The sequence below is a fragment of the Cyanobium sp. T1B-Tous genome (assembly GCF_024345475.1).
Lineage (GTDB): Bacteria > Cyanobacteriota > Cyanobacteriia > PCC-6307 > Cyanobiaceae > Cyanobium_A.
This window is the reverse complement of record NZ_JAGQBE010000003.1, coordinates 1-55,085: the sequence shown is the minus strand read 5'-3', so window position 1 is coordinate 55,085 and position 55,085 is coordinate 1. Positions and strand designations below refer to the sequence as shown.

The window sequence follows — 55,085 nt, the reverse complement described above, 5'->3', positions numbered from 1 at the left end:
TCAAGTTCAAGATTCTCGTTCAGGAAAGCTTCTCTCCAAACTTCAAGTCAACTACAAACGATCACTAAATCAGGCCTATTTAAACGTAGGTCATCCCAAGTATGAGTAGTGCACACCCAGGCACGCCGATTCGCAATATTGCGATCATTGCCCACGTTGACCATGGCAAAACCACCCTGGTGGATGCCCTGCTCAGCCAGTCGGGCATTTTCCGTGAGGGAGAGGCGGTTCCAACCTGTGTGATGGACTCCAACGATCTCGAGCGCGAGCGCGGGATCACCATCCTGTCGAAAAACACTGCCGTTGATTACGACGGCATCCGGATCAACATCGTCGACACCCCCGGCCACGCGGACTTCGGTGGCGAGGTGGAGCGGGTGCTGGGCATGGTGGATGGCTGCCTGCTCATCGTGGATGCCAATGAGGGCCCGATGCCCCAGACCCGCTTCGTGCTGAAGAAAGCCCTCGAGAAGGGATTGAGGCCGATCGTGTTCGTCAACAAGATCGACCGGGCGCGGGTGGATCCCGAAGTGGCTGTGGACAAGGTGCTCGACCTGTTCCTGGAGCTTGGCGCCGATGATGACCAATGCGATTTCCCCTACCTCTTTGGTAGCGGCATGGGTGGCTACGCCAAGCCGGACATGAAGACCGAGAGCGACAACATGAAGCCGCTCTTCGAAGCCATCCTGCGTCACGTGCCGCCGCCGGTCGGCGACCCTGAGAAGCCCCTGCAATTGCAGGTCACCACCCTCGACTACTCAGACTTCCTCGGCCGGATCATGATCGGCCGCATTCATAACGGCACCATCAAGGCGGGCCAGCCCGCGGCCCTGATCCGTGACGACGGCAGCATCAAGCGCAGCCGCATCAGCAAACTGCTTGGCTTCCAGGGCCTGCAGCGGGTTGAAATCGAAGAGGCCCGCGCCGGCGACCTCGTGGCTGTGGCCGGTTTTGATGAGGTCAACATCGGCGAGACGATCGCCTGCCCCGATCACCCCGAAGCTCTCCCCCTGATCCGGGTGGACGAACCCACCCTGCAGATGACCTTCGTCATCAACGACTCGCCGTTCGCCGGCAAGGAGGGCAAGTTCGTCACCAGCCGCCAGGTGCGTGACCGCCTGCAGAAAGAACTGCTCACCAACGTGGCGCTGCGGGTCGAAGACACCGATTCCCCCGACCGCTGGGCCGTCAGCGGCCGGGGTGAGCTGCACCTCGGCATCCTGATTGAGACCATGCGCCGCGAGGGCTATGAGTTTCAGGTGTCCCAGCCCCAGGTGATCTTCCGCACCATCGATGGCACGCCATCGGAGCCCTACGAAACCCTGGTGCTCGATGTGCCCGAGGAATCGGTGGGCGCCTGCATCGAAAAACTCGGCATCCGCAAGGCCGAGATGCAGAACATGGAGAACACCAACGACGGCCGGACCCAGCTGGAGTTCGTGGTGCCATCCCGGGGCCTGATCGGTTTCCGTGGGGAGTTCATCCGCGCCACCCGGGGGGAAGGGATCATGAGCCACTCCTTCCTCGACTACCGCCCGATGCAGGGTGATATGGACAATCGCCGCAACGGCGTGCTGATTGCCTTTGAGGAGGGCACAGCCACCTTCTATGCGCTCAAGGGCGCAGAAGATCGGGGTCAGTTCTTCATCACCCCTGGCACCAAGGTCTACAAGGGCATGATCGTGGGCGAGCACAACCGTCCGCCGGATCTGGAGCTGAACGTCTGCAAGGCCAAGCAGGTGACCAACATCCGCTCCGCCGGCGCTGAAGTGCTCGACACCCTGCAGGCACCGATTCAGATGACCCTGGAACGGGCGCTGGAATACATCGGTCCCGACGAGATGCTGGAAGTCACGCCCGAATCGATCCGTCTGCGCAAGCTGCCGTCCAAAAAGGCGGCCAAGCGTTAACGGGTGACCCTGCTCCAGTCACAGCCCCACCCCCTGGACCCTGAGGAACAGGGGTTGCTGGCCGATCCGCGGTTGGCTGAAGCCATTGCCCTCTTCAATGCGGGGGATTGGTATGGCTGCCACGATGGTTTTGAGGCCCTTTGGCACGAGACCGCTGGCGCCATGCGGCCTGTGTTGCAGGGCATCCTGCAGATCGCGGTCGCCGAGCTGCACCACGAACGGGGCAATCGGCGCGGGGCCACCATCTTGATGGGCGAGGGGTTGGGCCGGTTGGGGCGTGCCGAGGACATCGCCCTCGGGCTCGACCTGGACTCACTCCGTCAGACGACCACCGTGCGCCTGCGTGCCCTGCAAGAGCATGGATCACTAGACGGCTGTCAGAGCCCGAGACTGGTTGCAACGCCGGCGCAACAGCCGTCTGTAGATTGCTCGAAGAGCGGTGCAGGCCCGAGCCCTTGGTCGATCTGATGCTGGGTTTCTGGTCCAGGCGGCTGGCTGCCCCTCTTGCCATTGCTGCCTCCTTCAGTGCCGCCGTGGCAACGGCCCAACCGGTCGCCCCCATGTCCCCGGCTGCCAGCCCGATGGTGGTGACCCCCACCAACGGCTTGGTGACGATTGAGTCCGACCTGCAGAAAGCCGACAACAGCACCGGTGTGGTCACCGCAACCGGAAATGTCCGCATCGTCTATCCCGACCAGCGGGTGGTCGCCACCTCGCGCCAGGCCCAGTATTTCAGCCGCGAAGGCCGGGTTGTGCTCAGTGGCGATGTGGATGTTCTCCAGGAGGGCGGACACAGCATCCGCGCCGAACGGCTCGTGTATCTCGTGGAACGCGAGCGCATCGTGGCTGAACCAGCCCAAGGAGAACAGGTTGTCACGCATTACCGGCTCAACGCGCCCATGGTTCTGAAGCCATGAGCTTGGAGTTGGTTGATGTCGTGCTGGCGATTGGCGGCCGGCTCCTGGTGAACCATGTCTCCCTGCAGCTCGAGCCCGGAGAAGTGGTGGGTCTGCTGGGCCCGAACGGAGCCGGCAAAACCACAACCTTCGGCCTGGTGACAGGCCTGATGCGTCCTGACTCGGGGCAGGTGTTGATGGACGGCCAAGGGATCGAGCAGCTGCCCATGCCCCAGAGGGCACGGCTGGGCATCGGCTATCTGCCGCAAGAGCCGAGTGTGTTTCGGCAGTTGAGCGTGCGCGACAACCTCAGCCTGGCCCTTCAGGAAAGTGCCACACCACTGGATCAACGTCGGGAACGGCTGGAGGGCTTGATCACGGATTTCCACCTCACGGCCTTTCAGCACCGCAAGGGATACCAGCTCTCCGGCGGCGAACGTCGTCGCTGTGAAGTCGCCAGGGCCCTCGCCGTCGGCCTGGAGGGGCCCCGCTACCTGCTGCTCGATGAACCCTTCGCGGGGGTGGACCCGATCGCGGTGGCCGATTTGCAGGAGCTGATCGACCAACTCAGAAGCCGGGGCATGGGGCTGCTCATCACCGACCACAACGTGCGCGAAACCCTGGCCATCACCGATCGGGCCTACATCCTCTCGGAGGGCTCGATTCTGGCCGCCGGCAGCTCCGAAGAGGTGGGATCCGATCCCCTGGTCCGCCGGCACTACCTCGGTGAGGCCTTCCGGCTATGACCATGCTGCACCGCTGCCGCCAATCCGTGCTGCGGCCCTGGAGGCAACTCCCCCTCATGGATCGCTGGCTACTGGGGGAGCTGATTGGTCCGCTGATTTTCGGGATCGCCGCCTTCACGGCCGTTTCACTCTCGGTTGGAGCGGTGTTTGAGCTGGTCCGGCGGGTGGCCGAGTCGGGCCTTCCTCTGGATGTGGCGGTTCGGGTGCTGGTGCTGGAAATGCCGTCGTTTCTGGTGTTGTCGTTCCCGATGGCCACCTTGATGGCCACCCTGCTCACCTATTCCAAGCTTTCTGGCAACAGTGAACTCACGGCCCTGCGCAGCGTGGGGGTGGCCACCTGGCGCATGGTGATGCCCGCCGTGGCCGTGGCCCTGGTGATGACCCTGCTCACCTTCACCTTCAACGAGGCGATCGTGCCGCGCACCCTGCTGGAGGCCAAAAACACCCTCAACCGGGCCATCGGACGGGCCGTGGCGGGTGAGCAGAAGGACAATGTGATGTTCTCGAAGTATGGGGAGATCTCGGCGCCTGATGGCAGCACGGAGCGCGGACTGACCCATTTTTTCTATGCCCAGCGCTTCAACAAGGGCGTGATGGAACGGGTCACCCTGCTCGACCTCTCGCGCAGTGATCAACGGGTGTTGCTCAGTGCCGATCGGGCCCGCTGGAGTGAGCCCGATGCCCAGTGGGAATTCTTGGATGGCCACGTCTTCGGGGTCACGGAGGGCACCGATAGCGCTACCACCTCAGCGGATTTCGACCGCTACCTCTACCCCCTAGGCAGCCAGCCGCTGCAGGTGGCGAAATTGCCGAAGGATTCCAACTCGATGACGATTGGTCAGGCGCGTACGGCCGAACGGTTGCTGCGGGAAGCCAGTGATCTTCAGGGGGCGAGGAAATTGCGGGTGCGGATTCAGGAAAAATTCGCCTTCCCCGCGGTCTGCCTGGTGTTCGGTCTGATCGGTAGCAGCCTCGGCGTTAGACCCCATTCCCGACGCAGTCGCAGCCAGGGATTTGGACTCAGTGTGCTGCTGATCTTCGGCTACTACCTAGTGGCGTTCGTGTTCAGCTCCCTTGGCGTGAAAGGGGTGCTCAGCCCCTATTTTTCCGCTTGGTTACCCGTGGTGATCGGACTTGGTGGCGGCCTGTTTCTGTTACGACAGGCCAGCCGCTGAAGGCGCCGGCGATTCGCCAGACTGCCCCAACCTCATGCCATGCCTGTGCCTGCCCTGTTGACTGATCCGGTGCTCGGCCTTGGCCTGGCGGCGTTTGCCCTGCTGTTGTTGGTGCTGCCGCTGGCCTTTTGGTCCCTCAGTGGGGGGCGCACCAGCGCGGCGGTGCGGCTGCTGGTGGCCGTCGCCAATCTCTGCCTGACGGCCCAACTGGTGTTGCGCTGGTGGGATTCGGGCCACTTCCCGATCAGCAATCTCTACGAGTCCCTCTGCTTCCTGGCCTGGGCCTGCACCCTCACCCAGCTCCTGGTTGAGCGCAGCTGGCCCTCCCCGCTCGTTCCAGCCGCCGCCACCCCGATGGCCCTGGGCTGTGTGGCCTTTGCGAGCTTCGCCCTCCCCGACCGTCTCCAGGAAGCCTCTCCCCTGGTTCCAGCTCTGCGTTCGAGCTGGTTGGTCATGCATGTGAGCGTGATCATGGTGAGCTATGCGGCCCTTCTGGTGGGCTCGTTGCTGTCGCTGGCCGTGCTGTTCACGGACCGCCGCAACGCCCTGGAGCTGCGCAGCAGCTCGATCGGCAGTGGGGGCTACCGCCAGGCCCGCTTGGCCGTCGTGGGAGAGGGGCCTGATGGCACGGGCGCCCCGGCCATGCAGCTCAGCAGTGTGGCCATCCCGGTGGTGGAACAACTCGACTCGCTCAGCTACCGCACGATCACCGTGGGGTTTCTGCTGCTGTCCGTGGGATTGGTGAGTGGAGCCGTATGGGCCAATGAGGCCTGGGGAAGCTGGTGGAGCTGGGATCCCAAGGAAACCTGGGCCCTGATCTGCTGGCTCGTCTATGCGGCCTACCTGCACACCCGTTTGATTCGCGGCTGGCAGGGCCGCAAACCTGCCCTGGTGGCAGCTGCGGGCCTGGTGGTGATCGTTGTTTGCTATATCGGCGTCAATCTGTTGGGTATTGGCCTGCACAGCTACGGCTGGTTTTTCGAGAGCTGAACTGCCATTGAAAAGCCCCCCTCGAGGGAGGGGGGCTCAGCGGCGATCCAAACCGAACGGCCCTTGGGGGGATCAGGCCGCCACGGCGACGGGTCGCTTGCTGTTGCGAATCCCGGTAATGGCGGCGGCGTAATCGGGTTGGTTGAAGATGCCCGATCCACTCACAATCGCGTTGGCACCTGCCTCGAGCACCTTCCAGGCGTTGTCGGCCTTGATGCCTCCATCCACCTCGATCCAGGGATCGAGACCACGCTCATCGCACATGCGGCGCAGGTCGCGGATCTTCTGAACCTGGTTGTCAATGAAGCTCTGGCCCCCGAAACCAGGGTTGACGCTCATGATCAAAACCAGATCACAGAGCTCGAGGCAGTACTCGAGGGTGTCCAGCGGGGTGCTGGGGTTCAACACGGCTCCGGCCATTTTGCCGAGATCCTTGATCTGGGCCAGGTTGCGATGCAGGTGCGGGCAGGCCTCGACCTGCACCGAAATGATGTCTGCGCCCGCCTTGGCAAAGTCAGCCACATACTTCTCGGGCTCCACGATCATCAGGTGGACGTCGAGCGTTTTGGTGGTGACAGGGCGGAGCGCCTGAACGATCAGGGGTCCGATCGTGATGTTGGGAACGAAGCGCCCGTCCATCACATCGACGTGAATCCAGTCGGCACCAGCCTGGTCGACGGCACGCACGTCCTCGCCCAGGCGGGAGAAGTCGGCGGAAAGGATCGACGGGGAGATGACCAGGGACTTGGTGCTCATGCTGGGCTCGTCGCAGGGTTCGTGATTGTAAGGAGGCGCCTGGGACGAAGTCACTGATACAGTTGCGGCCGCTTCAAGCCCGAAAGGCCTAGCAGCAGCAGGACTCAGACCCCGTGTCCCGCCGGGCCAACGCCGTTCCCTGAAGCCCATTCCCCTGCCGGATCACCGTGGATCGCACCCTCATCCAGGAAATTCTTGAGGTCGTTGAGCAAGCCGCCATCGCCTCTGCCGAGCTCACAGGCCTGGGCAAGAAAGACGAGGCAGACGCCGCTGCCGTGGAGGCCATGCGCAAGCGCATGGGCCAGATCCAGATGCAGGGCCGCATCGTGATCGGTGAAGGTGAGCGCGACGAGGCGCCCATGCTGTACATCGGCGAAGAGGTCGGCAGTGGCACCGGTCCCGGTGTGGATTTCGCTGTGGATCCCTGTGAGGGCACCAATCTCTGTGCCAACAGCCAGCGTGGCTCCATGGCCGTCCTCGCCGCCTCCGATCGCGGCGGACTGTTCAACGCCCCCGACTTCTACATGAAGAAGCTGGCTGCTCCCCCGGCGGCCAAAGGCAAGGTGGACATCCGCAAGTCGGCCACGGAAAACATCCAGATCCTCAGCCAGTGCCTCGGCCTGGCCGCCAGCGAACTGACCATCGTGGTGATGGACCGGGCTCGCCACAAGGACCTGATCGCCGAGATCCGTGCCACGGGCGCCCGGGTGCAACCCATCTCTGACGGCGACGTGCAGGCTGCCATTGCCTGTGGCTTCGCCGGTACCGGCACCCATTGCCTGATGGGCATCGGTGCCGCCCCCGAAGGTGTCATCTCCGCCGCTGCCATGCGCGCCCTGGGTGGCCACTTCCAGGGTCAACTGGTGTACGACCCCGCTGTCGCCCAAACCTCCGAGTGGGCCGACTACACCAAGGAAGGCAACATCGCCCGCCTCAACGAGATGGGCATCACCGATGTCGACAAGATCTACGAAGCCGAAGAACTGGCCTCCGGTGAGAACGTGGTGTTTGCCGGTAGCGGCATCACCGATGGTCTGCTCTTCCACGGCGTCAAGTTCGAGAAGGACTGCACCCGCACCAGTTCCCTGGTGATCAGCACCCTCGACAACACCGCCCGCTTCACCAACACCATCCACATCAAGGATGGGGCGAAGAGCATCGCGCTGAGCTGACCACCTCGCAGCACGCGCCCACGAGCCAGCCTCCATGCACATTGCCGTCGTCGGCCTCAGTCATCGCACGGCTCCAGTGGAGATCCGGGAACGCCTCAGCATCCCGGAGCAAACCATGGAGGCTTCGCTTCAACAGCTCCGCTCCGATGACCAGGTGCTGGAGGCGTCCATCCTCAGCACCTGCAACCGGCTGGAGATCTACACCCTGCTCCGCAATCCGGAGCAGGGAATTTCTGCCGTTGGTTCCTTTCTGAGCCAGCACTCCGGACTGGCGGTCGAGGAGCTCACCCCCCATCTGTTCACCTTCCACCACGAAGACGCCATCAGCCACCTGCTGAGGGTGGCTGCCGGCCTCGATTCGTTGGTGTTGGGGGAGGGTCAGATCCTCTCCCAGGTCAAGAAAATGGTGCGCCTGGGCCAGGAGCATCGCTCCGTCGGCCCGATCCTGAACCGTCTGTTGACCCAGGCGGTGAGCACGGGCAAGCGGGTCCGCACCGAAACCAATCTCGGCACCGGTGCGGTGTCGATCAGCTCCGCGGCCGTGGAGCTCGCCCAGCTCAAAGTGGGCCAGGCCCGTGGCGTGGATGAGCTGGTCCCCCTGGACCAAGAGCAGGTGGCAGTGGTGGGTGCCGGCCGCATGGCGCGCCTGCTGCTCCAGCACTTGCAGGCCAAAGGCTGCCGGGGTGTGGTGCTGCTCAACCGCACGGTGAGCAAGGCCGAGCTGCTGGCCGCCGACTTTCCCGCCCTGCCCGTCCAGTGTCGCCCCCTCGACGACCTGGACCACTGTCTGAGCACGTGCTCGCTGGTGTTCACCAGCACCGCCGCTGACAGCCCGATCATTACGGCCGAGCGCCTCGGTGCCCTCAACCGGCGCTCCAGTCTCATGCTGATGGACATCGGTGTGCCCAGAAACATTGCCGGCGACACGGCCGCTCTGGCGGGTATCCAGTCCTTCGATGTCGATGACCTGCAGGAAGTCGTCAATCGCAACCAGGAAGCCCGGCGCGAAATGGCTGCCGAAGCCGAGGGTCTGCTCGAGGAGGAGTCCAGGTTGTTCCTGGAGTGGTGGGATGGACTGGAGGCCGTACCGGTCGTCAACCGTCTGCGCCGCCAGTTGGAGGACATCCGAGAACAGGAGCTGCAGAAGGCCCTCAGCCGCATGGGGCCTGATCTTTCAGCGCGCGAGCGCAAGGTGGTGGAAGCCCTGAGCAAGGGGATCATCAACAAGATTCTCCACACGCCGGTCACCAACCTGCGGGCTCCCCAGCCGCGCCAGCAACGCCAAAGCGCCATGCGGGTGCTGCAGGACCTCTTCGAGCTCCAAGACCAGGCCGGTGAGGGCTGATGACCCGCTCCAGGCCGGCTGGCTCTGCAACAGTTCGTGCCGCCGCTGAACAAAAGGGTCGCGCTGGTGCGGGCCGCTCCAGTACGGTCAGCCCCGAGAACCGCCGGCAGCAGGGTTTATGAAACGCGTACTGGCGATCATTTTGGGAGGCGGTGCTGGTACGCGCCTCTATCCGCTCACCAAGATGCGCGCCAAGCCAGCCGTACCGCTGGCCGGCAAGTACCGCTTGATTGATATTCCGGTCAGCAATTGCATCAACTCAGAGATCAATAAGATCTACGTGTTGACCCAATTCAACAGTGCATCGCTCAACCGTCACCTGACGATGAGCTACAACCTCTCCGCAGGCTTTGGCCAAGGCTTTGTGGAGGTGTTGGCCGCGCAACAGACCCCGGAAAGCCCCAGCTGGTTTGAAGGGACAGCCGATGCGGTGCGGAAATATCAATGGCTCTTCCAGGAATGGGACGTGGATCACTACCTGATCCTCTCCGGAGACCAGCTGTACCGCATGGATTACAGCCGTTTTGTGCAGCACCACATTGATACCGGAGCCCAACTGACGGTTGGAGCCCTACCCGTTGACCCCGCCCAAGCGGAAGGATTCGGGTTGATGCGCACCAGTGCGGATGGACGCATTCAGGAATTCCGAGAGAAGCCCAAGGGCGATTCCTTGGCCGCGATGCGCGTGGACACCCAGGCACTGGGACTCTCGGCCGAGGAAGCGGCCAAGCGGCCCTACTTGGCATCCATGGGCATTTATGTGTTCAGCCGTGAGACGCTGTTCGATCTGCTCAATTCCAACCCCACCTCCACCGATTTCGGCAAGGAGATCATTCCCTCCTCGCTGGCCCGTGGCGATCGGCTCCAAAGCTTTCTCTTCGACGACTACTGGGAAGACATCGGAACCATCGGCGCCTTCTATGAGGCCAATCTGGCCCTCACCGATCAACCCAATCCGGCCTTCTCCTTCTACGACGAAAAGTTTCCGATCTACACCCGTCCCCGCTACCTGCCACCGAGCAAGTTGCAGGACTCCCAAGTCACAGCGTCGATCATCGGCGAGGGTTCCCTGCTCAAGGCCTGCAGCATCCACCATTGCGTGCTCGGGGTGCGGACCAGGGTTGAGGATGAGGTTGTCCTCCAGGACACCCTGGTGATGGGCGCCGACTACTACGAATCGTCTGAAGAGCGTCTGGTGCTGCGGGAGCGCGGTGGCATTCCCCTCGGTGTTGGCAAAGGAACCACGGTCAAGCGGGCGATCCTCGACAAGAACGTGCGAATCGGCAACAACGTCACCATTGTCAACAAGGATCACGTTGAAGAGGCGGATCGGCCTGAATTGAATTTCTACATTCGCAACGGCATTGTGGTGGTGGTGAAAAACGGCTCGATTGCCGACGGCACCGTGATCTGAGCCAGCGTTGGCCCTTAAGCCAGGAGTTGCTGACACCGTTGTCACGAAGTTGTGACGGATGCTGGGGACGCCTCTCCAGCCTCGCCACACTGAGCCCAATTGGTTTCAGACTTCTCCATGGGCAAGGCACATTTCGGCCTGATCGGTCTCGGTGTGATGGGAGAAAACCTGGTGCTCAATGCGGAGCGCAACGGTTACTCCTCGGTGGTGTACAACCGCACCTTCGCCAAAACCGAGGAGTTCCTTGCCGGTCGCGGGGCGGGTAAAGACATCGTGGGCGCCGCCACCCTCCAGGAGTTTGTGGCGGCACTCGAGCGGCCTCGGCGCATCCTGATGATGGTGAAGGCGGGCCAACCGGTGGACGACACCATCGCCGCCATCTCTCCCTACCTCGAAGAGGGGGACCTGCTCATCGACGGTGGCAACTCGCTCTACACCGACACGGAACGCCGCGTCGCCGAGTTGGAGAGCAAGAGCTTCGGCTACATCGGCATGGGCGTGTCCGGTGGCGCCAAGGGCGCCCTGGAGGGGCCCAGCATGATGCCGGGTGGCACCAAGGCGGCGTACGACGCCATTGAACCGCTGGTGCGCAAGATGGCGGCCCAGGTGGATGACGGCCCTTGCGTCACCTACATCGGGCCTGGGGGCGCTGGCCACTTCGTCAAGACCGTGCACAACGGCATCGAGTACGGCATTGAGCAGATCCTCGCGGAGGCCTACGACCTGATGAAGCGGGTGGGCGGCCTGAACGGCGACCAGATGGCCGACGTGCTCGCTGGCTGGAATGACACCGAAGAACTGGCCTCCTTCCTGGTGGAGATCACTGAGGTGTGCCTGCGCACCAAAGATCCGGAAACGGGGGGCGATCTGGTGGAGGCGATTGTGGATGCCGCGGGACAGAAGGGCACAGGTCTGTGGACCGTGGTGAGCGCCCTGGAGATGGGGGTGCCCGTGCCGACGATCTACGCCGCCCTGAACGCCAGGGTGCTGAGCTCGCTGAGGCCGGAGCGCCTCAAAGCCGGCGCCCTGCTTCCGGCTCCGGCCCCCCACACCTTCTCGCTGGGAACCCCAGAAGATGGGATGGGCCCTGTGCGCGATGCCTGCATTGCCGCCTGCATCGTGAGCTACGGCCAGGGCATGGCCCTGCTGCAGGAGGCTTCCAAGCTCCACAACTACAACCTCAACTTCTCTTCGATTGGCCAGATCTGGAAGGGGGGTTGCATCATTCGGGCCCGCTTGCTGCAGCGCATTCAGAACGCCTATGGGGCCAATCCCTCCCTGCCCAATCTGATGCTGGACCCCTGGTTTGCTGACCAGATCAACCGTCGCCTGCCGGGCCTGCGCCAGGTGGTGGCCGGGGCGGCGCTGGCGGGCATTCCCGTGCCATGCCTCAGCAGCACCCTCGACTACATCGATAGTTACCGCAGCGGCCGCCTGCCCCAGAACCTTGTGCAGGCCATGCGCGACTGCTTCGGATCCCACACCTACGAGCGGGTCGACAAAGCAGGCAGCTTCCACACGGAATGGCTTGACTGAGGCCTCTGCCCGGAGCCCGCGGCCATGCCTTCCCCCACCTCCTCCTCCAACCCAGCCACGACCCGGTATCACCTGGTTGTGGCCGACTCCGCCGAGGAGCTCGCCACCCGAACCGCCCAAGCCATCGGCACGGCCCTCGACCTCGTGCTGGCAGAGCGGGACCGGGCCCAGATCGCCCTAGCCGGAGGGGAAACGCCCAAGGCGGCCTACCGGTTGCTCGGCCAGCAGCATCTCCCCTGGGATCGGGTGGATGTGCTGCTGGGGGATGAGCGCTGGGTGCCCGCCGAGGACCCCTCCAGCAATGCCCGCATGCTGCGCGAAACCCTGCTGGCCGAGGGACCAGGCCGCCGCGCCTGTCTTCATGCCGTACCCACCCACCTGGCCACTCCCGAACAGGGGGCCGAAGCCTATGGGGAGATGCTGCAGCAGCTCTGTCGCACCACCCCACCGGTGCTCGACCTGGTGCTGCTGGGGCTGGGCGATGACGGCCACACGGCATCGTTGTTTCCAGGCACCCCGGCCACCTCGGTGATCGACCGGGCCGTCACCCTCGGGGAAGGCAAGGGACTCCCCCGTGTGACCTTCACCGCCCCAACGCTCTCGGCGGCCCGGCAGGTGTTGTTTCTCGTGAGTGGTGCAGGCAAGGTGCAGGCGCTGCAACGCCTGCTGGATCCCCAGGAATCCCCCGAGCGCACCCCAGCCAAGCTGGTTCGGCCCAACACCGAAGTGTGGATCCTGGCTGACCGCGCCGCGGCCGCAGGGGTGGCCCCATGATTCCGATCGCTTCCGGGGACGGCTTCAGTGGCTGGCACGCCCTCAACGACACCGTGATGGGAGGGCGCAGCCAGGGCAGCTGCCAGGTCGGTCCCCAGGGCCTGGTGTTTGATGGCCTGCTGATCGAAGAGGGAGGCGGCTTCATCAGTTGCCGCTCCCCCCTGTTTTCGCCTCCCCTGGATCTTTCCGGATGCGAGGGCCTGGAGCTCGACCTCGTGGGCGAGGGACGTCGCTTCAAATTGGCGCTGGCCTGCGCCGATGGCTTGGCAGGGCTGACCAACCTGATCCCTGGTGGTTTGCGCTGGGTGATCGAATTCGGAACGGACATGGAGGGCACCACCTTGGTGCGCATTCCCTTCAACGCACTGCGGGCGTCCGTTCGGGCAAAACCGGTGGGCCTACCGCTGCGATTCGATCCCGCCCGCATCACCCGCCTGCAGGTCCTGCACTCCCGATTCGCCGATGATGGAGGCCTGAATGCGGGCTTCCGATCGGGTCCGATCCATCTCGAACTGCTCTCAATTCGTGGCTACCCCTGAGCTGGTCAACACCAACCTGCAGCAGTTGGTGGCTGCTGCTGCCGACCTCTGCCGCAAGCCTCTGCGTCACGCGGTGCTCCCGATCGATGGCACCCAGCAGCTGGACGACTGCTGCCTGCGTCTGGAGGCCCGCCAGCCGGATGGGTCACGCTGGCCTCAGGAAGATCTTGAACTTGAGATCTATCGCAGCGGCGGTGAGCTCAACCTCAATCTGGCCTGGTGTGACGACCCGGAGCGTCCCCTGCTCTGGCATGGGAGCCATCCGGTGTGGATGGATGGCACATCCGGAGAACGCTGTGAGCGCCCAGCCGATGGGGCGTCCTTAGAAGCGCTGGCCCGCCGGCTGCGGGCCCTGCTGCTCCCGATGGACTGAGCACTGCCCACACCTGGGGCTCAGGGCTGGTCGGTCACGGCGCCGAGGCTGCTGCTGCTCACCTGACGGGCATATTTGCCCAGCACGCCTGTGCGGTAGCGGGGCTCGGGCCTCACCCAGGCAGCGCGACGACGGGCGATCTCACCGTCATCGACGTTCAGCTGGATCAGCAGCTGGTTGGCATCCACCGTGATGCTGTCGCCCTCCTGCACCAGGCCAATGGTGCCCCCCACGGCGGCTTCGGGGGCCACATGGCCCACCACCAAGCCGAAGGAGCCGCCGGAAAAGCGCCCATCGGTGATCAGGGCCACCGAATCCAGCAGGCCCTGGCCCACGATCGCGGCGGTGGGGCTGAGCATCTCGCGCATGCCGGGGCCACCCACGGGCCCTTCCTGTCGCACCACCACCACATCGCCGGGGTTGATCTGCTTGTCGAGGATGGCGGCCAGACAGGTTTCCTCGCTTTCGAACACCCGTGCCGGGCCTGTGATCACCGGGTTCTTGACGCCGCTAATCTTGGCCACGGCACCCTCCTCCGCCAGATTTCCCTTGAGGATCGCCAGGTGGCCCTTGGCATAGAGAGGGTTGCTGAGGGGGCGGATCACGTCCTGGCCGGCGGGCGGCTCGGAGGGCACATCCGCCAGCACCTGCTTCAGGGTCTTGCCCTCGATGGTTGTGCAGTCGCCGTGGAGCAGGCCCGCATCCAGGAGCAGCTTCATCACCTGGGGAATGCCGCCGGCCTGATGCAGATCCACGGTCACGTAGCGGCCGCTGGGCTTGAGATCGCAGATCACCGGCACCCGCTGGCGGATCGTTTCGAAGTCGTCGATGCTCAGCGGCACCCCGGCGGTACGGGCCACGGCCAGCAGGTGCAGCACCGAATTGGTGGAGCCACCCACGGCCATGATCACGCTGATGGCGTTCTCGAAGGCCTCGCGGGTCATCAGATCCCGCGGGCAGATGTTGGCCTTGATCGCCTCCGCCAGCACCTCGGCACTGCGGGCCGCACTGTCCGCCTTCTCGGGGTCTTCGGCGGCCATGGTGGAGCTGGAGGGCAGGCTCAGGCCCATCGCCTCGAACGCCGCACTCATGGTGTTGGCGGTGAACATGCCGCCGCAGCTGCCGGCGCCGGGGCAGGCGTTCTTCTCGATCGCCGTGAGCTCCTGCTCATCGATGCGGCCGCCGCTGTACTGACCCACCGCCTCGAAGGCGCTCACCACGGTGAGGTCGCAGGCGCCGAGTTTGCCGGGCTTGATCGTGCCGCCGTACACGAAGATCGCGGGGATGTTCATGCGGGCCATGGCCAGCATGGCCCCGGGCATGTTCTTGTCACAGCCACCGATCGCCAGCAGCGCATCCATGCTCTGACCATTGCAGGCGGTTTCGATCGAATCGGCGATCACCTCCCGGCTCACGAGGGAATATTTCATCCCCTCCGTGCCCATCGAGATCCCGTCGCTCACGGTGATCGTGCCGAACAGTTGCGGCATGGCGCCGGCGGCGTGGGCCGCTTCTTCGGCCCGCTGGGCCAGGTCGTTCAACCCCAGGTTGCAAGGCGTGATCGTGCTGTAGCCGTTGGCGATGCCGATGATCGGCTTGCTGAAGTCGCCGTCACCGAAACCCACGGCCCGCAGCATGGCGCGGTTGGGGGAGCGCTGGATCCCCTGGGTGATCGCGGCGGAGCGGAGCATGGGCGAATTGTCAGGCTGGGAGAAACCTACCGAGCGGCGCCAAGGGCCTCGAGGGATCAGGTCTGGGGGTTCATGGTTTCCAGCTGGCGACGCACGTCATCGATCGCCTGGTTGAGCTCGTGCACCCGATCGTGCAGGTCGCGCTCGGTGTGGGGTTCGGCGGCCGGTGTGTCCTGGAGCCGGATGGAGCGCTGACGCCGAGGGCGGTCCGCTTCAAGGCGTCGCCGTTCCGCTTCCGACAGCAACCACCAGGCCAGCCCCGCGGCTCCGATCACCGCCCCTGCCAGCACGCTCAGGGCGCCGCTGCCCGCTGAGTTGGCGTTGCCGCTGCGATCGCCCATCAATCCGGAATTCTCTGCGGTCAGACTAGGCAGGGCGCGCTGCGCTTTCCAGCACCGTGCCCGCGAAGAGACGCTCCGTCACGGCCCCGATGCCAGGCACGATTTGACCGAGCCCATTGAGCTCAGGGTCAATCGCGGCGGTGTAGAGGGTGAGATGACCGTGACGTTCCCCCAAGGTCTGAAGTCCAGGGGCGGATGCGAGGGCCGTGACGACCCGGAGCCGATCGCCCCCCACCCCCAGCTCGGCAAGCCGATCGAGCACCCGAATCAACCGTTCACCGTCGCTCAACTCCGCGCAGAACAGCAGCACACCGGCCCGGGGTTCGATGGGAGAGTCCAGCCCCGCGATCTCCCCCTGCTGCTCCCAAAGGTGGACCACGCGGGCGGATGGCAAGACGGCTTGCGCCCCTTGCCACAGACCCAGCCCAGCCGTGAGCAGCGGCAGGGCCACCAAGGGAATGGTGGCGTCCACCAGATCGGCCTGGGTCGAGGCCAGGGGAGTGTCCAGGTCGACACGCCGATGGGGCAGCCAGTCGCGCAGGGCCTCATAACTCAGCCAACGCCCCAGTTCGGTGGTGGCGGTGGCATAGAGGGCGCCAGGCGTGTGGCGGTCGCGCAACACCCCCAACCAGTGACCGATCAGAGGGTGGGGGGGAACCACCACCCGCAGGGCCATGACCATGGTTGACATAACTTGATGACCCACCGTAAGTGCGCGCCCATGGGCCCCCTGACAGCAACCCGCCTGACCCGTTGGTCCGGGTGGGCCATGGGGGCGCTTGGCGTCCTCCTGGCCTGGTGCCTAGCGGTATCACCGGCCTGGGCCATCACCGCGCCCGAATTGCGCAGCCAGCGCTCGCTGCAGGACCTTCAGCCCGATATGCACGGCCGCAACCTGCAGCAGCAGGAGTTTCTCAAGGCCTCCCTGGCCGGGTTTGACCTCAGCGGCACCGACCTGCGCGGGGCGGTGTTCAACAGCAGCGACCTGCGCGGCACCGATCTGCAGGGCGCCAACCTGGAGGACGTGGTGGCCTTTGCCAGCCACTTCGAGGACGCTGACCTGCGCGGTGCGGTGTTGCGCAACGGAATGCTGATGCAGAGCCACTTCAAGGGGGCCCGCATCGATGGAGCCGACTTCAGTGACGCGGTGCTCGATCTGCCCGAGCAGAAGGCCCTCTGCCAGAGGGCCACAGGCACCAATCCGGTGTCGGGCGTGGCCACCCGCGACAGCCTGGCCTGCCGATAGGGCGACAGGCCGATAGCATCAGCACACCGGTTCCGGTGGGGAACAGCCACCGGACGAAAGGGGGAAAGTCCGGTGCGAATCCGGCACTGTCCCGCAGCTGTGAAGGCGCGTCATCTCGACCGTCCAGTCAGAACGCCCGCCGGTCTTGTTTCTTCCCTCGGCGCGGACCGGACCCATGACTGATCAGACGACCCAGACGCCAGGTCTGCGTGGACCAACCCTGCGGGTCCAATCCTGGCCTAGCCCAGTGCTAGGCGGCACAGCTGTTCTGGCCACGGCCCTAGTGGCTTGCCTGCTGCTGGGTGCCCCAGCCCAGGCCCACCACGTTGCAGACCTCGGTCAGCTGAAGCCCACCGTCTTCAACGGGGTGCTGAGTGGTCTGGCCCACCCCGTGCTTGGTCCTGACCATCTGCTGTTCCTGCTCGCTCTTTCGCTGGTGGGCCTGCAGCGCCGCCTGCGCTGGGCCCTCGGCCTCTTGGTGATCGGCTTGCTGGGCAGTGGAGCCGGCCTGCTCTGGCCCGGTCTGCCCGGTGCTGAAGTCCTGGTGGCCTGCACCCTGGTGTTGGAGGCGCTGGTGCTCCTGCGACGCCTGCCCCTGGGGCTGCTGCTGCCTGCCATGGCCCTGCACGGTTATGTGCTGAGTGGCCCGGTCTTCGGCTGGACATCGATGCCGGTGGCGGCCTACGCCGCTGGATTGCTGATCAGCCAGGGGGGCTTGCTGATCCTTGCCCTGGTGCTGCTTCGGCCCCTGGCCTCCCGTCTGTCCCCCGCCACCCTGCGCTGGGTGGCCCTGGCCCTCGCCGGCTGTGGAGCGAGCTGGGCCGTCGCGGCCGTGGCCGGCTGACGATGACAGCGTCTCAGCAACGTCTGCCGGTCACCGTGGTGACCGGGTTTCTCGGTGCCGGTAAAACCACCCTCCTGCGCCATCTGCTCCTGAACAGCGGCCAGCGCCTCGCGGTGCTGGTCAATGAATTTGGCGAGGTGGGGATCGATGGGGCCCTCTTGCGCAGCTGCGGCTTCTGTCCAGAGGACGAGGTGGACTCGCGGTTGGTGGAATTGGCCAACGGCTGCCTCTGCTGCACCGTGCAGGACGACTTTTTACCGACGATGGAGACCCTGTTGGCGCGCGCCGACAGCCTCGACGGCATCGTGGTGGAAACCAGCGGACTCGCCCTGCCCGAGCCCTTGATCGCCGCTCTGCAGTGGCCCGAGATCCGCACCCGGATTCGGGTGAATGGGGTGGTGGCCGTCGTGGACGGAGAGGCGCTGGCCGCCGGAGCTGTGGTGGCCAACCCCGCCGCCCTGGAGGCCCAACGTTTGGCCGATCCCAGCCTCGACCATGGGTCCGCGATCGAGGAGTTGTTTGCCGAACAGCTGGAGGCAGCCGATCTGGTGCTGATCAGCCGGGCGGATTGCCTCGACGCAGCATCCCTCAACGAGCTCGAATCGCGTCTGATCCCCCAGGTGCGTCCCGGTGCTGCCGTGTTGACCATGGAACGGGGTGCGGTCTCACCAGAGCTGGTGTTGGGTCTGGAGCGGCAGGAGCCCGATGCCGATGGCCACGCCTCCCATGACCACCATGAGCACGACCATCAGCATGAGCATGAGCACGACCATCACCACGATCACAGCCACGTCGCCATGGAGTCGCTGGCCCTGCAACTCAGTGGTGCCTTTGACCGACCGGCCTTGGAACGGCAGCTCAGCCAGCTGATCCAGGATCCCGGGCTGATCCGGCTGAAGGGACGCCTCTGGCTGGAGGGAAAGGCTCGCCCCCTGCAGATTCAGGCCGTCGGCCCACGGCTGGAGTGCTGGTTTGAAACCGGATCGCCAGAACCAGCTGGGCATCAGCCGGCACCCCCGGCGGGCCTGGACCTGGTGGTGCTCGGTTTTCAGCTCGATCAAGCCGCGATCGAGGCCACCTTGCTGGAGGCCACCGGAGCGGCGTAGGGGCCCAAGGGCCTCAATCCAGGGGGATGTCCCCCTGGGCGCAGACACCGTTCCAGCAGAGTGCTGGCCCCGCAATCCACGTGGTGGCCACCGGCACCCAGGCCCCTCCACCACCGCTGTTGGCCGGAGACACCGGTGCGGGATCCTGCATGGTCACCGTGCCGCTGCCGTCATGGCGGAACGCGATCCGCCGTCCAGCCACCTGGATGGACCAGCGTTCTCCGGGCCGGTCCACGTCCATGCTGCAGTGTTGCCAGGGGCCATTGCCCAGCCGACAACGCAGGGGGAGTGGATCGGCCTGAACGGGGCCCAGCCCAATCCCCAGAGCGAGAAGACTCACCACAGCACTGAGGCCAGCCCGCAGCAGGGGACGCCAGCCGCGCGCAGCTGGCGCAAGCGGGCACGGAGCCACGGAGGGGGGAAGAAAGGTCCGGTCCACGGAGGGCTGGACAGGGGGCTCCCTTCAAGCTGGCCAGAGCCCGGGTGCTGGGGCCATCGAGCTGCCAAGATTTAACAAACCTCCAGCTCCTCAGGTGCCCGTCTTTCGCGCTCGCGTTCAGGTTTCACTCCGCCCCTCGGTGCTGGATCCGGCTGGAGAAGCCACCAGGGCTGCCGCCGCCCGGCTGGGTGTCGATGGGGTGCGTCGCTTGCGCATCGGCAAGGCCATTGAGCTGGAGGTGGAGGCTGCCGACGCAGCCACTGCCAGGAGCCAGATCGAGTTGCTGAGTGATCGGCTGTTGGCCAACCCCGTCATCGAAGACTGGACCCTGGAGATGATCGAAGCGAGCGGAGAGCAGTCGGCATGAGCGCTGCCAGGACCATCGGGATCGTGGTGTTTCCAGGATCCAATTGCGACCGGGATGTGCGCTGGGCCCTCGAAGGCTGCCTGGGGCTCTCGACCCGCTTCCTCTGGCATGAGGAGAGCGACCTGGCCGGTCTGGACGCCGTGGTGATCCCCGGAGGCTTCAGCTACGGCGACTATTTGCGCTGTGGGGCCATTGCCCGCTTTGCCCCCGTGTTGGAGGTCGTCAGGGCCTTTGCCGACGCGGGTGGGCCCGTGCTGGGCATCTGCAATGGCTTTCAGGTGCTCACCGAGATGGGATTGCTCCCCGGCGCGCTCACCCGCAACGCCCGCCTGCACTTCCTCTGCGAACCCTCGTCCCTGACGGTCCATCCCGGTCGATCCGAGTGGCTGCAGGGGTATGGCGAGGGAGACTCGATCGTGTTGCCCATTGCCCACGGCGAAGGCCGCTACCAGTGCGACCCTGACCAGCTGGCCTCCCTTGAGGCCAATGGCCAGGTGGTGCTGCGCTACGCCGCCAACCCGAATGGATCGGTGGGCGACGTGGCCGGGCTGAGCAATCCGGCGGGCAACGTGCTCGGTCTGATGCCCCACCCCGAACGGGCCTGTGACCCCTGCACCGGGGGCATCGATGGCCGCCGCCTGCTGGCCAGCCTGCTGGGTTGATCCGCAAAAAAAGGGGCCCTCGTGGGCCCCTGCTCAGCACCGTCTGGGCTGAATCTCAGTTGACGGCGGCGAAGAACTCCTTGCTCTTGACGGGGTCGGGGTTCATGGTCTTGTCGCCGGGGGTCCAGTTGGCCGGGCAGACCTCATCAGGGTTGTTGCGGATGTGCTGGAAGGCCTGCAGCAGACGCAGGGTCTCCTCCACGCTGCGACCCACCGGCAGGTTGTTGATGGTGCTCTGCATGATCACCCCATCGGGGTCGATGATGAACAGACCGCGCAGGGCGACACCAGCGTCCTCATCGAGCACCTCATAGGCGCGGGCGATGTCCTTCTTCAGGTCAGCGACGAGCGGGTAGGCGATGTCACCGAGGCCGCCGTTTTTACGCTCGGTCTGAACCCACGCCAGGTGGCTGAACTGACTGTCCACCGAGACGCCCAGCACTTCACAGTTGCGGCTCGAGAAATCGCCGTAGCGGTCGGAGAAGGCGGTGATCTCCGTGGGGCAGACGAAGGTGAAGTCGAGCGGGTAGAAAAACAGCACCACGTACTTGCCGCGGTAGTGGGAGAGCGTGATCTCCTTGAACTCCTGGTCCACCACGGCGGTGGCGGTGAAGTCAGGAGCCTGCAGGCCAACGAGCCGGGACATGCTGGAGGGGGTGAAGAACAGGGCGTGGATGCAACGGGAAGGGGCCCTCAGCTCGGACGCACCAACGGGCCCCAGGGCACACCTGGGGACCATGGAGAGGCCGTGCTCTGACCAGACTCGGGGCCAGCCCCTAGTGGACGTTCAGTCCAAAGTCGGAACGACTTCCAGTTGACTCTCCAACAATTTATCACAGCCGGTTGGGGCCCGTGGCCATAGGCTGGACAGACGACCCCCCAACGAGATCGCTGTCCATGGCCTGGGAGCCGAGCGTGCTGCGCAAATACAACACCACCGGCCATTTTCGGCTGCTCAACCAACTGCGCTCTGAACTGAAGGCCAACCCCCTGGTCCGGCCGAAGGAAGGCCAAAGCATTGGGGAGGTCAACCGCAGCAAGGCCCTGATCCGTGCGATCGAAGGCCGCTCCCAGGGCTACGGACGCGGACGCAGGGGTGGCGGCAGCACAGCCTCGGCCTCGGGCTCGAGCTCGGTGGCCGTGCCCGTGCCCTCCCCAGCGCCCCTGCCCGTGCAGGAGCCAACCTGGGCCAACGGACACGAGGGGCCAGGCGATGACGATGCGGGATCAGCCAGCTTTCGCGAACGCCTGAACGCGGTGGAGTTGCGCTGATCCCTGGCCCGCTCTGCTGGGCGTTGCCGGCTGGTGTCCCCCACGCAAGGGGATGAAGCCAAAAAAAAGACGGCCCTAGGACCGTCCGCACGACAATGGCTCGGGGGAGACTTGAACTCCCGACCTTGGGGTTATGAATCCCACGCTCTAACCAGCTGAGCTACCGAGCCGCGGTGACCTGACTTTATCAGGCCCTGGGTGGCAGGAACTGGAGCGGGTTGGCCGCACCTGAAGCTGGGGGATGGATCTCGAAGTGGAGGTGCGGGCCTGTGCTGCGACCGGTGCTCCCCATGTGCGAAATCAGGGATCCCTGTTCCACTTCCTGGCCAACGCGCACCATCAGACGGCTGTTATGGGCGTAGAGCGAGCGGCTGCCATCCGGGTGGGCGAGCGTGACCAGGTAGCCATAACCGCCGTCGTGCCATCCGGAGAAGACCACCCGACCGCTCTTGGCCGCCACGATGGGGGTGCCGACGTTGTTGGCCACATCAATGCCCTTGTGCATGCGCCCCCAACGCCAGCCGTAGCCCGAGCTGAACACGCCCCGGGTGGGCCAGATCCAGCCCTGGGAGGAGGTGGGCCCCTCAAAGGGCTTGGTGAGCTCGCCGAAGCCCGGCAGCTCCGGCCAGCTCACCCCGCCGCTGGTGGAGGGCTTGAGGCCCAGCACCATGCGGGTCCGGCCAGGAGCCGACTGGGCCAGACGAACCTGACTGCCAACCACCAGCCGGGCGGTTTCGAGGCCGGGATTGAGCTGGAGGAGCTCCTGCAGGGTCAGGCCGTAGCGCTGGGCGATCTTGACGACGGTGTCGCCGAAGCGAACCACCGCCCGGTCCTCCACGGGAGGTAGGGACTGCAGAGGGGGGGTACGGCGGAGCTCGCTGGTGTCAATGGCCGCGAGATGTTTGATCTGGCGGGTCTTGAGGCTGGGCACCACCAGCCAGTCGCCTTGGCGGAAGCGGTGGTCTTCGTTGACGTCGTTGAGCTTGGCCAGCCGCTCCTCATCGAGCTGGAGGCTGGTGGAGAGGTCTTCAACGGTGATCGGTTGACGAACCTTGACCCAGATGCGATCCGCACTGGGGGCAGGCAGGGCTGCAATGAGGGTGTCGACGGAAGCCTTGTCGAGGTCAGCGGGGGAGAGAGCCACAACCACGGCCGGCACGGCCACGGCGCAGGGAATCAGAATTCGCAGACTGGTGAGCAAAGGCTTCATGCAGTTCTTCCCATCGGACAAAGCTCGTGGAGAAGCCAACATCCCCGAGCCGGCCAGAGAGTAGCGGACGGAACCCTGGGCCACAAGTGCTGGCTGCTACACCCGCACTGGCCCATCTGTCTAGAGGCCAGTGGTACCAGTCGATCCCGCTGAAGTCAGGAGATCCTGTTGACGCAGCGCCTCAAACAGCACCACGCCCACGGCAACCGAGAGATTGAGGCTGCGCACGCCAGGCTGGCCACCACGAGCCGCACGGGGCATGGGGATCGTGATCGCGGCATCCGCCTGATCCATCACATCCCCTGGCAGACCATCGGTCTCACGCCCGAAGAGGAGCCAATCGTCGGGCGCAAAGCGCCAAGTGGTGTAGGCCTGATCGGCGTGGCTGCTCAGGGCGATCAGGCGTCCACCGAGGGTATGGCGACGATCAGCAAAAGCTGACCAACTGGCGTGACGCTCCAAGGCCACCAGGGGCCAGTAGTCCAATCCAGCCCGGCGGAGTTGGCGGTCGTCGATCTGAAAGCCGAGGGGGTCGATCAGGTGCAGATCGGTGCCGGTGGCCGCGCAGGTGCGGGCCACGTTGCCCGTATTGGGCGGAATCTGGGGTTGGTAGAGAACGATCCGTGGCATGGTCAATCCGTTACCTGGCCGCTTAACCAGCGGGGACGGGCACGCTGCAGACCCTCAGATCCAGGGCGCGACCCGCCACCACCAGCCAGAGACCGGAGCAGAGGGGCTCCAGCTGCTGCTCCAGGGCACCCAGACGGTCACGGAACAGCCCCCCGATGGCCGTGGGGGGGACCACGCCCCAGCCGGTCTGCTCGCTCACGAGCACCACGGGCACGGCGCACTGGCGCAGCGCGTCCGTTAACGCCGCACAACGCTCCACCCAAACCCCCGCATCCAGGTCGAGCCCGCCAGCCACCCAGGTGCCGAGGGAGTCCACCAGCGCGAGGCCAGGAGGTTGAAGATCGTGGAGGGAGGCAGCCAGATCGGCTCCCACCTCCAGGGTGCGCCAACTGGAGGGGCGCCGGCGTTGATGGGCCGCGATCCGGCTGGACCAGGACGGATCGTCTTCCGTGGGTGAGGGGCCGGTCGCGAGGTACACCACCGGTTGGCCGGACTGGAGGGCCAGATGCTCGGCCCAGCGACTTTTGCCACTGCGGGCGGGCCCGAGCACGAGGATGGGGCCTGGGCCCGAATCAGCCCCCACCGTTCATGTTGTGCAAGGTGGCCACCGAGGAAGGAGAAACCCGGTTGAGATAACGGAAGATCCAGTACTTGAACACGGTGGCCAGAACCACCGGGAAGGTGGCGATGAACAACATGATGAAGTTCTCGCGAGCCGGAAGCCCCAAGTGATGGGCCACGCCATCGAGGAGAACGGTCCAGCCTTCGGGGCTGTGAAACCCGACAAAGATGTCCGTAAAGAGAATGATCGCGAAGGCCTTGGCGCTGTCGCTCAAGCCGTAGACCAGTTCATCGAGGAAGCCGCGCAGCACTTGAAGATCCCGCTGGCCAAACACACAGACCAAGACGAAACCCAGAAGTCCGCCGAGGTCGGCCAGGACGTTCTTGATGGCGTGGGTGCTTTCGAGATCGGCCTCCTCCTTGAGTTCCTGGGCCCGGCTGGCGAGCTGGGCCTGCAACTCTTCGCGGCTGGGTAGGGGATTTCCCTGCAACAGGGCATCGAACTCGATCTCCGCCTGGAAGACCCGCAGTTTTTCAACGGCCTTCTCCTCCAATTTGGGCTTGGGGTAGGTGAGGAAGGCGTTGTCTGGGGCAAAACGATCCACCAGCGGCGACACCACATAGGTGCGACTGATCTGCTGAACCAGGACCGGCACCAGAATCAACAGCAACAGGATGCGCAGCGACACCAGGGTGGAGTCGCGCCGACGGCGGAAACCGGCAACCACATTGGCTTCGGCCTCCGGATCCAGCTGCCTTCGCACCTGGTCAACAACACCAATCAGGCTGCGGGGCAACACCTCGGGAGATCGGCTGATGGCCGGCAGTGGGTCCCGTTTGGCGCCGTAGCGGGCCACCACGCTTTCAATCAGCTGGAACTGGCGAATCTCCTGGCCGGCCAGTTCACCCCGGCGGGGCTCCACGGTGACGATGGCTTGACGGCAGATCTCCAGCGCAGCGCGGAAACGGCGCAACAACTGGGCCTGGGCGGAGCGAGGGATCCGCAGATCCAGCTCGGGGCGAACGGGGCGATCGTTGTAGTGCTCGAGCTCGATGCTCTGGATCAGCAGGGCGGATTCGTATCCCCGCTCCAGGTCATGGCTGACATCGAGCGCCTGGGCTCGCCCGAAGGCGCCCATCCAATTGGTGAGTGCCATCGGTTCAGCGTGAGAAAACCCACCAGGTGAGCATGGGCACGAGGGTGCCCAGCACCAACAGGACCACCACCCAGGTGAAGGCGTTGCTGGAGGCGGTTTCTTCCTTGGTCGGAATGTTGGTGGGCTGGGTGACCACCTCGGCGGTGACAGGTTCACCAGGATCTTCGCCAGCCTCGAGAACGGTGAGCAGCCGGGTCATGGCATCCAAACTGCCCTGGCGGTAGCGCCCCCCATCGCGGATCGGCTGGGCCATGGTGGTGCGGGCCGTGCTGCGCAGCAGGCTCGAATCCAGCTGGCCGCTGAGGGCAGGGGCTGCCACCACAGCAGCGCTGTTGGTCTGGCTGTCGATCAGGAACAGCAATTGGTTGGGTTCGGCTCCTGCGTCGGCCCAGCGCTCGAGCAGCTCGGCTCCTAGCTGGGGCAGGGTCAAGCCGTAGTCGAGCCGGTTCACCGTCACCAGGTGGGCATCGACCCGATCGGCACCGAAGGTGTCCAGGGTCTTACCCAGTTCGGCCCGGGCAGCCCTGCTGAGCACATCGGCTGTGTCCAACACCCGTTCCTGGGGAGCAGCGGCGGGTAGACCGGCCGCGGAGATCGCCAGGGCTGGGGCGGGAGACAGCAAGCTGCTAAGGGTGCAGCACAGGACGGCCAGCAGCGCCAGAACTGGAGTCCTACGGCTCGCGCGAGGGGAAGTCGGCAACGGATCAGGCCAAGCTTGGCCCTAGTTTGCCGCTTGCGGGCCCTGCTGTCGCCTCCTGCTCTTCGGCCATGACCGCCTCCATCCCCGCCAGGGTCAGTTTCTGGTCAGGCGTGGCCGCCCTGGGCCTGGTGGTTGTGAACCAGACCACCGCCGCCAGCACCGATCCGTCGCTGGAACGGGCCGCTGTGCTGGCGAGCTTTCTGGCGGTAGGCCTGATGTTGGTGGGGGTGCTCTGGACCCGCGCCATCCCGGAAACGGCTGCCCGCGTGGAGTTGTCCGGCGAGCAGGGCCTGGTGATCGCCCAGGGGCTGCCGGACGATCTGGCGGAAGAGCTGGGCTGGGGCAGCCAGATGCTGCTCACGGCCAGTCCGGCCGCCGTGGTGCTGGTGAGCTGGCAGGGCCGGTGTCTGCTGCGCCGTGGTTTGCTCGCGGAGGGGACATTCAGACCCGGAGAGATCTGTCACCGGGCCCAGTCCAAGGGGGCTGCCATTTCCCTGGTGGATTTGCGCCTCTACCCAGGCCGGGAGGAATTTGCCTCCCTCCTGCCTGGCTTACCTGCTGTCGTGGTCCAACCCCTGGGTCGCGATGGTCTGGTGGTGCTGGGAGGGTGGTCGCCGCGCTGCTTTAGCCGCAGTGATCTCACCTGGCTGGAGGGCTGGTCCCTGCGGATCAGAGGGAAATTGGAGGCGCTTTCCGCTCCGACTTCTGGGGACGGCTCCGGGCCGGAGGCAGGGTCATCCGGGTCTGAACCCGACTCCCCGGACTGCTGAACACCGCTTGACCCTGTTTCGAGACAACGCCGGTGAGCCGTTGGGCCTTGGTGACCTGTTGAAAGGCCTGGCGGCGCAATTCCACGCTGCCTGTGGCTTCCGCCTGATTGGTCTGCCAGTTCCAACTGCAGCGGTCGGCGCGGAGGGAATCGGTGGGTTGGTTGAGACGACAGGCCTGGGGAATGATCAAGGTGTGGATGGGACCCAGGACCTCGAAGCCGGTGCCCGTCAACAGCGATTGATCGAGCCGGGCCGTGAAGGGGTGGGGGCTGCTGATGCGTTCGTCGGCGAGCTGGATCCGGGTCTGGCGGGCATCGAGCCTGGCCTTGCGGCCTGGATCCAGCAGTTGCACCGGAGATTGCAGGTCGATGATCTGGGAGAGGGAATTGCCGGTCAGGCCTGGTGAGCTGAGGGTCTGGAGCCCGTTGCCTGGCAGCCGGCGCTCACCCCGAACCGGACCGCGACCCAGCAGCTGGCCCGTACCAGGGAACCAATCCGCGGAGCTGAGGGCGAGGGTCATGCCGCTGGCACCGGTGCGCTCCAACACGGGACGGCCCAACAATTCCAACTTGTCCTGCTGGATCCAGAAGCGGGCCCGCTGGGCGGTGAGTCGCAAATCTCCCTGGCTGGCCCGGGGATGGCGGTCGATCTCCATACGCTCCTGCTTGGGGTACCAACGCACCCGACTCGCGGACACCCTCAACGGCTTCGGACCAATCCGCTGGAGCAGGGTGGGCCCCTCCAGCTGCACGACCTCGCCGTCGTTGATGACGGTGCCGCTGGTCGCCGTGATCCGATACAGGGCTGTGCCCTTGGCATAGATCACCCCCCGCAGGTCCCTGGCCTGGGCGACACGGCGGCCGAGGTCGTAACGCGCCTCGGGACTGCTGAGCTCCCACAAGGGACGCCCACTCGGGTCCTTCTGCCGCAGGTTGAGCGAGCGGAACACAAACGGCTGGGCGGCTTCCTCCTTGGGGGCGGGGGCGCGGCAGCCCACGAGGAGCTGCGGGGCCAGAACCAGGGTCAGACCAAACAGCAGCCGACCAATCACAGGGGAGCCTCCAGTTCAAGCCGTTGCATCACCGGCTGGGGTTCGATCAAGGGGAGGCCCGGGGCCAGGCCACCCCACTGTTGGGCGTCCCGCCAGGCAGAGGGCAGGCCCGAGCACTGGTCACTGACAAACGGTTGCTGGCCGAGCTGGAGCAGCATCCGCTCGGAGAGTTCGGGCACCAGCGGAGCCAACAACACCGCAACCCAGCGGGTGGCCTCCAGCACCGCATAGAGATCAGACGCCACCTGCGCCTCCTCCCCCCCCTGTTTCATCCGCTTCCATGGGGCCTGGTCGTTGAGGAAGCCATTGGCACTGACGGCCAATTGCAAGGCGGCCTCGGCGGCGGTTCGGAAGTCGAGGGCCTCAAGGGCTTCAGACACCGTCTGGCCAGCGGTGAGGGCAGCCACCGCCAGGGGGTGATCGGCCTGGATGGCGCTGCCGGCAGGCGGCACGGCATCGGCAAACCAGCGCCTGGCCATCGACGAGGTGCGATTGAGCAGGTTGCCGATCGTGTTGGCCAGGTCGTTGTTGACCAGATCGATGAACCGTTGCTGTTGGAAATCACCGTCATCGCCGAAGGGGATATCCCGCAGCAGATACCAACGCACCGCATCCCGGCCGCAGCGCTCCAGCAACGTCTCGGGATCGAGGACGTTGCCGAGGGATTTGCCCATCTTCTGCCCCTCCCGCGTGAGGAAGCCGTGGCCAAACACCCGCTCGGGCAAGGGCAAGCCTGCCGACATGAGCATGGCGGGCCAGTAGACGGCGTGAAAGCGCAGGATGTCCTTGCCGATCACGTGCAGCTGGGCCGGCCAGCCCCGCTGAGTGATCAGATCCAGGTCGACAGGATCCTCCTGGGGCAACAGGGCCGAGAGGTAGCCCAGCAGGGCGTCGAACCACACATAGAACGTGTGCCCGCCATGGCCTGGCACCGGAATTCCCCAGGGAAGGTCGACGCGGGACATGGAGAAGTCACGCAGCCCCTGGGCCACGAAGTTCTCCACTTCCTTCTGCCGGCTGGCCGGGGCGATGAAGCCCGGACGCCGGATCAGGGCCTCGATCTGGCTCTGATAGCGGGAGAGGCGAAAGAACAGATTCACCTCGTCGCGCCATTCCAGGGGCTTGCGATGGATGCTGCATTCCGGGTCTTCGCTGCCCGGGGCGTCGTCTTTGAACTCCTCGCAGGCCACGCAGTACCAGCCCTGCTGGCGGCCCTCCACCACATCGCCATTGGCCTCGACCCTGGCGAAAAACTGCTCCACCAGTTGGCGGTGCCGCGGGGCCGTGGTGCGAATGAAGCGGTCGTGGCTGATCTGCCACCGGTTCCAGAGGGACCGATACCCTTCACTGACTGCGTCGCAGTGGGCCTGGGGCGTCAGACCCGCGGCCTCGGCGGTGCGCTGAATCTTCTGGCCGTGCTCATCGCAGCCGGTGATGAACAGCACCTCTTCCCCCTTCAGGCGCTGAAAGCGGGCGATGGTGTCACAGGCGAGCGTGGTGTAAGCGCTGCCGAGATGGGCCCGATCGTTGACGTAGTAGAGCGGGGTGGTGAGGGTGTAAGACATGCAACCGGGAGGGGGGCACGCGGCGCCTGGACCGGGGCCCACCCTGACACGCTGGGGAGCCAGTCCTTGACCCTTGCTAGCCATGGCGATCAGGCACGAACAGGCCGAGGTGGTGGTGTGGGGTGGCGGCACCGGTGGGGTGGCGGCGGCGCTGCAGGCGGCCCGGGGCGGGGCAGGGGTGCTGTTGCTCACTCCCGGCCCCTGGCTGGGGGGCATGGTCAGTGCGGCCGGGGTCTGCGCTCCCGATGGCAATGAGCTCTCGCCCTGGCAGACGGGCCTCTGGGGGGCATTCCTGCGGGAACTGCAGCGCCGCGAACCGGAAGGGCTCGACCACAACTGGGTGAGCTGCTTTGGCTATCGACCCGCCACGGCGGAGGCGATCCTGCGCCAATGGTGCGATGCCCAGCGCTCCTTGCAGTGGCTCGATGGCGTGGTGCTGCGGGCTGTGCACCGCCAGGGGCAGCGCATCCAGGCCATCGAGGTGGAGCATCGGGGCGAGGTGCTGCAGATCCACGCCCAGGTGCTGATTGATGGCAGTGACCGCGGCGAACTTCTGGCCCAGGGCGCCGCTCCCTACCGCCAGGGCTGGGAAGCGCAGGACCAGTGGCACGAGCCCAGTGCCCCATCGCGAGCCAGGCTGGAGCAGGAGCCTTTTTTCAAGAACCATCCGCTGCAGTCCCCCACCTGGGTGGCCATGGGCCAGTTGCCAGCGGATGCAGCTCCCGGCTCGATGCCACCCCTGCTGAAGGGGGAGTCACCCCGCCTTGCGGCGCCCTTTGGCTCCGCTGCCGAGGCCTTTGGGCTGGAGCGCACCATTAGCTACGGCCGGCTGCCGGGCGGGTTGGTGATGCTGAACTGGCCCCTCGGCGGCAACGATTGGCATGGCTCCGGCCTGGAGCTACTGGAGCCAACGGCACCCGACGGGGCGATCGGGGCGGCCATGCAGGCCCACAGCCAGGCGTTCAGCGCAGCGTTGCAAGAGGCTTCCGGGGGTTGGCTCCAGCCGGCGGCCTGCTTCCCCCTGCCCGGCCAGACCAGCGGTGGGCGTTCAGCGTTGGAGGGGCCATCCCCCCTGGCCCTGATGCCCTACTGGCGGGAGGGGCGTCGTTTGGTGGGGCGCACCGTGGTGCTGGAGCAGCACCTCCTTCCCCGGGGGGCCGGGGAATCCCAGGGCCCGCTGCCCTTGAACGCCTACGGCCAGGTTGAGTCGGTGGCGGTGGGCAACTATGCGAACGACCACCACTATCCAGGGCCCGATTGGCCGCTCGCCCCGAAGAGCATTCGCTGGGGCGGCCGCTGGAGCGGCACCCCGTTCACCATTCCCTATTCGGCCCTGATCAGCGACAGCTGCGACAACCTGCTCGCCGCTGACAAGTGCCTCAGCGTCAGCCACATGGCCAACGGCGCCACCCGGTTGCAGCCCCTGATCTTCAACATCGGCCAGGCTGCAGGAGCCGCGGCGGCCCTGGCGGTGCAGCGAAACGTGGCCCTGGCGGACCTGCCGGTGCGCAGCCTGCAGGAGCAGCTGATCCGCGATACCTGGGCGCCCGCGGCCGTGGTGCCCCTCTGGGATACACCCTGGTATGCCGACGACTGGGCCGAACGCCAGGTGCAGCTGCTGGATGCACCCGAGCTGGTGGGTTCCGATGGCCTCCTGGCAGAACCCTTTGCACGTCATCTTGATCCCCGCAGCGGCAGCACTGAACCGCAGGAGGCCCTTTGGAGCGGGATGGTGCACCCCGATGGCCAAGGAGGGTTCCAGATCACGCTCGACCCAGCCCTCGCCATCGCGGCCGGCGGCAACGGGGCCCGCACCTGGCCCCTGATCACGCTCGAACCTGGGCTGAACCGTTGGCTTCAGGATCTCGACCGGCCGACGCCGGCCCGGTTGCTCGGCTGTGCCAACCCCTGGGGGCCGTGGCTGCGGGCATCCCGGCTCGCCCCCGACTAACCGGTGGCCAGCAGCCGCAGCTGATCCCGCAGGGGGTCCACCAACTGCACACGCAGCTGGAGTGCATCGCCGGGCTGGGAACCGGCGGGGCACTCAGCCGCCAGATCCAGGCCCAGGGCGTCCACATGCACCAGGCCCAGTCGGTCCTGGGGACGCAACCAACGCAGGAACAGGCCAGCCCAGTGCTCCTGGCGGTGGTCGTGAAACCACACCTGCTGCCAGTGGCGCTGATCCTCCCGGCTGATCTGGATGCCCTGCCGGATGGACCCATCGAGATCCGTCAGCAGACCCTGAAGGGCCTCGGCGGCCAGCGGTGCGGTGTTCTGCTGCACAGCGAGCAGCTGCCGCTGCACCACCAGATCCGCGTAGCGGCGAATGGGTGAGGTGGCCTGCACATAGGCAGGCAGCCCGAGGCTGAAATGGCCGCTGGGCTCGGTACCGGTGTGCCCCCGGCTCAGACAGCGTTTGATCGCCGCGTGGCGCACGGGCCCAGCTGGGAGGCCGTTGAGCTCGCTGTCTGGCGGCAGGGCAGCGGGCAACTGGCTGCGGTAGGGCAGGGCCAGCCCCTGCTCGCGCCCATAGGCAGCCACGGCCGCTCCCGCCAGGATCATGGCCTCAGCCACCAGCAACCGGGACGGACTCGGTTCGGTGATCTCCAGCACCGCCTGGTCGCCCTGGGCACGGATGCGCCCTTCCGGCTGTTCCAGCAGCAGGGCCCCCTGCTGCACCCGCCACTGGCGGCGACGCTCCAGCAGGCCGTGCAGATCGGCAAGGTCGCGCTCCTGGGGAGGGGCCAGATCAATCAACTCATCGGCGTCGGTGTAGGACAGCCGATAGGTGGGTGACACCCAGCTGCGCTGCAGGCCCGAAGCGGCAATGGCGCCAGCCGCATCCAGCTCTACCCAGAGGCTCCAGGCAGCGCTGCGGTGTCCCGCCCGCAGGCTCATCGGCCCGGTCGCCAGGGTCTCGGGAAACATCGGCAGGATGCCCCCGGCCAGGTACAAACTGCTGCCCCGTCGGCGCGCTTCCAGGTCGAGCGGAGAATCCACAGGGATTAGGCGCCCCGGATCGGCCACGTGAATCCAGATCCGCTGCTGGCCTGCGGGCGTGGTTTCGAGGGCGAGGCCGTCGTCGATGTCGCAGGTGTCGGCATCGTCGATGGTGACGCTGCGCTGGGCCGTGAGGTCAAGCCGATGGGCATCCCCCGGTTGCTCCTGCTCGGCAGCCGCCACCAGGCGATCGGCCTCCGCCAGCAACGCGGCGGAGAAACCCTGCTCCCAAGTGGTGGCACGGAGGGATGGCAGATGGTGGGCTTCCCATTGACCCAGGTCCACCAGCAAGTGGCGGATCGAGCCGGTGTCGGGGCTGCAGTGGGCCGCTTGCAGAGCCTGCCGCAGGGGCAAGGGCAGGGGGATCTCACAGTCGCCGGCGGCCCACGCCAGCAACAGCTGCAGTTGCTGCTGCTGCTCCAAATCGAGGGACTGGGCCTCGAGGGGGCTCCGCCCTCGCAGCAGTTGATGCCACCGCTGTTCCGCCTGCGCCTGCAGCACCTGGTGGCGCCGTTCACGACGCAGCCGCTTCAGGTCGTCCTGGCCACGGGGCTCAACCTGACCCTGACGCCAGCGAAACAGGGTCTGGGGCCCCTGACACCAAAGCCAGCAGGCGGCAATCGCCAAGCCGTCATGACGGGAGCACACCAGTTCGACCCAGTCGGCCAGGGGTTGGGCTGCGTCATCCCCCTGGAGCAACAGCCAGGCCGCACCAAAATCGCGCCGGGGTGGCAGCGCCGCCGCCAGGCTGGCGTCGTTGAGGCCCCAGGGAGGCTGGCTGATCCGCTGGGGAATGGTCGACAGCGCGGGCAGGGGGCAGAGCAACTGCAGCTGCCGCAGGGGGAGGATCTGCTGGCGAGCGGAAGCCCCAATGGCCACGGAGGCCTTCGTGGTCTGAACGCTTACAACAACGGCGACCTGGGGGCCCCGCTCGTCGCTGAGGCCCACCAGATCGCCGGGTTGGAAGCTTGCCGAGGCCAGCGGATGCGCCTCAGCCTTCGGGGTTCACGAAGGGCAGCAGGGCCACGATGCGGGCTCGCTTGACCGCATTGGTGAGGTCTCGCTGCTGTTTGGCGGTGAGGCCCGTCAGCCGGCGGGGCAGGATCTTGCCGCGCTCGGTGATGAACTTCTTGAGCAGATCGACATCCTTGTAGTCGATCGGGTCGCCGGGCTTGATCGGCGAAAGACGCTTTTTGAAAAAGGAACTGGACATCGAGAGAAACGGTGAGGTGAAAGGAAGCCGACGCCTGTCAAGGCCAAGGAACATGCAAGGGGCTCAGAGCGAGGGCCAGAGGGCCGCGACCTGAAACCGGCCTCACTTGATTTCCTTATGGACCGTTGAGGAGTTGCAGTGCGGACAGAACTTCTTCAGCTCAAGCCGTTCGGTGGTGTTGCGGCGGTTCTTTTCGGTGGTGTACCGGGACACACCGGGGGACCGCTTGGCGGGGTTGGACCGGCATTCCGTGCACTCGAGAGTGATCACGATCCGGACGCCCTTGTTTTTAGCCATGAAGGACGTTGCGCCGCTGGTGCGATGCGAAAGGACAAGTTGCCACCATACCTGGCAGCTGAACCCGGATCCCTGTGGATCCCTAGGATCCCGCTTCCTGATGGGATGGGCTGATGCGGGTCTCGCTCCAATGGTTGCAGGAGCTGGTGACCGCCCCTGGCGAGGCACTCGCGGTGGAGGCCCTCGCGGAGCGCCTCTCGCTCGCCGGTTTTGAAGTCGACGCCATTGAGGATCTGGCCGCCCAGGCCGCAGGGGTGGTGGTGGGCTACGTGCGCGATCGGCAGCCCCACCCGAACGCCGACAAGCTCAGTGTCTGTGAGGTGGAGGTGGGGGCAGCCGAGCCGCTCCAGATCGTCTGTGGGGCCGCCAACGTGCGCGCTGGGATTCACGTCCCGGTAGCCCTGGTGGGGGCCACCCTGCCGGCCGTGAACCTCACGATCAAGCCCGCCGAACTGCGCGGCGTGCCCAGCAGCGGCATGATCTGCTCCCTGGCGGAGCTGGGCCTCAGTGCGGAAGCCGATGGCATCGCCGTGCTCGACGAGCTGCTCGAATCCGTGCCTGCCGTGGGAGCGCCGGTGGGGCCCAGTTTGGGGTTGGATGACCAGGTGCTGGAGCTGGCCATCACCGCCAACCGCCCCGACGGCCTGTCGATGCAGGGCATTGCCCGCGAGGTGGCAGCTCTGGTGGGCGGGCAAACCCGCATTGCCATGCCGGCGCCGGCGGTGACGGCTGTCCCCCTTCCCGCCGACGCCAGTGACCAAGCGGCGATGGAGGAGGGCGGGCTGTTCAGCCTCACAGCCCTGGAGGGCGTGAAGGTGGGGCCCTCTCCACGCTGGTTGCAACAACGCCTCGACAAGGCCGGCATCAGGCCCATCAACACCGTGGTGGACATCACCAACCTGGTGATGCTGGAAACGGGCCAGCCGCTGCATGCCTTCGATCGGTCGCGGCTCGCAGCCCTCACCGGCGGCGCGGTCGAGGCGGCCGCCGTGGGCCTGCGTCAAGCGCGCACCGGAGAACACTTCACCGCCCTGGACGGCTCGGAGCAGGCCCTCACGCCTGAAGCCCTCGTGGTGACCTATGCGGGCCGGGCCATCGCCCTGGCGGGCGTGATGGGTGGCGCCGAAGAGGCCGTCAGCGACAACACCACCGCGATTTGGCTGGAGGCGGCGGTTTTTGCCCCCCAATCCGTTCGCCGCTCCGCCCGCAGCGTGGGACTGCGGACCGAGGCCAGCAGCCGCTTTGAGAAGGGTCTCCCTCGGGAGAACACCCTCGCTGCCGCCGACCGTGCCGTGGAGCTGTTTCAGGAGCTCTGCGATGCCCAAGTGGTGGAACGCTGGGTGCACCAGCGCCCCCAGGCGCCGGCCGTTCCCTTGCATCTGCGTCGGGACGCGCTGCACAACCTGCTGGGCCCCGTGCAGGAGGGCGAGGAACTGGGCGACCTGAGCGATGGGCAGATCCTGCAGACCCTCACAGCGCTCGGCTGCACCCTGGTGGCGGATGCCGATGCGGAGGGATGGCAGGTCACCGTTCCCCCCTCGCGATCAATGGACCTCCAGCGGGAGGTGGACCTGATCGAGGAGGTGGCACGACTGGTGGGCTACGACCGATTTGCCTGCCATCTGCCCGATCCCCTCGAACCCGGGGGGCTGGAGCCCGCCCAGCAGGTGGAGCGCCGCCTGCGCCGCCAGCTCTGTGCCGCTGGATTACAGGAGGCCTGCAGCTTTTCCCTGGTCGCGACAGCACCAGGGCGCCTTCCCCTGGCGAATCCATTGCTCGCCGATTACGGCCACCTGCGCGACAACCTGCACGGTGAACTGCTGGCGGCAGCCCGCCGCAATCTGCAGAGCGGTCAACAGGGCTTTTGGGCCTTTGAAATGGGCCAGGTTTTCAGCTCGGCTAGCGGCAGCGGGGTCGCCAGCCGGGCCCAACGCCATCTGCTCGTGGGCGTGATCTGCGGCGAACGAAGAGCCGAGCGTTGGACCAGCAGCGGCAAGCCCCAACCCCTCACCTATGGGCAGGCCCGTGGGGTTCTGCAGCAGGCCCTGGCCTCCCTGTCGATCCCTTGCGAGGACCGTCCCCTGCAGGACCAGCCGCTGCTGCACCCGGGCCGGGCCGCCCAGATCGTGGTGGAGGGCCGACCGGCGGGATGGTTTGGCCAGCTGCATCCGGAACAGGCCCAGGCCCTCGACCTGCCGGATAGCACCCACCTGTTCGAACTGGAGCTGGGGGCCCTGCTCACCGCAGCCACCCGGCGCAACCGCTGGCAGCCGGCCTTTGCACCCTTTGCCACGGTTCCAGCCTCAGAGCGGGACCTGGCCGTTGTGGTGGGCGCCGACTGCCGCTCCGCCGACCTCCTCCAGGTGATCCGCAAGGCTGGCAAGCCGTTGCTGGAACATGCCGAACTGGTGGATCGCTACGTGGGCGACCAACTGGCCGATGGCCAGTGCAGCCAGGCCTTCCGCCTGCGCTACCGCGATCCGGAGCGCACCCTCACCGATGAGGATGTGGAACGGGCCCACGCTGCGGTGCAGGCGGCCCTGGAGAAGCAGCTGGGAGCCCAGCTGCGGGCTTAGGCCTCGGCTGAGGGTTGCACCGGAACCGCAGCGCCGCGCCGCAGGACAGCCAGCGTTTCCACGTGGCTGGTCTGGGGAAAAAAGTCGAGCGGCTGGAGGGATTCCAGCTGATAGCCCCCCTGGCCCACCAGTTGGGCCAGGTCGCGCGCGAGGGTGGCCGGGTCGCAGCTGAGATACAAAATGTGGGCTGGTGGCCGCTCCAAAATGGCGGCCTGGGTACCGGGCTCCAGTCCCTTGCGGGGCGGGTCGAGGAACAGCACGTCGCAGTGGGCCAGGTGCGCCGCCAAGCACTCCGCCACGACGCCAGCCTCAAACGAGGCCCGATCGGTGAGTCCGTTCTCCCGGGCGTTGGTGCGGGCCTGTTGCACCGCTTCGGCGCTGAGTTCGATGCCGTGCACGTGCCAGCCAGCAGCGGCCACCGGCAGGGTGTACGTCCCGATTCCGCAGTAGGCATCCACCATCACGCCGGTGGGGACTGCTTCTAGAGCTGCCAGCACCAGCGGCACAACCCGCTCAGCTTGGCGGGTGTGAACCTGAAAAAAGGTGTCAGCTGCAATCTGCAGGGTGAGACCGCTGAAGCGCTCTTCCACCCAACCCCGACCGGCCACCACCCGGGTTTCCGGTCCCATCAGGGTGTTGGTGGCCAGGGGCTGCAGGTTGAGACACACCCCCACCACCTCGGGCCAGCGCTCCATCCACGCCGCCGAAAGGATTTCGAGGCCGTCGAGCTCGGCGTGGCTGCTCACCAGGGTGATCAGCACATCACCACTGTGACTGCCAAGCCGCAGGGCCAGATGGCGAAGGCCGCCGCCCTCGCGGAAGTCCCGATCCACCGGCCAATCACTGGCCTCCAGATCCGCCTTGAGTGGAGCGATCAGGCTGTCCAGGCGGGGGTCCAACACGGGACCGTGATTCATGTTGACGATCGTGTGGGTGCCGCGGCGATAGAAGCCAGCCCGCAGTCGACCATCCTCACGACGCTCCAACGGGATGATGGCGCGGTTGCGGTAGCCCAGGCTCTCGGGCGCCACGAGCAACGGAGAGACGGGCGTCTCGAGATGGGCAATGCGACGGATGGCGTCGACCACCTTCTGGTGCTTCCAGTGCTGCTGGCCTGAGTCGGCAAGGTGCTGCACGCTGCAGCCACCGCAGTGCTCGGCCAGGATGCAGGGAGGGCGCTGCCGCTCCGGAGCAGGAACCAACACCTGTTCCAATTCGGCCACCCAATGGCGCCGCGCCCGATGGGTGAGACGCACCTTCACTTGTTCGCCAGGCAGGGCTCCGGAGACAAACAGAACCCGATCGTTGAGGCGGGCCACCCCTTGGCCGTCGTGGGAGAGGCCTGTGATCGTCACCTCCACCCGGCTACCGGTGGACAGGTCCAGGTTGCTGCCGGTGGTGAGGCTGTCCACGCGCGCCAGGCAATCCCTCACCCTACGCCGTGCAAAGGGGCGTTACACCTTGCTGTCGAGAGGCAGGTTCCCCCGGAGGAGTCGATACAGTGGTGCACGCGTGTGGTCGCTGCGATGAGCGTCGTTCGGGATCTGATCCTCCAGGCAGATGATCAGCTGCGCTATCCGAGCGGCGGCGAGCTGCGCTCCATGGTGGAGTACCTCAGCCGGGGGGCCGATCGGCTGGCCGTGGTTCGGGTTCTCACCGATAACGAGAAAAAGATTGTGGATGAGGCAGCCAAGCAGCTGTTTCAACGCAAACCTGACTACGTGGCTCCCGGCGGCAATGCCTACGGCCAGAAGCAGCGGGCCCAGTGCCTTCGCGATTACAGCTGGTACCTGCGTCTGGTGACCTACGGCGTGCTGGCCGGAAGCACCGAGATGATCCAGCAGATCGGGCTTGTGGGTGCCCGCGAGATGTACAACAGCCTCGGCGTGCCGATGCCAGGCATGGTGGAAGCGATGCGCACCATGAAGGATGCGGCGATTGGGCTGCTGAGCACCGATCAAGCCGCCATGGCCGGCCCCTACTTCGACTTCCTCATCCAGGGCATGCAAACCAGCACCTGAGTCCCACCCGGACCAGGCACCAGACCCAGTCGACACCTGTCTCGACTGGGTCTTTTTTGTACAAGTGCATGGGACCCATCTCGGACCTAGTAGATCGCCCAAGAGGCGGCGGCGGCGTAGGCGGGCTTGGCCCCTCCATGGTGTTCTCCGATGAGAGGCAAAGAAGCAGCGGCACAAACACCCCGGAAGTGAGTCTTGTTAATCTCATCTCGATCCGTTTGTGAATCTAGAAACTTCTCCCACATGAGACGAAGGAGAGCTCCCTATTTTCGCTCTCAATGGGCTGGTTCTCGGCGCCCCACGGGCGAAGCGTGTCAGGCCGCTGGAAAAAGAGGGAATCAACTTGCGTACCTGTGTATGACACAGATACGCAGAGCTAGAAACGACCTCCAGGATTGAATTTTGGTTGGGCTTCGGCGAACTGGACAGGACGTGGGACAAGCTCTGATTGGCGCAGAAGCCATGGACGCCATCAGGGCGCGGCTAACGCGCAACACATGAAGCGATCAACCGCTCCGGCCAGAATCACGTGTTTTTTGCCTTTTCTGCCAGCTCCAATGCGTGAATCAGGCCGACCAACGGATGCCTGCCACGCCGCCAATCCGAAACACTTAAGTCTCGGCAGTCTGTGATGAGGTGCAGGGTCAGACTCAGGCCTGAAGGCTGATGCGACTTATTAGACGACTCCATTTCATTGATGTCGAGGCAGCCCCTGGCGTGGTGGCAGTCATCTCCGGTAAATGCCAGTACAAGACCCAGGGTGGGTCTCAGATGCTTCGGGCAATGCAATCTTGGCTTGGTGAGCGATCACCCTGCCTGGCCTGGACAACCCAAGGACTCGCCTGACCTCAGCGGGCCGGCCGAACACATCCCGACAATCTCAGTGGGGCGAGCTAATTCTTACTCCTAGTCTTGTAGCAAGAATAGGCCGAGACAATTGGGGGCTGCTATTGGTTGCGGTAGAGCTCCTTGAGAAGTTGGTAGGCCTCGTTGAGCCGGCGCATGCTGTCTTCGCTCCCTCCCGCATCGGGATGGTTGCTCATGGCCAGATCTCGGTAGGCATCCCGGATTTGACCAAGCGTGAGGCGATGGCCGGGGGCTGTAGGCAAGTTCAATAACTTCAACGCTCCATGGAGCGTCATGGTGTGCTCCAGGGTCTGGAACGACGTCCCCTTGCGCCGTTTGCGGAATCGATGCACAAAGCGTCGAATCAGCGTGGGTAAGCGCAGCTCCAAGGTCGACGTGCTGAACGGATCTTCCAGCAGCCCGGCCATCACCATCACCCGCTCAAAACTCGCAGGTTCGCGGCCCCAACTTGGCGCGGTGGTGGCCACCACATCACACGCCAGGGTCCAGGTGAAGGGGCGATTCTCGCTCTGGTCACTCTGGGGCCAGATGTCCTGGCCCAGCCACACCATGGCCGCCTCCAGCACGGCCTCATTCGCGTCATTGCCGTAGAGCTCCATCCAGTGCGTGCGGGCACGCATCAAAGCCTGGGCAATCAACTCGCCGCCCACCTGGGGCAGGGGTTCGAGGGATGCCTGAACGTCGGGGCGGCGGGGATGGAGACTGCGTTTGAGCTGGTCTGATTGGCGCCGTACAAATCCAGGCAGGTCAATCCCGCCCTGGCGTGGTTGGGGGTTGGGGACCCGAGTGGAATCCGCCCAGTGGTCATCTGACGCGTCGAGATCCAGGGTGAGTTCGCCCCCGGCTCCACGGGTCACCAGCACGAGCGCACCCTGTTCGTTGAAGGTGGTTGGCGTACCGGCACCGGGATCGGGCTCGAATTCGCCGCTGGCATCGTTGTAACTGCCGCCGTCGTCAGTGCCGTCGCTGGTGTCGTTGTCGCTAGGAAACAGGTCCTGCAACAGCCGTTCGACGAGATCACCGCGGCTGCGGAGCCCGAGTTCGGCCTTGAGGCCATCGATTTTCTCCAGCAGGGCCACCGGAAGCTCCAGGCTGAACCGGCGGCGCGGATCTTCCCTTTCAGCCATTCCTAACGGCCCATCAAGCCGCGCATCATCTGCTGCTGCGCTTCCAAGGCCTGTTGGTAGCGGTCCACCAGGGATTCACTCGCCATGCCCGGGGTGGGTGCCGAGGAGCGTGGCTGGGTCAGCCGACCCGGTGCCGGCGGGGGTGGGGGCGGCGGGAGGTAACGATAGGGAGCCAGCGCAGGCTGAAGGGTCTGAGCACCGGGTTGCAGCACGAGGGGCGACAGGGCAGGCAGGCCGCCGTTGGCACCATCCTCGCCATCGGGCAGCGCCGGCAGGGTGGAGGGTCGGGCCGTGGCCGTGCTGCTGGCAGCGGAGCGGGCAAGCTCGAGCTGGCGCTCGCGGTCCTGGACCATCGCGACCTGACTGGCCGGCACCACACTCAAGAGATGGCCTGGGGTGGCATCGGCCGGATACACCAGGCTCACGCGCACCGGGTTCGACACCCCAGCACGCAGGTTCAAGGTGGTGAGAGCCACGCTCTGGCCAGAGCGCAGGCCCACGTGCATTTCCTGGAGGCCCTCCTCGGTGCGGACTTGAAACGAGCCCCGGAAGGCGGTGAAGGGCCTGCCGCTGCCGGTGGTGGAGGGATGGCTCAACACCAACTCAAAGGGACCCGCCCCCTTGAGGTTGAGATCGACGTCGAACCGAACGCCGTAGGTGCCCACATTGTCGAGGGAGGAATCGACCATCCGACTCACCAGCGGATTCACCTGCACTTCCCGGGTGCCGAAATTGTGGCGATGGGTGCTGGTGAGGGGGACATGCAAGGGCCCCTGCTGGACCAGGTCGTGGCTGAGGCTGGCCTGGTAGGCATCGCCGATGGCGACACCACCCACACGGGAAAACACCCGCCTTCCGTTGATGTCGGCGATCCGGTTCAGATACACCCGGCCGGGCGCCAGCCGCCCTTGGTCCAGCACCGACAGCACCTCCCAGTCGCTTTGCGGATTCTTGGCTGCAACCACGGCCATCTGGAACGGTCCATCGCTGCGGCCCTTGAGCAGGGCGTTGGCGATCCCCAGGGCTGGCAGCTGGGTATGGAAGAGCACGATGCGGCTGCGGGCCGGGATGGTGATCTCCTCGCTCAGCTTGGAATCCAGGCGGCCCCGCAACACCTGAATCGCGGTGGCATCCCCGGGTCCGGTGTTCCACGGCCTCGGTCCCAAGGGGCGCACGCCCATCTTGTATTGCTGTAAGTAGGGGGCTTCAAAGCTGTTGCGGACAGCTCCATTTTCGAAGCGAATGTGAACGGGCCGCGCGCCTGGGTTGATCAGAATCAGCCCCAGGGTGAGTTCGGGCCGTCGCCCAGAAGCTGAAAGCTGGCCTCGGTTGGGCGGGAAATACTTGTGGTGCATGTGGACGCCGAATTCACCGTTGAAGGTGTATTCGGCGTTGCGCAGGGGCTGGCCCGTTTCAGCGGCATAGGCATAGCCCGGAGCCGTGTTGATCAGAATGCCCTCGCCCTCCACCTCTTCCGGCTGGTTGGAGTGCAGCACGGGCACCTGGTTGAAATTGCCCTTCAGGGGCCTGGCCTGTTGCCCGGCCATCAGCGCCACGTAGGCCATGGCGGCAGGGGCCTGCACCAGCACCCCTGGGCCCAGGAGCCCAGAAACCAACAGGAGTGCCAGGGGCCGATTCAGAACGGGGGACACCCCTGCTGGCGCGCTTGGCCAGGGTCGTCGGGTCCAGCAGTGCTTCATGACCATTGCTGGGGGAAACACCCGCTGGGGCGGGCAACACGGCACTCGGGTGACGCACCGGGGTCGCTAGAACCTCAGAGCACTTCTCCACTTTCTCATGCTTCCCCCCCTGGGCTGCTGCGGCAACGGCGACGAAGGTGGCCAGAGCAGCTGGCGTCGCCATCAGGAACGCAAACTGCGCATGCTGCGGTTCTGGCGGGACGGCGTGGAACGGCAACTGGCGGCCGTCACGGCGGCCATCAGCACGCTGGAGCAGCAGATGCAACGCGATGCCGGGTCCGGGAACGGCTGAGGGGACTCAGCGGCCCTGCGAGTTCCGCCACCGGAGCATGGAGGCCGTCCTTCAGCAGGGCCAAGCCACGCTTCACTCGTCGCTGCACCGTCATCGGGCTCACCTGCAACAGGGCCGCCGTACGCCGATAGGTCCAGCCGGACAGCACCACCTTCTGGATCACCAATCGGAGGCAGGGCTCCAGCCGGGCCAACTGGCCCAAGATGGTGTGCTCCGTGCCCGTCGGGTCTTCCCAGCTCTCGTCCCCATCGGAGATCAGCGCCTGAATGTCCTCCGCCGTGGCCCCAAGGGCTGACGGACGGGCCATCGCCTGTCCCCGGAGCAGGTCCTCCCACTGCTGGCGGCTGAGGGCCAGCCCCTGACGCAGGTCGTCAGCACTGGGCTCGTGGCCATGGCGGGCACACCAGCCGGCCTTCAGCTGGCGCAACTTGTCGTGGAGCTCCATCTGGCGGCGGGGGAGCCGTACGGCCTGGGAGCAATCCCGCAGGTAGTGCAGGATGGCCCCGCGGATGTGGGGCCTGGCAAAGGCTTCAAAGGGAGTGGCGGTGTGGGCTTGATAGAGCTCCGCAGCGCGAAGCAGCCCAAGCAGGCCCACCTGAATCAGATCATCGAGCGGTTCGGGGCAGCGGCGGACGTAGTGCACCGCAATCGGATTCACCAGAGCGCGGTACTGGTTGACCCGCTGGTTGCGTTGCAGCAGGGCTCGACGGGAGATCGGGCGATCGGGCCGGGCAGGGGTCTTGACGGGTTGGGTCATCGGGACAGGAGTCATTCAGCAGGGGCAGGTCCCCTTGCTTTCCAACCACGCCCGGCAACAGGGGATTCCGCAACCGGGAAATTACGGAACCTGGTTCACGGCAGCGGAGGGCTGGCGACCGATCGCAGCAGCTGCCAAGGTCCTTGCCGCTCCAACCAGGCGAGATCCGAGCGCTCGGTGGCGAGCAAAGACCCGCCAAAGGCCAGGGCATTGAGGCTGAAGCCGGCACAGTGTTCCTCGGTGCGCCGCACCGTGAGCATCCAGTGGTCGTCAAACAGCACGTTGTACGGATGAAGGGGTTGGGGATCGTGAAGCGGGGACCCCAGACCCAGCTGCTCGGCATGGCGAAGGTACAGCTCTTCGAGGTCGCTGCCGCCCAGGGGGTCCTGGCGACGACTCAAGCGATAGGCCCAGGGCCAAGGAGATCCGGCAGGACCTGGGCGATCTCCTGTCTCCTCCAGCTGGGCCTGGAGGGCAGCAGCCAACGGACAGCTGGGCTCGCCGCTTCGCCTGGGCAGCAGCTGCAGGTGGCGGTGGGGCTGGCTGGCGCCGGCGGCGGGAGAACTGTTGAAGAACCACAACCCCGCCGTATCGGAGGCCACCTGGGCCACCCCTGCCCAATCGTCAGGCCGCAACCAGCCCGCCTGGGGTTGCCAGGCCTGGGTGATCAACAGCAGATGGCCTGGCTGAACGGGGTATTTGTTGAGCAGGGCCACATGGCCGGAAGCGAGGCATTCCACCTCCAACTCAGGCTCCCAGGGAAGAAAGGGATTGGGCTTGGGGCCACCGCGGCGCAGGTGTTTCGGCGTACGGCTGAGCAACCGCCGCAGCACGAACGGCTCCAACCCCGGCAGATCCACCACGTCGGTGGCCAGAGGGACCAGGGCCCCACTGCGCTGGGCCTCGAGGGAACGCTCCAGCGCCCGGTGCCAGAAGTGCTCAGCCCGCACCGGCCTTGAGGCGTGCCAGGGACGCCCCCTGGTAGTAGTGCCCCAGGATCTGGTTGTAGCGGAAGCCCTGCTGGGCCAGATCCTGGGCTCCGTGCTGACTCATGCTCGCCCCCAGGTGACCGTGGGCCTCGAGACTGATCTGGCGGTTGGCGGCATAGAGGCTTTCCACGATTCCTCCCTGATAACTGAGAATCAGCCCCGCGGTGCTGCCGGCGGCCTGCCGGGTGCGGTCGTTGCTCCGGGCCAACCCCTTGTAGGCCTGCCAGCGCGTGGTGTCGCCGAGATGCCAGTGACGGTTTGCCGGTCGGGCCATGTGGGCCAGGGCGTAGGAGCGGGCGGCAACGGCCTGGGCGCGCAGGGCCTCCATCGACCAACTACTGGGCATCTCTGCCCCCACCACCGAGGCGATGTAGGTCTCCAGGCCGAGATGGTTCACCAGCCGCAGGCCGTCACTGTCTCGGATCAACCGCAGGCGACCGCCGTAGGGGCTGCCGTTGACCAGAAGCGCCCCTCCTGAGGTCTGGAGCCAGGCCTCGGGCCCCTGGGACCAGAGGTCGGCAAGATTGACGGGCGTCCCGGCGGCACCCTGCTGCAGCAATTGGCCATCCCGGCTCACCAGTTGCCAGGGGCCAGTGCCCGAGAGCGCAGGGCTGGATCCAGCCGTCAGCAGGGCCACGCGGATCTCCAGATCCACCGTGGGCCCAGCCTCCGGTTCGGCCAGGCCGAGGCTGCCACCGGCTCCGGCCGTCGTTGGGGCCGTGGCCCGGCGAGCCTCCAGGCGCCGCAGGCTTTCAGCCGCAGCGGTGGTGTCCTGCGGAGGAGGCGGAGTTTCAATCAGCGCGTCGAGCAGTTCCCCCTGGGCGGCTCCGTAGGGCTTGGGGGCAAGGCCCTGGGCGGCGAAGCCCACCGCCACGGCCGCCACGGCCATGGGACCGGCCAGCATCAGCCGGCGGTTGAACGGACTGCTGAGCCGCAGCCCTGACGGGATCAGACTCAGGCGAGCAACGCCCCCCATGGCTCGGCTCCGCAGCCATCGGCTTGCACGTGCAATGTGCCGTTCCACAGAAGATGGCCCGTACCGCTCAGGCGGATCATGCCTGAAGACGCCGTTTCGAGCACCATGCCCCCCGGTCGCGGGGAACATTGCCAGCCCACCACGGATCGCCGGTTCAACCGTTCGAGCCAGAACGGCGCCACCAACGCATGGGCGGAGCCCGTGACTGGATCCTCCTCAATCCCCAGCCCTGGAGCAAAGAAACGCAGCTGATAGTCGGCCCGCCGACCCAGGACAACTTCAGATGGGGTCAGCTCGAGCCCCTCGAGGGATTGCATCAGCACCAGCCCCGCCCGATCGGCCCCCTGCAGCTCGGAGGCCACACTGGCCATCGCCGCCAGCGGAGCCTCCGGGGGCAGCAGGGCCACCCGATAGCCCAAGGACGAGCCCCAGTAGTCCGTCGGTTTGACGCCCAAGCGCTCTTGCAACAGGCGGATCAGGGGCGGAGACGGCTCGGCGGCAAGCAAGCCGGCGCTGGGCAGCACCACGGAGCCACTGGAGGCCTGGGTCGGCTCCCCGGGGGGCCCCAGCTGCACCGCCAAGGGGCCACTGCGGGTCCAGAGCGACACCGGCTGACCCGCTTCCAGCACCTGCCAGTGCCCAAGGGCCAGCAGGGCTGCCAGGGTCGCGTGGCCGCACAACGGCACCTCGCAGGTGGGGGTGAACCATCGCAGACACCAGCGATCCTGTTGGTGCAGCAAAAAGGCCGTTTCCGACTGGTTGAGGCTGCGGGCGATCGCCTGCAGGCCCCCATCTCCCATGGGCTGGTCGAGCAGCACGACGGCGGCCCCGTTGCCCCGGCAGGGTCCGGCGGCGAAGGCCTCCACCAGAACCGCCGGCGTGGGGCTGGTCATGGCTGGGTCCATTCGGGCCGCAGGTCCCGCTCCATCAGGGCTTTCACCGCGTCCGCCGGGCTGGCTCCCCCATCGAGCACCCGCACAACCTGCTCGCAGATGGGCAGATGCCAGCCCCGCCCACTGGCCAGCTGCAAGGCGGCCCGTGCCGTGCGGGGGCCCTCCACGGTCGCCGCGATGCGCTCCCTGGCCTGCTCCTCGCTGCAGCCCTCGGCGAGGAGTAACCCGCAGCGGTAGTTGCGGCTCAGGGTGCTGTTCGCCGTGGCCAGCAGGTCGCCAAGTCCAGCCAGGCCATAGAGGGTGCTCGTCACACCGCCCAGCCCCTCCAGCACCACGCCGATCTCCGCCAGCCCGCGGCAGAGCAGGGAAGCTTTGGCGTTGGCCCCGAGGCACAGGCCATCGGCGATCCCGGCCGCCACCGCCATCACGTTCTTGAGGGCCCCGGCTGCCTCCGTTCCGATCGGATCGCCGTTCGTGTAGAGACGCAGGGCTTCATCGCTGAGCTGGCGCTGCAGCTCGCGGGCCAGGTCAGGGGCGGTGCAGGCCAACACACTGGCCGCTGGCAAGCCTTGCCGCACTTCCGTCGCCAGATTCGGACCGCTCAGCACCAACAACGGGGTGGCAGGCAGTTGGGCTGCCCAGAGCTGGGTGGCCGTGGCCAGGGTGGAGAGGTCGAGACCCTTGCTGCAGCTGAGCAGGGGTAGGCCTGGGGGCCAGTGGGGGGCCAGGGTCTCAGCCAGGGGCTGCACCCCCGCCATCGCCACGGCCGACACCACCAGGTCGCAATCCGCCAGCAGCTCGATGGGGCTGCCGCCGGAGCTCCGGGACCAGCCCGCCACCCGATGGCCCTGGGCTTGCCAGCGCTCCAGCAGGGTCTGCCCCCAGGCGCCCAGACCCAACACGGTGATGCGAAGGCCCATCGGGTGCGAAGCGGCAGGCAGAACAGCGCTGCCATCATGCGCCAGGGAGCGGTTCCGTCCCAGCCCCCCAAGCGTTCTGTGGTCACGCCCCCCCGATCGAACTGGAGCTCCTGGCAAGGCACGGCCCTGGTGGTGGGCTGTGGCGGGATCGGCCAGGCCCTGCTCCAGGAACTCGGCCAGGCGGCCCCCCACCTGCAGCGGGTGGGGGCCTCCCGCAGGGATTGGCGCGGCGCGGCGTCTCACGACTGGCAGGGAGTCGACTACCTGCCCCTCGAGCTCACCGATGACGCCAGCCTGGAGCGCCTGGGCACCAGCCTGAGGACTCGCCCACCCCTACGCCTGGTGATCCACACCGCCGGCGTCCTGCACGGTGCCGGGCTCCAGCCCGAGAAGCGTCTGAGCCAGGTGAACCGCCTGGGCCTGGAGCAGAGCTTTGCGGTCAATGCCTTCGCGCCGCTGCTGGTGGCCCAGGCCATCGAGTCCTGCCTGCCGGGCGACGCCCCCTTCCACGTCGCCAGCCTGTCGGCTCGGGTGGGCAGCATTGGCGACAACCAGCTGGGAGGGTGGTACGCCTACCGGGCCGCCAAGGCCGCCCAGAACCAACTGCTGCGCACCCTGGCCCTGGAGTGGCGCCGCCGCAGGCCCCAGGGGTGCGTGAGCCTGCTCCATCCCGGCACCACGGCAACAGCCCTCTCCGCGCCGTTTCAGGCCGGGGTGCCCCCTGCCCGGCTGTTCAGCCCCCAACGCTCGGCCGCACAGCTGCTCAGGGTCCTGGAAGGGCTCAGCCCGGAGGACTCCGGCGGCTTCTGGGCCTGGGACGGGCAAGCCATTCCCTGGTGAGGACGGCCCAGGGATCGCCTAGGCGGCGTTGGCCCGCAGCAGTTCCAGGGAAATGACGTCGAGGGCGGAGTCCTCCGTGGCCTCCAACCGCACGGGTGGGGCCATGCCGTCCTCATAGGCCTCCAGCCAGCGGGGTGCACAGACACACCAATGGTCCCCAGGCTGGAGGCCTGGAAAGTCGTAGGCCGGGGCCGGGGTGCTGAGATCGTTGCCCTGGGCGGCGCTGTAGCGCAGGAACGCCTCCGTCACCACGCAGCACACGCTGTGGCGGCCGAGGTCCGCGGCGTTGGTGCGGCAGTGGCCATCGCGGAACCAACCGGTCATCGGCTGGCACCCACACACCTCCAGCGGCTCACCGAGCACATTGAGCGAAGGCGGGAGGCTGGGGCTGGAATCGCTCACGACAGGGAATCGGACAGGGCAGCTCCGCCAGTCTGGCCAAGGGATCCCGGCACTGCATCGGGCCGGAAGCGCAGCCTGCCGGAGGCCCGCAGACCCCGAGCAAAGGCAACACACCGGAACAAAGTGGGGCGAGGTGGTTGACGGATTCCGGGGGGGAGGCGTTAAAGGTCGGTTAGCGCGTTCACCCTGTTTTTCAGCGCGGCCCCCTTCATGAGCTGGGAATTCACCGAGGATGCGGCCTTCCTGGCCCTCTGCGACGCCTACAAAGAGAGCGGTGAACCCTCCGCCATGGAGTTCCTCGCCCATGGAGAGGGGGCCTTCCATTTCCAGGAGCTCACCCAGAACGCCGCCGGTGAGGGAATCGATCTCAGCGACTCCTCCGATCTCGAGGAGTTTCAGCAGGAGGTGATCGATGCCCTCGAGGAGATGTGCAGCTAGGCGTAGCGGTTGCGACGGGTCGGTGGCGACTCAGGCGTAGAAAAACGCGATCTCCTTGGCTTTGAGCCCCTCCCATCCAGCCGCCTGCAGGCGGGCATCCAGCGTGGCCTGGTCGAAGTGTTTGGCCCCGGTCTTGACGATCCGGTTGCGCATCGACTTCTTGACGCCGCTGCGGGCGCGCTGACTCTCCAGGTCCATCACCTCGGCGTAGAGGGCGATCATTTCCGCGGGGATGGGTGTGCCATCGAGATCGATGCCCGATGCGATCGCGGCGTCAACGCCGCCGGGGCCTGCAATGGCCATGGCCTGCTCAGCAACAACGCCTGCAGGCTAAGAGGGAGCGCGTCCGCTCAGGCCGAGAAATAGCGGGCCTGGCTGTGCAGGGCCACCAGGGCCGTGGTGCTCTGCTCCGGATCGAGCTGATCGCTCTCATCCATGGTGAGACCAATGCGATCAGCCCCCAACCAGGCGAGCTGCTGCCTGGAATCAGCCACATTGGGACAGGCCGGATAGCCGAAGGAGTAACGGCTGCCGCGGTAGCGCTGGGCAAGCACATCCCGCAACGGCATGGCAGCTGGATCGGCAAAGCCCAGTTCCCGCCGGATGCGGGCATGCACCCACTCCGCCAGGGCCTCAGCCATCTGCACCCCAAGCCCGTGGAAGTAGAGGTAGTCGCTGTATTGGTCTGCCTTGAACAGCTCGCGCGCAAAGGCAGAGGCCCTATCCCCCATCGTCACGGCCTGCATCGGCAACACATCGGTAGGCGTGCCAGCGCCATCGCCTCCCACCGAGAGATCACGGTAAAAATCAGCAATGCAGTAGCGATTCCCCGAGCGCTGACGGGGCAGGGCAAAGCGCCCGAGAGCCTGGTGGGGCTCGTTGGAATCGAACACCACCACGGCGTTGCCGCTGCGCCCGCAGGGGAAATAGCCATAGGCCACCCGTGGGGTGAGCAGCTCCTCCTCAAGACACCGCTGCATCCACTGCTGCAGAACGGGTTCGGCCTTTTCAGCCAACATCGACTCGTACTCCTCCCTGCTCTGCTGCTGGGTCTTGCGCAGCTGCCATTGGCCGGCAAACAGGGCATTGCGGTCCAGGTAGGCAAACACCTCCTGCAGGCTGATGTCCTGCTCGGTGAGCACCTGGCTGCCCCAGAACGGGGGATCGAGCGCAGGCTCCTCGGGCACGGCTTCAGAACGGTGATCGTTGGGTCCAGCCTCCGGCCCATCTGCGGGCACCGCAGGGGGTGCCGGGTCGTCCCCTGGGGAGATAGGGGTGGCACTGTCCGTGCTGGCCAGGCCCAGCCCGTCCGGAATCGGCCCCTGGAACCCCTGGTGGTCGTCCCAGCTGCCTGCGCCCTTGGCCTCCATCAGCGCATCCATGAAGCGCAGATCGGCGAAGGCATCCCGGCCATAGATCACCTGACCCTTGTAAACCGCGCGGCAGTCACCATGCACAAAGCGGGGCGTGAGGGCCGCACCGCCGAGGATCACGGGAACGGCAATCCCCGCCGCGTTGAACGCCTCGAGGTTGTCTTTCATGAAGGCGGTTGACTTCACCAGCAGACCACTCATGGCGATGCAGTCGGCCTGGTGCTCCTGCTGGGCCTCGATGATGGCCTCACAGCTCTGCTTGATGCCGAGGTTGATGACCTCGTAACCGTTGTTGGTGAGGATGATGTCCACCAGGTTCTTGCCGATGTCGTGCACATCGCCCTTCACCGTGGCGATCAGGAACTTGCCCTTGGCCGAACTTTCCCCTTCCACGGTTTCCATGTGGGGCTCGAGTTGGGCCACCGCTGCCTTCATCGTTTCAGCGCTCTGCAGCACAAAGGGGAGCTGCATCTGGCCAGAACCAAACAGGTCCCCCACAACCTTCATGCCATCGAGGAGGAAGGTGTTGATGATCTGCAGGGGCGGATAGGTCTGCATCGCTTCGTTGAGGGAGGCCTCCAGGCCGATGCGCTCGCCATCAATGATGTGTTGCTTGAGACGCTCCTCCACCGGAAGATCGGCCAGGGAGGGGCCCGAAGCCCGGGCCTCCTTGGCACTCACCCCCTCAAACAGGGTGGTGAGCACGGTCAGGGGGTCGTAGCTGCAGATCGCCCCGGCGTCGTCGCTGTCGAAGCGCCGCCGGTCGTAGATGAGGTCGCGGCAAACCTGCTGGTGCTCCTCGCTGATCTTGGCCAGCGGGAGAATTTTGGCCGGGCTGACGATGGCCGCATCCATGCCGGCCTCACAGCAGTCGTGCAGGAAGACGGAGTTGAGCACGATGCGGGCCGCCGGGGAGAGGCCGAAGCTCACGTTGCTGACCCCCAACACCACATGCACCCCAGGAAGATCGGAGCGGATGCGGCGAATCGCCTCCACCGTGGCCGCCCCGTTCAGACGGTCTTCCTCAATGCCGGTGGAGATCGGCAGAGCCAGGGGGTCGTAGAAAATTTCGTGGGCAGGAATCCCGAACTCGAGGGCATCGCGATAGGCCCGCTGGGCGATGGCGAACTTGCGCTCCGCCGTGCGGGCCATCCCCTCCTCGTCGATGGTGCCCACCACCACACCCGCGCCATAGGCCTTGGCCAACTCCAACACCTTGAAGAAGCGCTCATCGCCGTCTTCGTAGTTGGTGGAGTTGAGGATGCACTTGCCGCCGGCCACCTTGAGGCCGGCTTCCATCTTCTGCCACTCGGTGGAGTCGAGCATCAGCGGCAGGTTGACGTTCGTCACCAGACGACTCACCAAATCGTGCATATCCCGCTCGCCATCACGACCGACGTAGTCGACGTTCACGTCCAGAACGTGGGCGTTCTCCTTCACCTGGCCCCGGGCCACGGCCACCAGGCCGTCCCAGTCTTCGTCAGCCAGCAGCTCCCGCACCTTTTTGCTGCCGCTGGCATTGAGCCGTTCGCCAATGATCAGGAAAGAGTTGTCCTGGTGATAGGGCGTGGTGCCGTAGATCGAGGCGGCCGAGGGCTCCACCTGGAGCAGGGGGCGCTCGTGCTGGGTCTGGGGGGTGCGCACCGGACGGGGCGCCGCCTGCAGCTCAGCGGCGAGCTCGGCCAGGGCGCCAATGTGGGCTGGGGTGGTGCCACAGCAGCCTCCGATCACCTGCACGCCCAGGTCTTCGACGAAGTGCAGCAGCTGCATCTTCATCTCCACCGGCGTCAGCCGGTAGTGGGCCACGCCGCCGATGTTCTCGGGCAGGCCGGCATTGGGGATGCAGCTCACCACAAAGGGGCTGTGCTCGCTCAGATAGCGCACGTGCTCCTTCATCTGCTCCGGGCCGGTGGCGCAGTTGAGCCCGAGCACATCGATCGGGAACGGCTCGAGGATCGCCACCACCGCGGCGATGTCCGAGCCCACCAGCATCGTGCCGGTGGTTTCCATCGTGACGCTCACCATCAACGGCCGGCGCTGGCCGGTCTTGGCGAAGGCCTGCTCGATGCCCTGCAGGGCCGCCTTGATCTGCAGCACGTCCTGGCAGGTTTCGACGATGAACAGATCCACATCGCCGGCAATCAGCCCTTCCGCCTGTTCGGCGAAGGACGCCTTCATCGTGTCGAAATCGACGTGGCCCAGGGTGGGCAACTTTGTGGTGGGCCCCATGGAGCCCGCCACAAAGCGGGGTTTCTCAGGGGTGGAGTAGGCATCGGCCATCTCCCGGGCCAGTTCGGCGGCCCGCTTGTTGAGCGCAAAGGTCTGATCGGCGATGTCGTATTCCGCCAACACCAGGGAGGTGGCCCCAAAGGTGTCGGTTTCGATCACATCGGCGCCCACCTCCAGAAACTGCCGGTGCACCGCCTGCACAGCGTCCGGTCTGGTGAAGACCAGATATTCATTGCAGCCCTCGAGAGCCGCCCCGCCGAAATCGTCGGCGGTCAGATCCATCTGCTGCAGCGAGGTGCCCGTGGCCCCGTCGAACACCAGCACGGGACGCTCCGGGGCATGCAGCCGCTCCAGAAAGCCCACCCGTTGTCCCACCTGGGATGCCACTGCCGTTGTCATGGCGCTCAACCGTCAACGCGGATTCGGGTCACCCAGTGGTCATAGGCGGGATCGCGGCCTTCTGTGATCGCGGTGAGCCTCTCCCGAATGGCGGTCATCACCGGCCGATGGGCTGGCATGTCCGTCGTCTCCACCCGACGCACCGGGGTGACCTTGGCGGCGGTACCACTGAGGAACACCTCATCGGCCACGAACAATTCGCTCTTGTCGACCGGGCGCTCCAGGGTGGGGATGCCCATGGCCTGGGCCAGCTCCAGCACGCTGGCTCGCGTGATGCCCTCAAGGATGTCCTGGTCGACACCCGGCGTGATCAGCACCCCGTCGCGCACGATGAACAGGTTCATGCCACTGGCCTCGCTCACCTTGCCGCGGCTGTTGAGCAGCAGCGCCTCATCGAAGCCACTCTTGACGGCCTCCGTTTTGGCCAGGGAGCTGGTGATGTAGGCACCACTGATCTTGCCCCGCAGGGGCAGGGAGCGGTCTTCCTGGCGGGTCCAGGAGCTGATCCGACAGCTCACCCCATCCGGGGACAGGTAATCGCCGAGCTCCAGGCCATAGATCAGGAAGTCGGTCTCGATGTTGTGCAGACGGGGCGCAATGCCGAGGTCGCTGGTGTACACGAAGGGCCGCAGGTACACCGGGCAGGTGGGCTTGTTGGCCTTCAGGAACGTGACGATCGCGTCATGGATGGTGGCCTCGGGCAGCTCAGTGAGCAGCAGCCGGGCGCTCTGGCTGAGCCGTCGGGCGTGGCGGTCGGCGCGAAACAGCAGGATCTCGGCGGGATCGCTGGGATTGGGCAGGGCCCGCATGCCGCCGAAGGCCCCGGTGCCGTAGTGGAGCGCATGGGTGGCCACCGAGAGGGTGGCCTCCGCAAAGGGCACGCATTTGCCACCGAACCAGGCGAAGGGCAGGAACTGGTGCATGGTGGGGGCGAAGCGGGCGGAGCAGGCGCGACGGCCGGTGGCCGGGATGCCCCGATCTTCTCACTGCAGCAAGCAGGATGGGTCCATGCATCGCTTGGCATCGGTACCGGGGGGAACGGAGGCGGCCGATTGGGGCGCCCTGGTGGAGCAGCCGCCCGCACCGGTGGTGCTGCTCAGCAGCGCCGACACCGATCTCCTGGCCATCGATCAGCTGCTGGCGCAGGAACCCCAGCTGCTGGGGGCTGAGCTGCGGGGGCTGAACCTCTCGGCCCTGGGCCATCCCGCCCAGATCGACCACTACCTCAGCTCCACCGTGCGCCATGCCCAACTGGTGGTTGTGCGGCTGCTGGGCGGCCGGGGCCACTGGAGCTATGGACTCGAACGCCTGCAGGACTGGTCCCGCTCCCAGGCCGGGCGCCAATTGCTGGTGCTGGCTGGCACCCCGGAGGAGGAGGTCACCCTCGCGAGCCTCGGCACCGTGGATCCGGCCCTGGCCGTGGCTCTGGCCCATGGCCTGAGGGAAGGCGGCCCCGCCAACCTCCGCCGCCTGCTGGCCACCCTGCGGGCCCTGTTGCAGGGGGAGCAGCCTGCGCCCCCGACGGTCGAGCCCCTGGCTGATCCCCTTGCCCACGACTGGCGCGAGGAGCCTGGGCCCCGGATCGGCCTGATCGCCTATCGCGCCCTGTTGCAGGCCGGTGATCTGGCCCTGATGGAGGCCAGCCTGGCCGCCCTGCGCGGGGTGGGGTTATGCCCCCGTGCCCTCTGGGTCAGCGGCCTGCGGGATGGGGCCGTCCAGCAGGGGGTGGCTGACCTCCTGGGCCGGGAACAGGTGCAAGCCGTGCTGTGCAGCACGTCCTTTGCGTCGGTGCAGTTTGAGGAGGCCGGGCTGGGGGCACCGCTGTGGGAGCAGCTGGGGGTACCGGTGTTTCAGATGCTCTGCAGCAGCCAACCCCGCAGCCGCTGGCAGGAGAGCAGCATCGGCCTCGGGCCCACTGACCTGACCCTGCAGGTGGCCCTGCCGGAGCTGGATGGGCGGCTGACAACACGGATCGCTGCCTTCAAGGAGACGGTGGGGGCCAGCGTCCAGCTGGCCTCGGCCCTGCAGCGCTACCAGCCGGACCCGGGGCGCCTCGGGTGGATTGCCCAATTGGCCGCCAACTGGATCCGCCTACGCCAGACCCCCGCCGCCGACCGGCACATCGCCCTGGTGCTGGCCAACTACCCCACCCGCAACAGCCGGCTGGCCAATGGGGTGGGACTCGACACCCCGGCCTCCACGGCGCTGATGCTGCGCTGGCTGGCCGAGGCGGGCTATGCCCTCGGGCCCGAGTGGCCCAGCAGCGGGGAGGAGCTGATCCAGCAGCTGCTGGCCGGCCGCAGCAATGACCCGGAAAGCGGGCACCGCTCCCCGCTCGACCATCTCCCTCTCGAGGACTACCTGGCCTGGTACGACCAGTTGCCCAGCCAGGGGCGCGAGCGCCTGGAAGCGGTTTGGGGGCCTCCGCACCAGGATGCGGGCCTGGAAACGCCGAGGGGAGGCAGGGCCGGCTTCCCGATCCGAGGCCTGCGCTGGCGCCACGTGACCGTGCTGATCCAGCCCGAACGGGGCTACGAC

At 66.1% G+C, this 55,085-nt stretch carries 55 protein-coding genes, 1 tRNA gene and 1 riboswitch; of the genes, 27 read left to right on the top strand and 29 right to left on the bottom strand.

The features are described 5' to 3' along the window. The first annotated feature begins 101 nt into the window (after positions 1 to 101). The 6 genes from typA (at position 102) to ccsB (ending at position 5,717) form a co-directional block, all read left to right on the top strand. Entirely contained in the window at positions 102 to 1,910 is a 1,809-nt protein-coding gene (gene typA / locus KBY71_RS01375) for a translational GTPase TypA (protein WP_254927210.1), read from the top strand. 3 nt (positions 1,911 to 1,913) lie between these two features. After that, positions 1,914 to 2,378 carry a DUF309 domain-containing protein gene (locus tag KBY71_RS01370; protein WP_254927209.1) on the top strand — a complete coding sequence of 155 codons (465 nt, stop codon included), beginning with the start codon at positions 1,914 to 1,916 and terminating at the stop codon, positions 2,376 to 2,378. A 92-nt stretch (positions 2,379 to 2,470) separates the two neighbouring features. Continuing rightward, positions 2,471 to 2,827: an LptA/OstA family protein gene (locus KBY71_RS01365; RefSeq protein ID WP_396095049.1), complete on the top strand. Its 357-nt coding sequence runs from the start codon at positions 2,471 to 2,473 to the stop codon at positions 2,825 to 2,827. After that, positions 2,824 to 3,552: an LPS export ABC transporter ATP-binding protein gene (gene lptB, locus KBY71_RS01360; RefSeq protein WP_254927208.1), complete on the top strand. Its 729-nt coding sequence runs from the start codon at positions 2,824 to 2,826 to the stop codon at positions 3,550 to 3,552. Before KBY71_RS01365 ends, lptB begins: the two co-directional genes overlap by 4 nt. A gap of 2 nt (positions 3,553 to 3,554) precedes the next feature. Then, positions 3,555 to 4,727 (top strand): LptF/LptG family permease, encoded by a 1,173-nt coding sequence (locus tag KBY71_RS01355; protein ID WP_254927241.1) that lies wholly within the window; start codon positions 3,555 to 3,557, stop codon positions 4,725 to 4,727. A 39-nt stretch (positions 4,728 to 4,766) separates the two neighbouring features. Next, positions 4,767 to 5,717, top strand: a complete 951-nt coding sequence (gene ccsB / locus KBY71_RS01350; protein WP_254927207.1) for a c-type cytochrome biogenesis protein CcsB — start codon at positions 4,767 to 4,769, stop codon at positions 5,715 to 5,717. Positions 5,718 to 5,789: 72 nt separating this feature from the next. Here ccsB and rpe read toward each other — a convergent pair whose 3' ends face one another. Then, positions 5,790 to 6,473 carry a ribulose-phosphate 3-epimerase gene (gene rpe / locus KBY71_RS01345; protein ID WP_254927206.1) on the bottom strand — a complete coding sequence of 228 codons (684 nt, stop codon included), beginning with the start codon at positions 6,471 to 6,473 and terminating at the stop codon, positions 5,790 to 5,792. Between the two features lie 167 nt (positions 6,474 to 6,640). Here rpe and glpX point away from each other — a divergent pair, with 167 nt between their 5' ends. From glpX to KBY71_RS01310, 7 genes are all read left to right on the top strand, one after another. Continuing rightward, the gene (gene glpX, locus KBY71_RS01340; protein ID WP_254927205.1) at positions 6,641 to 7,645 is read left to right on the top strand and encodes a class II fructose-bisphosphatase; all 1,005 of its coding nucleotides are present in this window, start codon (positions 6,641 to 6,643) and stop codon (positions 7,643 to 7,645) included. Positions 7,646 to 7,679: 34 nt separating this feature from the next. Continuing rightward, positions 7,680 to 8,990, top strand: a complete 1,311-nt coding sequence (locus KBY71_RS01335) for a glutamyl-tRNA reductase (protein ID WP_254927204.1) — start codon at positions 7,680 to 7,682, stop codon at positions 8,988 to 8,990. A gap of 118 nt (positions 8,991 to 9,108) precedes the next feature. Next, positions 9,109 to 10,404: a glucose-1-phosphate adenylyltransferase gene (locus tag KBY71_RS01330; protein WP_254927203.1), complete on the top strand. Its 1,296-nt coding sequence runs from the start codon at positions 9,109 to 9,111 to the stop codon at positions 10,402 to 10,404. A gap of 117 nt (positions 10,405 to 10,521) precedes the next feature. Then, positions 10,522 to 11,940: an NADP-dependent phosphogluconate dehydrogenase gene (gndA, locus tag KBY71_RS01325; protein WP_254927202.1), complete on the top strand. Its 1,419-nt coding sequence runs from the start codon at positions 10,522 to 10,524 to the stop codon at positions 11,938 to 11,940. A 24-nt stretch (positions 11,941 to 11,964) separates the two neighbouring features. Continuing rightward, positions 11,965 to 12,714, top strand: coding sequence for a 6-phosphogluconolactonase (gene pgl / locus KBY71_RS01320; protein WP_254927201.1), 750 nt, complete (start codon positions 11,965 to 11,967; stop codon positions 12,712 to 12,714). Further along, positions 12,711 to 13,253 carry a CIA30 family protein gene (locus KBY71_RS01315; RefSeq protein WP_254927200.1) on the top strand — a complete coding sequence of 181 codons (543 nt, stop codon included), beginning with the start codon at positions 12,711 to 12,713 and terminating at the stop codon, positions 13,251 to 13,253. The genes pgl and KBY71_RS01315 overlap by 4 nt, the downstream gene beginning before the upstream one ends. Next, positions 13,240 to 13,626: a hypothetical protein gene (locus tag KBY71_RS01310; RefSeq protein WP_254927199.1), complete on the top strand. Its 387-nt coding sequence runs from the start codon at positions 13,240 to 13,242 to the stop codon at positions 13,624 to 13,626. The genes KBY71_RS01315 and KBY71_RS01310 overlap by 14 nt, the downstream gene beginning before the upstream one ends. 20 nt (positions 13,627 to 13,646) lie before the next feature. Here the strand turns inward: KBY71_RS01310 and ilvD are convergent, their stop codons facing one another. The 3 genes from ilvD to KBY71_RS01295 are packed head-to-tail and all read right to left on the bottom strand — an operon-like array spanning position 13,647 to position 16,340. Next, on the bottom strand, positions 13,647 to 15,317 hold the full coding sequence (gene ilvD / locus KBY71_RS01305; protein ID WP_254927198.1) for a dihydroxy-acid dehydratase: 1,671 nt from the start codon (positions 15,315 to 15,317) through the stop codon (positions 13,647 to 13,649). 56 nt (positions 15,318 to 15,373) lie between these two features. Further along, entirely contained in the window at positions 15,374 to 15,658 is a 285-nt protein-coding gene (locus KBY71_RS01300; protein WP_254927197.1) for a hypothetical protein, read from the bottom strand. 25 nt (positions 15,659 to 15,683) lie between these two features. After that, a complete protein-coding gene (locus KBY71_RS01295; protein ID WP_254927196.1) occupies positions 15,684 to 16,340 on the bottom strand; it encodes a uracil phosphoribosyltransferase in 657 nt (218 codons plus the stop codon). Positions 16,341 to 16,427: 87 nt separating this feature from the next. On the opposite strand from KBY71_RS01295, the gene KBY71_RS01290 reads away from it, so the two are divergent. The 3 genes from KBY71_RS01290 (at position 16,428) to cobW (ending at position 18,854) form a co-directional block, all read left to right on the top strand. Further along, positions 16,428 to 16,904, top strand: a complete 477-nt coding sequence (locus KBY71_RS01290; RefSeq protein WP_254927195.1) for a pentapeptide repeat-containing protein — start codon at positions 16,428 to 16,430, stop codon at positions 16,902 to 16,904. 10 nt (positions 16,905 to 16,914) lie between these two features. Next, a riboswitch (cobalamin riboswitch) is annotated at positions 16,915 to 17,063 on the top strand. Between the two features lie 124 nt (positions 17,064 to 17,187). Further along, entirely contained in the window at positions 17,188 to 17,748 is a 561-nt protein-coding gene (locus tag KBY71_RS01285; RefSeq protein WP_254927194.1) for a HupE/UreJ family protein, read from the top strand. A gap of 2 nt (positions 17,749 to 17,750) precedes the next feature. Beyond that, positions 17,751 to 18,854, top strand: a complete 1,104-nt coding sequence (cobW, locus tag KBY71_RS01280) for a cobalamin biosynthesis protein CobW (RefSeq protein WP_254927193.1) — start codon at positions 17,751 to 17,753, stop codon at positions 18,852 to 18,854. Between the two features lie 13 nt (positions 18,855 to 18,867). Here the strand turns inward: cobW and KBY71_RS01275 are convergent, their stop codons facing one another. After that, complete coding sequence (locus tag KBY71_RS01275) at positions 18,868 to 19,194, bottom strand: hypothetical protein (protein WP_254927192.1); 327 nt, start codon at positions 19,192 to 19,194, stop codon at positions 18,868 to 18,870. Between the two features lie 193 nt (positions 19,195 to 19,387). Between KBY71_RS01275 and purS the strand changes: the two genes are divergently transcribed. Both purS and purQ read left to right on the top strand, forming a co-directional pair. After that, positions 19,388 to 19,660, top strand: coding sequence for a phosphoribosylformylglycinamidine synthase subunit PurS (gene purS, locus KBY71_RS01270; RefSeq protein ID WP_254927191.1), 273 nt, complete (start codon positions 19,388 to 19,390; stop codon positions 19,658 to 19,660). Further along, positions 19,657 to 20,322, top strand: coding sequence for a phosphoribosylformylglycinamidine synthase subunit PurQ (purQ, locus tag KBY71_RS01265; RefSeq protein ID WP_254927190.1), 666 nt, complete (start codon positions 19,657 to 19,659; stop codon positions 20,320 to 20,322). Before purS ends, purQ begins: the two co-directional genes overlap by 4 nt. A 55-nt stretch (positions 20,323 to 20,377) precedes the next feature. On the opposite strand, the gene KBY71_RS01260 is transcribed toward purQ, so the two are convergent. Next, on the bottom strand, positions 20,378 to 20,968 hold the full coding sequence (locus tag KBY71_RS01260) for a peroxiredoxin (RefSeq protein ID WP_254927189.1): 591 nt from the start codon (positions 20,966 to 20,968) through the stop codon (positions 20,378 to 20,380). A 251-nt stretch (positions 20,969 to 21,219) separates the two neighbouring features. Between KBY71_RS01260 and KBY71_RS01255 the strand changes: the two genes are divergently transcribed. After that, a complete protein-coding gene (locus KBY71_RS01255; protein WP_254927244.1) occupies positions 21,220 to 21,594 on the top strand; it encodes a hypothetical protein in 375 nt (124 codons plus the stop codon). A gap of 96 nt (positions 21,595 to 21,690) precedes the next feature. On the opposite strand, the gene KBY71_RS01250 is transcribed toward KBY71_RS01255, so the two are convergent. The 6 genes from KBY71_RS01250 to psb32 all read right to left on the bottom strand — a co-directional run bounded on the left by KBY71_RS01250 (position 21,691) and on the right by psb32 (position 25,774). Then, a tRNA-Met gene (locus KBY71_RS01250) sits at positions 21,691 to 21,764 on the bottom strand. A 17-nt stretch (positions 21,765 to 21,781) separates the two neighbouring features. Continuing rightward, positions 21,782 to 22,804 carry a M23 family metallopeptidase gene (locus tag KBY71_RS01245; protein ID WP_254927188.1) on the bottom strand — a complete coding sequence of 341 codons (1,023 nt, stop codon included), beginning with the start codon at positions 22,802 to 22,804 and terminating at the stop codon, positions 21,782 to 21,784. A gap of 120 nt (positions 22,805 to 22,924) precedes the next feature. Then, positions 22,925 to 23,434 (bottom strand): tRNA (cytidine(34)-2'-O)-methyltransferase, encoded by a 510-nt coding sequence (locus KBY71_RS01240; protein WP_254927187.1) that lies wholly within the window; start codon positions 23,432 to 23,434, stop codon positions 22,925 to 22,927. Positions 23,435 to 23,456: 22 nt separating this feature from the next. Then, entirely contained in the window at positions 23,457 to 23,984 is a 528-nt protein-coding gene (cobU, locus tag KBY71_RS01235) for a bifunctional adenosylcobinamide kinase/adenosylcobinamide-phosphate guanylyltransferase (RefSeq protein WP_254927186.1), read from the bottom strand. Between the two features lie 22 nt (positions 23,985 to 24,006). Beyond that, a complete protein-coding gene (pxcA, locus tag KBY71_RS01230; protein ID WP_254927185.1) occupies positions 24,007 to 25,152 on the bottom strand; it encodes a proton extrusion protein PcxA in 1,146 nt (381 codons plus the stop codon). 4 nt (positions 25,153 to 25,156) lie between these two features. Next, a complete protein-coding gene (gene psb32, locus KBY71_RS01225) occupies positions 25,157 to 25,774 on the bottom strand; it encodes a photosystem II repair protein Psb32 (RefSeq protein ID WP_254927184.1) in 618 nt (205 codons plus the stop codon). A gap of 146 nt (positions 25,775 to 25,920) precedes the next feature. Between psb32 and KBY71_RS01220 the strand changes: the two genes are divergently transcribed. Beyond that, on the top strand, positions 25,921 to 26,622 hold the full coding sequence (locus KBY71_RS01220; protein WP_254927183.1) for a cofactor assembly of complex C subunit B: 702 nt from the start codon (positions 25,921 to 25,923) through the stop codon (positions 26,620 to 26,622). Here the strand turns inward: KBY71_RS01220 and lptC are convergent. Beyond that, a complete protein-coding gene (gene lptC, locus KBY71_RS01215) occupies positions 26,522 to 27,673 on the bottom strand; it encodes an LPS export ABC transporter periplasmic protein LptC (protein ID WP_254927182.1) in 1,152 nt (383 codons plus the stop codon). The genes KBY71_RS01220 and lptC overlap by 101 nt on opposite strands. Further along, positions 27,670 to 29,238, bottom strand: a complete 1,569-nt coding sequence (locus KBY71_RS01210) for a methionine--tRNA ligase (protein WP_254927181.1) — start codon at positions 29,236 to 29,238, stop codon at positions 27,670 to 27,672. Before KBY71_RS01210 ends, lptC begins: the two co-directional genes overlap by 4 nt. 82 nt (positions 29,239 to 29,320) lie before the next feature. Here KBY71_RS01210 and KBY71_RS01205 point away from each other — a divergent pair, with 82 nt between their 5' ends. Next, a complete protein-coding gene (locus KBY71_RS01205; RefSeq protein WP_254927180.1) occupies positions 29,321 to 31,189 on the top strand; it encodes an FAD-dependent oxidoreductase in 1,869 nt (622 codons plus the stop codon). On the opposite strand, the gene KBY71_RS01200 is transcribed toward KBY71_RS01205, so the two are convergent. The 3 genes from KBY71_RS01200 to rpmG all read right to left on the bottom strand — a co-directional run bounded on the left by KBY71_RS01200 (position 31,186) and on the right by rpmG (position 33,748). Next, positions 31,186 to 33,186, bottom strand: a complete 2,001-nt coding sequence (locus KBY71_RS01200; RefSeq protein WP_254927179.1) for a ribonuclease catalytic domain-containing protein — start codon at positions 33,184 to 33,186, stop codon at positions 31,186 to 31,188. The two genes, KBY71_RS01205 and KBY71_RS01200, sit on opposite strands and share 4 nt — an antisense overlap. Positions 33,187 to 33,229: 43 nt before the next feature. Continuing rightward, positions 33,230 to 33,451, bottom strand: coding sequence for a 30S ribosomal protein S18 (gene rpsR / locus KBY71_RS01195; protein WP_006041316.1), 222 nt, complete (start codon positions 33,449 to 33,451; stop codon positions 33,230 to 33,232). Between the two features lie 102 nt (positions 33,452 to 33,553). Then, positions 33,554 to 33,748: a 50S ribosomal protein L33 gene (rpmG, locus tag KBY71_RS01190; protein WP_190389523.1), complete on the bottom strand. Its 195-nt coding sequence runs from the start codon at positions 33,746 to 33,748 to the stop codon at positions 33,554 to 33,556. A gap of 113 nt (positions 33,749 to 33,861) precedes the next feature. Here rpmG and pheT point away from each other — a divergent pair, with 113 nt between their 5' ends. Then, positions 33,862 to 36,324 (top strand): phenylalanine--tRNA ligase subunit beta, encoded by a 2,463-nt coding sequence (pheT, locus tag KBY71_RS01185; protein WP_254927178.1) that lies wholly within the window; start codon positions 33,862 to 33,864, stop codon positions 36,322 to 36,324. Here pheT and rlmD read toward each other — a convergent pair. Next, positions 36,321 to 37,736, bottom strand: coding sequence for a 23S rRNA (uracil(1939)-C(5))-methyltransferase RlmD (rlmD, locus tag KBY71_RS01180; RefSeq protein WP_254927177.1), 1,416 nt, complete (start codon positions 37,734 to 37,736; stop codon positions 36,321 to 36,323). The genes pheT and rlmD overlap by 4 nt on opposite strands. A 114-nt stretch (positions 37,737 to 37,850) precedes the next feature. Between rlmD and KBY71_RS01175 the strand changes: the two genes are divergently transcribed. Beyond that, a complete protein-coding gene (locus tag KBY71_RS01175; protein ID WP_254927176.1) occupies positions 37,851 to 38,345 on the top strand; it encodes an allophycocyanin subunit alpha-B in 495 nt (164 codons plus the stop codon). 947 nt (positions 38,346 to 39,292) lie between these two features. Here the strand turns inward: KBY71_RS01175 and KBY71_RS01170 are convergent. Both KBY71_RS01170 and KBY71_RS01165 read right to left on the bottom strand, forming a co-directional pair. Further along, positions 39,293 to 40,339 carry a ribbon-helix-helix protein, CopG family gene (locus tag KBY71_RS01170; protein ID WP_254927175.1) on the bottom strand — a complete coding sequence of 349 codons (1,047 nt, stop codon included), beginning with the start codon at positions 40,337 to 40,339 and terminating at the stop codon, positions 39,293 to 39,295. A gap of 2 nt (positions 40,340 to 40,341) precedes the next feature. Further along, positions 40,342 to 41,904 (bottom strand): DUF3370 family protein, encoded by a 1,563-nt coding sequence (locus KBY71_RS01165; RefSeq protein ID WP_254927240.1) that lies wholly within the window; start codon positions 41,902 to 41,904, stop codon positions 40,342 to 40,344. Positions 41,905 to 42,136: 232 nt separating this feature from the next. Here KBY71_RS01165 and KBY71_RS01160 point away from each other — a divergent pair, with 232 nt between their 5' ends. Beyond that, on the top strand, positions 42,137 to 42,331 hold the full coding sequence (locus KBY71_RS01160) for a sigma factor SigF (protein WP_254927174.1): 195 nt from the start codon (positions 42,137 to 42,139) through the stop codon (positions 42,329 to 42,331). Here KBY71_RS01160 and KBY71_RS01155 read toward each other — a convergent pair. The 5 genes from KBY71_RS01155 to KBY71_RS01135 form a co-directional block, all read right to left on the bottom strand. Further along, positions 42,279 to 43,103, bottom strand: a complete 825-nt coding sequence (locus KBY71_RS01155; protein ID WP_254927173.1) for a sigma-70 family RNA polymerase sigma factor — start codon at positions 43,101 to 43,103, stop codon at positions 42,279 to 42,281. The genes KBY71_RS01160 and KBY71_RS01155 overlap by 53 nt on opposite strands. Before the next feature lie 80 nt (positions 43,104 to 43,183). Next, the gene (locus KBY71_RS01150) at positions 43,184 to 44,038 is read right to left on the bottom strand and encodes an ATP adenylyltransferase (RefSeq protein WP_254927172.1); all 855 of its coding nucleotides are present in this window, start codon (positions 44,036 to 44,038) and stop codon (positions 43,184 to 43,186) included. Next, complete coding sequence (locus KBY71_RS01145) at positions 44,028 to 45,053, bottom strand: SpoIID/LytB domain-containing protein (protein ID WP_254927171.1); 1,026 nt, start codon at positions 45,051 to 45,053, stop codon at positions 44,028 to 44,030. The genes KBY71_RS01150 and KBY71_RS01145 overlap by 11 nt, the downstream gene beginning before the upstream one ends. After that, the gene (locus tag KBY71_RS01140; protein ID WP_254927170.1) at positions 45,032 to 45,946 is read right to left on the bottom strand and encodes a PhzF family phenazine biosynthesis protein; all 915 of its coding nucleotides are present in this window, start codon (positions 45,944 to 45,946) and stop codon (positions 45,032 to 45,034) included. The genes KBY71_RS01145 and KBY71_RS01140 overlap by 22 nt, the downstream gene beginning before the upstream one ends. After that, positions 45,943 to 46,866, bottom strand: coding sequence for an NAD(P)H-dependent glycerol-3-phosphate dehydrogenase (locus KBY71_RS01135; RefSeq protein WP_254927169.1), 924 nt, complete (start codon positions 46,864 to 46,866; stop codon positions 45,943 to 45,945). The genes KBY71_RS01140 and KBY71_RS01135 overlap by 4 nt, the downstream gene beginning before the upstream one ends. 78 nt (positions 46,867 to 46,944) lie before the next feature. Between KBY71_RS01135 and KBY71_RS01130 the strand changes: the two genes are divergently transcribed. Continuing rightward, positions 46,945 to 47,706 (top strand): SDR family NAD(P)-dependent oxidoreductase, encoded by a 762-nt coding sequence (locus KBY71_RS01130; RefSeq protein WP_254927168.1) that lies wholly within the window; start codon positions 46,945 to 46,947, stop codon positions 47,704 to 47,706. A gap of 18 nt (positions 47,707 to 47,724) precedes the next feature. On the opposite strand, the gene KBY71_RS01125 is transcribed toward KBY71_RS01130, so the two are convergent. Beyond that, positions 47,725 to 48,108, bottom strand: coding sequence for a DUF2237 family protein (locus KBY71_RS01125; protein WP_254927167.1), 384 nt, complete (start codon positions 48,106 to 48,108; stop codon positions 47,725 to 47,727). Positions 48,109 to 48,318: 210 nt separating this feature from the next. Between KBY71_RS01125 and KBY71_RS01120 the strand changes: the two genes are divergently transcribed. Continuing rightward, entirely contained in the window at positions 48,319 to 48,546 is a 228-nt protein-coding gene (locus KBY71_RS01120) for a hypothetical protein (RefSeq protein WP_190389514.1), read from the top strand. Between the two features lie 30 nt (positions 48,547 to 48,576). On the opposite strand, the gene KBY71_RS01115 is transcribed toward KBY71_RS01120, so the two are convergent. From KBY71_RS01115 to KBY71_RS01105, 3 genes are read right to left on the bottom strand one after another with little or no spacing between them, the layout of a single operon-like run. Continuing rightward, positions 48,577 to 48,849, bottom strand: a complete 273-nt coding sequence (locus KBY71_RS01115; protein ID WP_254927166.1) for a DUF4090 family protein — start codon at positions 48,847 to 48,849, stop codon at positions 48,577 to 48,579. Positions 48,850 to 48,896: 47 nt separating this feature from the next. Further along, positions 48,897 to 52,547, bottom strand: a complete 3,651-nt coding sequence (gene metH / locus KBY71_RS01110; RefSeq protein ID WP_254927165.1) for a methionine synthase — start codon at positions 52,545 to 52,547, stop codon at positions 48,897 to 48,899. 5 nt (positions 52,548 to 52,552) lie between these two features. Continuing rightward, positions 52,553 to 53,470 carry a branched-chain amino acid transaminase gene (locus KBY71_RS01105; RefSeq protein WP_254927164.1) on the bottom strand — a complete coding sequence of 306 codons (918 nt, stop codon included), beginning with the start codon at positions 53,468 to 53,470 and terminating at the stop codon, positions 52,553 to 52,555. A gap of 85 nt (positions 53,471 to 53,555) precedes the next feature. Here KBY71_RS01105 and KBY71_RS01095 point away from each other — a divergent pair. After that, positions 53,556 to 55,085, top strand: a 1,530-nt coding sequence (locus tag KBY71_RS01095) for a cobaltochelatase subunit CobN (RefSeq protein WP_254927163.1), incomplete at its 3' end; no start/stop codon positions are given.

Excerpts from the sequence above, each read along its gene's own strand:
- typA (WP_254927210.1), top strand. The coding sequence starts at position 102 with ATGAGTAGTGCACACCCAGGCACGCCGATTCGCAATATTGCGATCATT.
- KBY71_RS01365 (WP_396095049.1), top strand. The coding sequence starts at position 2,471 with ATGTCCCCGGCTGCCAGCCCGATGGTGGTGACCCCCACCAACGGCTTG.
- lptB (WP_254927208.1), top strand. The coding sequence starts at position 2,824 with ATGAGCTTGGAGTTGGTTGATGTCGTGCTGGCGATTGGCGGCCGGCTC.
- KBY71_RS01355 (WP_254927241.1), top strand. The coding sequence starts at position 3,555 with ATGCTGCACCGCTGCCGCCAATCCGTGCTGCGGCCCTGGAGGCAACTC.
- ccsB (WP_254927207.1), top strand. The coding sequence starts at position 4,767 with ATGCCTGTGCCTGCCCTGTTGACTGATCCGGTGCTCGGCCTTGGCCTG.
- rpe (WP_254927206.1), bottom strand. The coding sequence starts at position 6,473 with ATGAGCACCAAGTCCCTGGTCATCTCCCCGTCGATCCTTTCCGCCGAC.
- KBY71_RS01335 (WP_254927204.1), top strand. The coding sequence starts at position 7,680 with ATGCACATTGCCGTCGTCGGCCTCAGTCATCGCACGGCTCCAGTGGAG.
- KBY71_RS01330 (WP_254927203.1), top strand. The coding sequence starts at position 9,109 with ATGAAACGCGTACTGGCGATCATTTTGGGAGGCGGTGCTGGTACGCGC.
- gndA (WP_254927202.1), top strand. The coding sequence starts at position 10,522 with ATGGGCAAGGCACATTTCGGCCTGATCGGTCTCGGTGTGATGGGAGAA.
- pgl (WP_254927201.1), top strand. The coding sequence starts at position 11,965 with ATGCCTTCCCCCACCTCCTCCTCCAACCCAGCCACGACCCGGTATCAC.
- KBY71_RS01315 (WP_254927200.1), top strand. The coding sequence starts at position 12,711 with ATGATTCCGATCGCTTCCGGGGACGGCTTCAGTGGCTGGCACGCCCTC.
- ilvD (WP_254927198.1), bottom strand. The coding sequence starts at position 15,317 with ATGCTCCGCTCCGCCGCGATCACCCAGGGGATCCAGCGCTCCCCCAAC.
- KBY71_RS01300 (WP_254927197.1), bottom strand. The coding sequence starts at position 15,658 with ATGGGCGATCGCAGCGGCAACGCCAACTCAGCGGGCAGCGGCGCCCTG.
- KBY71_RS01295 (WP_254927196.1), bottom strand. The coding sequence starts at position 16,340 with ATGGTCATGGCCCTGCGGGTGGTGGTTCCCCCCCACCCTCTGATCGGT.
- KBY71_RS01290 (WP_254927195.1), top strand. The coding sequence starts at position 16,428 with ATGGGGGCGCTTGGCGTCCTCCTGGCCTGGTGCCTAGCGGTATCACCG.
- cobW (WP_254927193.1), top strand. The coding sequence starts at position 17,751 with ATGACAGCGTCTCAGCAACGTCTGCCGGTCACCGTGGTGACCGGGTTT.
- purQ (WP_254927190.1), top strand. The coding sequence starts at position 19,657 with ATGAGCGCTGCCAGGACCATCGGGATCGTGGTGTTTCCAGGATCCAAT.
- KBY71_RS01260 (WP_254927189.1), bottom strand. The coding sequence starts at position 20,968 with ATGTCCCGGCTCGTTGGCCTGCAGGCTCCTGACTTCACCGCCACCGCC.
- KBY71_RS01255 (WP_254927244.1), top strand. The coding sequence starts at position 21,220 with ATGGCCTGGGAGCCGAGCGTGCTGCGCAAATACAACACCACCGGCCAT.
- KBY71_RS01245 (WP_254927188.1), bottom strand. The coding sequence starts at position 22,804 with ATGAAGCCTTTGCTCACCAGTCTGCGAATTCTGATTCCCTGCGCCGTG.
- KBY71_RS01240 (WP_254927187.1), bottom strand. The coding sequence starts at position 23,434 with ATGCCACGGATCGTTCTCTACCAACCCCAGATTCCGCCCAATACGGGC.
- pxcA (WP_254927185.1), bottom strand. The coding sequence starts at position 25,152 with ATGGCACTCACCAATTGGATGGGCGCCTTCGGGCGAGCCCAGGCGCTC.
- KBY71_RS01220 (WP_254927183.1), top strand. The coding sequence starts at position 25,921 with ATGACCGCCTCCATCCCCGCCAGGGTCAGTTTCTGGTCAGGCGTGGCC.
- KBY71_RS01210 (WP_254927181.1), bottom strand. The coding sequence starts at position 29,238 with ATGTCTTACACCCTCACCACCCCGCTCTACTACGTCAACGATCGGGCC.
- KBY71_RS01205 (WP_254927180.1), top strand. The coding sequence starts at position 29,321 with ATGGCGATCAGGCACGAACAGGCCGAGGTGGTGGTGTGGGGTGGCGGC.
- rpsR (WP_006041316.1), bottom strand. The coding sequence starts at position 33,451 with ATGTCCAGTTCCTTTTTCAAAAAGCGTCTTTCGCCGATCAAGCCCGGC.
- rpmG (WP_190389523.1), bottom strand. The coding sequence starts at position 33,748 with ATGGCTAAAAACAAGGGCGTCCGGATCGTGATCACTCTCGAGTGCACG.
- pheT (WP_254927178.1), top strand. The coding sequence starts at position 33,862 with ATGCGGGTCTCGCTCCAATGGTTGCAGGAGCTGGTGACCGCCCCTGGC.
- KBY71_RS01175 (WP_254927176.1), top strand. The coding sequence starts at position 37,851 with ATGAGCGTCGTTCGGGATCTGATCCTCCAGGCAGATGATCAGCTGCGC.
- KBY71_RS01170 (WP_254927175.1), bottom strand. The coding sequence starts at position 40,339 with ATGGCTGAAAGGGAAGATCCGCGCCGCCGGTTCAGCCTGGAGCTTCCG.
- KBY71_RS01165 (WP_254927240.1), bottom strand. The coding sequence starts at position 41,904 with ATGGCCTACGTGGCGCTGATGGCCGGGCAACAGGCCAGGCCCCTGAAG.
- KBY71_RS01160 (WP_254927174.1), top strand. The coding sequence starts at position 42,137 with ATGCTTCCCCCCCTGGGCTGCTGCGGCAACGGCGACGAAGGTGGCCAG.
- KBY71_RS01155 (WP_254927173.1), bottom strand. The coding sequence starts at position 43,103 with ATGACTCCTGTCCCGATGACCCAACCCGTCAAGACCCCTGCCCGGCCC.
- KBY71_RS01145 (WP_254927171.1), bottom strand. The coding sequence starts at position 45,053 with ATGGGGGGCGTTGCTCGCCTGAGTCTGATCCCGTCAGGGCTGCGGCTC.
- KBY71_RS01140 (WP_254927170.1), bottom strand. The coding sequence starts at position 45,946 with ATGACCAGCCCCACGCCGGCGGTTCTGGTGGAGGCCTTCGCCGCCGGA.
- KBY71_RS01135 (WP_254927169.1), bottom strand. The coding sequence starts at position 46,866 with ATGGGCCTTCGCATCACCGTGTTGGGTCTGGGCGCCTGGGGGCAGACC.
- KBY71_RS01120 (WP_190389514.1), top strand. The coding sequence starts at position 48,319 with ATGAGCTGGGAATTCACCGAGGATGCGGCCTTCCTGGCCCTCTGCGAC.
- KBY71_RS01115 (WP_254927166.1), bottom strand. The coding sequence starts at position 48,849 with ATGGCCATTGCAGGCCCCGGCGGCGTTGACGCCGCGATCGCATCGGGC.
- metH (WP_254927165.1), bottom strand. The coding sequence starts at position 52,547 with ATGACAACGGCAGTGGCATCCCAGGTGGGACAACGGGTGGGCTTTCTG.
- KBY71_RS01105 (WP_254927164.1), bottom strand. The coding sequence starts at position 53,470 with ATGCACCAGTTCCTGCCCTTCGCCTGGTTCGGTGGCAAATGCGTGCCC.